The following is a 43,069-nucleotide window of genomic DNA, read 5'->3' as shown; positions in this document are numbered from 1 at the left end:
ACAGGACTAGCCTGCGTCTATGGGTACTGTCGGAGCTTGTTGGAAAGGGACAAGGGCACCAGCACAACCAGCCTGTTCAAGATCACCGGAGAGTGTCTCAGCGGCCGACCCGAGGTACTGGCAACCCATGTCAGGTCTTACTCAAAAATTGCACTTTTTCGGACAACCTCCAATCAAAACAAAGATATGAGCGGCCGACCGTAAAATCCGTCACTTGGCAATTGGTCAGCAAGAAGGATATTATTTTCCGAAACGGATTAGGTCGTGCTGCGGTGGCCGTTGGACAGCTCATTCGCCATTTGGGAGAAAAATTAGTCTCTCAAGCTCAACTATAATGTGAGATTTTGAATTTGATTAATGAGACGGCCATTTGAGATTCTAGGATATAGAAAGGTGCGACCGTTGGTGAAGCTGTTCCGATGTCTTGGAAAAACGGGGGTTTAAAGAAACTGTAGCATAAGGCTATGTATCCGTGAACAGGGGATAAACCTAAAAAGGTGATGGCGGTAGCCGACCGTCATATTACTAGTTGGCCACCGCCATCACACGGATAGTCTAAAAGTCGACAAGATGTGCCGGGCCGCCGGGCGGTCGTATGTGGGTACTAAAAAACAGCCCCGCTGGGTGTGACGGTCGGCCGCTGCCGTGGGTGGAAGATGCAGTGACGGGAGAGATCATTGCCTTCGTTTTCGGACGACGTACTCACCAAACGTTTCGCCACCTACTTAGCCTGCTTAAGCAGGCTAAAATTGTAGTAATTAGGTGGATAACAGACTCTTGGTGCCAAGCCGCCGTCGCGGGCCTATTTTGATTGCTTAGATCAACGCTTAAGCTTAGTTCGTAAAGCGGCACTACAAGGCCTTGAACGTAAACACTTAACCCTTCGAACGCGCTTAAAACGGTTAACCCGCCGAACCATTTGCTTCTCAAAGTCAGTCGTGGTTCACGACACAGCAATCGGTCTGTTTATCAATCGGTTCTTCTTCGCCGATCAACGCAATTAAGCCACTGCCAAAAAATTTATTCCAATTACTCAACCCCATTTCAGTAAGTAAAGAAGTATACTAATCATATGGAACAGTACTTTTGCTCTTGACGGCAACTCGCACCATGTTTAGTCGGTTAAGCTTGTCGTGATCCAAAAAGCTGGAAGGCACATTAGCTCGGTATGATTTGTGGTAATGCATTGTAGGATTAGAAGTACCCTAAAAATAATAACTTAAGTTTAGTGAGTATACTCGGTTATACCATTTATCTTGTTTATTAAAAGTAGATATTCCAGTCTGAGGATTAACAGATATAAAATCAGACAAAATTGGTTTCATACCATGATAATAACGTGTATCAATTACAAAATGTCTCCCAAATCTATAGCCAAGACCTCCTGTAACACCAACATCCAGTTTGTTGACATTTTCAAATGATTTCCCCTGGTTGAACGGATCAGTAACCAAGATATAATCATTCACTAACAGGCCTAATTGACCACCTAATTGTATAAAAATCCGTTCACTTTTAGGCCTAAACCTGGCCATAATAGCCAAATTAACATAATCAAACGTTATATATTGATGACCGATTACCGGACCGGTACCGCCGTATTTTAGATTTACAGTCTCTCCTTGACGGGAATAGTTGATTTGATAAACCAAACCTAGGGCCGGTGAAAAACGCTGTTCTATCGCCAGCCCTAGATTATAGCGCCATCTTATATTTTGAATTCCTGTGCTATTCTGAATCAGAGCAGCATTTACTCCTCCAATGAGACCCAATTTATAGTCAATAGGATGTTGACCGTAAATGGGGAAAAGATTCGTTAATAACAGTCCAATCAAAATATACAGACTTTTACACATGGCATGCACCAATAATTATTGTAAAACAACGCGAGTCGATTCAGATTTTTGGGCATTATTTATTGACTGTAAATAATAAGTACCCCTTGGTAATGAATGTACATCCATTTCTACCTGTAATCCATTTTTTACCTCTTCATTAGGATACTCACCCCGTATTTTAATCTCTTTAACTATTCCATTCTTCTCACTTGAAAGCCGAAGTGACTCTGGTATGAACTGGTCATCTAAAATAGGATCAAATAAGGCAGTCACTTTTGTCGAGCTTGGATTATTAGCCACTCGGAATCCTCCGCAACTACTTATAAAAAACGTTCGGGAACTTCCTCCACTCGAACTGCAACCACTTTGTGTAACATTCATTTGTAGTAAAAATCCACCGGCAGCACCTGCTGTGATAGTAGCATTTGGGCCATAAGAATAAAAGTAAGAAACGTTACTGCTGCCGGAGGGTATGCTCCAGCTATAGCTGTAGCGAGATAAAGGAAGGTTTGGATTAGCCTGGTAACTTCGAGTATTACCTATACAAAATGAAGACCCATTGTCACCCCCTCCAGTCGCATTAAACGTTATATCGCTACTACCAGGAGTACCTACATAAGCCAGATCTTGAGCACCCGCTACATTCCCGCAACCGGGTATTTCACCGTGGGCGTATATAGTGCCGAAGGAAGTCGCTTGAACTGTAACGTTACTAATGGTTACTCCTGAATCGGTAAAGGAGCTTGCCCCATTTACTGTTACTCCACCGGTGGTATACCATTTAATATTTAGTGGATTTGTGCTATTGAATGGGTAATTTACCGAAAGGGTATAGGTAGCGGTTGAAGAGGGAGAGCAGATACTAGGTGTAGCTGTAAAGGTAGCAGCGCCTGGTTTTTGAACAATATGAACGCGGCAAATGGCAGGGTCCCCAGCATAAGCTACATCAATATAGCCATCATAATGATTTGTATAATCTAGTACAATTTCTTCTGTATTCGTATTGACATTAAAGTGAGAGAAATTAGATGAGGTTGAAACAAAGATACTTTTATAGGCAGTACAGGACGCATCCGTACAAGCTGGATCAATAACTGCTAAAACAGGCGATGTAGTACATTTAATATATGCCGTTTGTTCATGTGTGTACCAATTGCCATCTATATAAACTCTTGGAGGCTGGGCAACAGCTGAACTTAGACCTATAGATACTAAGACAGCAATGAGCATTAGTAAGTTTTTCATGATGATTTGTAAAGTTTTGGTTCATAAACGATTTAGTATTTTGAGTAACAACTAGGTTACGTAGCTACAGTTTAAATTATTGCATTAAAATATTATTAAATTGTATTTTAGTGCATTTGGCAACTTTCATGTTGGTGTACAATCGTTAAGTTATTTAGTTATACTTACCGTTGTATCTACAATGAAATAGTTTATATGGATTACTGATCTACAGTTTTAAAACATGGTTCCTGTGGCAAGCCAGTAAGAGTACGCTTTACCGTTTTAGATGAGCTATGCTTATGTGTTAGATTACTACTCCATCCTACTTTTAAAGGAATCTAGGAATTAGTCACTAGGTTACTCTATTATCAGCAACAAAATATTAGTGCTTGGTGGACGTAGGGGTGAAGACAAGCTTAGGTACTGAATATAGTCCCCTTGCGCTGGCCTGAACCAGACTATTTCAGTATAGGTAACAGAATAAAATCAGCGATTAATTATTCAGTGAAACTGTTTTTACAATGAAAATCTGGCTGATATTCAAGATATTAATATTTCACTTCTATGTTCTAAATATAGGTTTGGGAAATATTGTAAAAGCATTACACATGTCAATCCTGAAGGCAGAATTTTCCTCTAATAACAAACTGAGGCATAGTGATCATGTGTTAATAAGCGTTCATAATGAACTCGGATCACTCCCAAATACCGGTAACTCTGCTAGCAAAATCAGTTCATTTTTTTTAGCTGATAGTATTTTTTTACAATCTCCTGATACCTATTGCCGAGGTGGTAACCCATACCTTACCGTTTCGGGAAGAAATGTCAAATGGTACGCAGATGGGGCAAAAACACAATTGCTTTATCAAGGGAATACGTACGCTGCGCCCTCCCTGGATAAAACTATAACCTTTTATCTAACTCAAACTATTAATGGTATTGAGTCCTCCGTTATTCCTATAACTATAGAAATTGTTGAACCCTATCTAGTTAACGTAATTACTACACCTGCCAGCTGTGGAAAAAGCGATGGTACGCTCTCCATAACCGCCACCGGAGCTACCGCTCGCAATCCACTCAAGTACAGTATTAATAATGGGCCTCTGCAGTTTTCACCAGTTTTCACAGGTCTAGCGGCCGGAACCTATACGGTTATGATCCGGATCGCTAACTGTTATGGCACCTCAACTTTCAAAGTTTCTTCGCCCTCATCACCAACTATAACTTCGGTTACTCCAGTTGACCCACAATGCGGTCGGCAAGATGGCTCAATAGCTATATCAGCTACTGGTGGCACTGGCTCGTTAAGTTTTTCCCTAAACGGAACTGACTTTCAATCTGCCAGCCAATTTGCTAACCTTTCAGGAGGAAATTACACACTTACTGTGAAAGACCAGGACCAATGTAAAGTGACTCAGTCAGTATCCCTAAAAAAGACGATCAATCTTGATGTGAATCAAATTCATGTTACAGCTACTACTTGTGGAAAACCGAATGGGCGTATAAGCGTAAACAATGTTGCTGGTAACGGACGTATAACCTACTCGATCGATAGCATACAGTATCAACCTACTAACACATTTGACAATTTAAAAGCAGGAACGTATACCATATCCATTCAGGATGAAACCGGTTGTCGTGTCTCTAAAATAAGTGAAGTAGGTACCAGTGAAAAACTTGACATATCTAATATCACCACTAAGCCAGCTACTTGCGGAATGACTGATGGTCAGATAAGTATTGCGGTTGTAAGTCACAATAAGGTGAATTATCGCCTTAATAACCTGAATTTTCAAAGCGATTCTTCATTTTTTCAACTTTCAAGAGGTAGTTATAACGTATCTGTTTCTGATGATCTGGGTTGCATAATTGAGCAGATCGTCAAAGTTGCCGAACAATGTGAAAATGTTATTTACCTTCCTGACTCTTTTACCCCAAATCATGATGGCATTAATGAAGGTTGGTGCATTTTCTTTCCATTTACTAGCTTACAACTTGAAAGCTTGACCATATTCAACCGATGGGGTGAAATTGTCTTTGAAGATGAGTTTCACACCATTAAAAATGGAGATTCACTTTGGAACGGAAAATACAATGGGGAGCCACTAAGTGGCATTTTTACGTATACTTTAAAGGTTTTATTTGCTAGCAACCAAAGCTACATCTATCGTGGAAAGATTGTAATTATCCGATAAGGGTTAATTAAAAAGATTCGCAAATTGATCATTACAATGCTGCTGCTTGCACTAGATGGGGAGCGCTTTTGGAATTGCGTCAGACAGGCTTTATCGACCGTTGAGGTTTGTTGCGTTCTTCATCCTCAATACTGAACTGATTAATCATCAATACTATATATAGGCCGTCGTTTCCCGTACAATCTGCAAGCTCAGGATCGTCAGGCAAACTTGCTTTTTTCGAACCACGGAATATCAATTGTCTCTTTAGTAATATGAACAAGTGTCGGTTGCTTTTACTACTGTTCGGATTGAGCTTCAGTGGGTGTAAACACATCGAACCCAGTGTGGAAGAGCCAACCGTAGTCATTACTGGCTCGCTCTCCCAACCGGTCAAATCCGATGTTGTGCTGCCCCCGGCGGCCTACCAACCCGGCTTACTGGGTCTGCATCGGCCCGACGATACCACGACAACCCGACTGGTAGCCTGGGGTGGCTCCCTGATGGCCGGGTATCGGGATGGGGGCCTGTACCGGGAGGGCCAACTCACCTGCATCCCGGCGCTGATTGCCCACCAGATGAGACTGGCTTCCTTTGTGTCCCCCTTGTTTGACCCGGCCGTTGGCAATGGTACGGGCTATCTGGTCTATGACCAGACCGACCCACTACCTTCCTGGAAACGGGTATCCAATCAGACGGGTGTTATCTCTACTAACCCGCTAGTGCTTAGCAAATATAATGGCCCGATGCCAGATAACCTGGCTCTACCCTACGGCGTTGGGGCGAAACCCGCGGACTCGGCCAGAGTTGACTACACTTATCCCGCTCAGCGGAACTATTATGCCTACCTGAACCGGCTTTTCCCGACTAATCAGCCGGAGCGCTACGACCTCATCACCCGGTTGATGGATGCCCGCCAAATCCATCTGCTGCTTTACGAGCCTGATTTTGACATTTATGTGGGCGTAGCTATCAATCCCGAATTGGTGAGTGATCGGCTAAGCCGTTATACGGGAAGTGGCACTATTTTTTACGCGTTTCAAAAAGACGTTCTAGACAGCCAAAATCTGGGACGAAAAGTGGTTATGTACAACCGGCCCGACCTCATGGATTTTCCTTACTTCCATTTATATGATGCCAAAAAACTGCAAGCGATGAATATCACCAGCGGGGTGGTTCTAGCAGACAGTGCCCTGCTAATTCCGAATGACAAAATCAAGCAGGCTTTTGCTCAGAAAGGTGCTTTGCCCATTGTGCTGGAAGACAAGGACGTGCTTTCCAAACAGGAGGTCAAACTGTTTCAGCTAAACGCCTTCATGAATTATGATTACAGTCTGCCGTATTTATCGAAAGTGACTGGCAACACGCCAATAGTGGATTTGTACAGTTTATACAAACGAGTAATCAATCGGCAGTACACTACCGAGGATGGGTTGTTCATTGATCCCTCGTTTCCCAACGGCAATTTCTTTTCCCAGGATGGGCTCTACCCATCGGCCATCGGCAGTGCCGTCATTGCCAATGAAACGATTAAGGTGATCAATCAGGCTTACAAAACCAGCATTCCTCTGATTAATGTTCGAGAGTATGCATCCCTCCTCCCCTAAATTCTCTTAAAGGCCGTTTTGCAAAACTTCCCAACACTAGATAATACAGGAATCAGTTGCAGGGCTACACGTGACTTCGAAATCTAACTCAACGTAAAAATTATGCCGCATACAATTGTCAAAGATCGACTTGAGAATGCATTGTGCGGGTTTTGATGATCGTATGCGGCATAATCTTCCGTTCGGCATTAGGGATGTTATGCCGATTTCGGCATAATGTTCATACCACGTGGTAACTCAGAAGCGTATAATCGGATAAAGTGTAAGAGTGGTACAATACTTTCACTTTATCCGAATAGTGGGCAAAAGTGGTTGCCAAACTGCCCAAACAGATTGTCTCATAAAACCCTCCAGAAAATGACACATTGAATCGTGTTCGTAAAGTCAAGTGACGGATTTTGTACGAAACGGCAAACGCACCTATAATTGATGAATCGTCAGCATAAAAAAAAGCAGCACGAAACTCGTGCTGCCTGGTGCTATAAGAAATCGTATATTTTAGGATAATTGAGCCAGATAATCATTCAGGATACCAAGTTCTAAAGCTTCCTGCAGCGTTAATGAAGCGACGCCATTTTCGTCAGTGATTTGTTTATCCTGCCGCAATATTTGCCAATCTTCAATAACCTGTTCGTCTTGCAGAAGACGAGCACTTATTTTTATTACCAGATCTGCCGGCTGTGCATTCAGGAAAGCTTTACGTAGCCTCTCCAAATGGTCATTCGTTTCTGATGACTTCTCTCCTACCGTCGTATTTGAATCAACTGAAGTCTCATCCAATTCTCCCCCGGAAAAGTCAACGATTTTCAACTCATTGACTTCTTCTGTTGGCTTCTCTGAGGGTAGCCAGGTAGCACCAGGTACCTTATTCTTTTCACGAGGTTGACCCATGGCGGCCGCTGTTAAGCTGGCCTGATCGGTCAGAAACTCCTCGGCGGCTTCCTTCTCCCCGCGTGGTTTCTGATCTTTGGGCGGTTTACTGTTACGTGGGACACCGGTTATGGCCTCAGCCTTCTCACTTATTTTTTTCGCTGTAATTGCCTTCCCGGTACGCTCCTCGTCCTTTTTAACCTCGTCCCAAACCCGCTTCCGTTGTTCTTTAGGTACATCAGCCAGTGCGCTGGCGTGCGATTCTTTTTTAGGCATGACAATGGCCACATTCGTGTCATCATCAGTGTTTTGCACCTCTGCCATTAACGCATTGACAACCTGTGCCGCTTCCATCAGTTGGTAGGCCCGTTGCCGGCCTATTTCGAAGCGTTCAGCCAGGTACGCTTTTAAGGAAAGGTGAGTGCTCCTGTATAATTTTGCGTCTCGAATCTGGTACAGCGCAGTGCCGACGGTAAGATACGTATCTAACCCCTCCTGGATGATGGCCTCTAATTCCTGCCTGGTCGTCTGTTCGTGTTCCTCAAGCGGTGAAAGCTCCGGCACCGAATCCTCCAGCTCCGATCGAAGTGAAAGTACCTGCGTGCCCGGTTCTAACGTTTCGACCTCAGTCGTATCCTCTTCATGCAGATTAGTGATGAAGTTGGCGAAATTTTTCTTTCTGTCTTTTTTGGCTTCCATGGTCGACTACCGTTTACAGAGGTTTGACAGCAGTACCTTCCTGCTGCAGTTGAGTGGCCTGAATCAATTCGTTGACTAATGCGCTGAAATCAGCGGCACCGTTCGACTTAGGCGCGTAATCGAATATACTTTTGTGAACAACGGTACATTCCATCAGGCCAACGAACTGACGTATCGCCGTTTTAAAAACGGGCACGTTCTGATTAGCCAGCGCTTCCTCGATCTGGCGGGCGAAGGTGGTCGTCAAATTAAATTTATTTTTGACAATACCAGCCAGTTTGATATCGAGCCGCATATTGCGCTTCAGCTTGGTTACATACTTCAGCATTTCATCTAGGCCGATATACGCAAAATTCTCACCCTGCATAGGCACCAAGTAGTAATCGGCCGCCGCCAGAGCGTTGGTTGTAAAAGCAGCCAGGCTAGGCGGACAGTCGATCAATACGTAATCGTAGTCTTTTCCCTCCAGATGAGAACGGAGCTCCAGCATGGCACCACTCGCGTTGAGGGCTGATTCATGAGAAACCATTGTCCGGGCGGCCGGTAATAAATCTAACTGCGGCCAGCTTTCGGCCTCATCCGTAGACTCTACCTTTCCCTTGAGGATAACTTCATCCCATTCCATCTCATCGATCAACAACTGACCCACGTGACGTTTGAGGTTTTTAAAACCCACCGCGCTCGTCAAGTTAGCCTGGGCATCCAGATCAACCATCAATACCTTATTCCCCAGTCGTTGTAGACCAGCTGCCAGGTTAAGCGTTATTGTTGTCTTTCCCGTGCCACCTTTGTTGTTGGCTACCGCAACCACGATTTGCTTTTTCATCTCTTAAACCGTTTGTACCTTAAAAGTAAAAATTCCCAACTGGATTGTCCTAATTGAATGCCCTAAGGTTATTTAAATCAATAAGTCCGAGCCTCTATTTTCGTAAATTTAATATTAAATAAAATATTTTGAAAAAAAGCGTTTTTTGAGCCCTACAAGCGGGCACTGGTACGATGCCCTTCTCGGAGTCCCCTATCAGTAGCGGACCGGTCCTTATAAAACGTCTGACTCGTCGCCGGGAAGTACAGGCCGGTGTGTCGGAACAAATGTTTCAACTTCGGGCAGAACCAACGTGCGTATGTAATGCGCTGTCGCTTTGTCGGTTTTTGGAGAAGGTTTGGAGCCCCGTGTCGGCTGATTTTCTGCTGTCCACTTCAAATCGGCAAATTCCTGCTGGGTGAAGGCTACAGTAACTTTGTGGATAAGCCGCTGCTCAACGGGTTTTTCAGGGCGACCGGCGTTTTTTTTCTTCGAAGATTCTGTCATAACACAACGGATTAATCCATTCAGACTGTAGCCCGGAGTTTGGTAACTTGTCCACTTGCCGTTTCACCTTGGCCTGTAAGTGCGGATTCACTGCGCTGCTGAGTGCGGTTCTCAGCTGGAACAGGCGCCAGCGCCGCTCGATCGAAACTAAAACTGGCCCGTAACGTATCCGGGATTCTTACTTGCTGACGACTGCGGGTTAAGGCTACATATAGCATGTTTATTTCTTCGTGCAACGCCTGCAGATTAGCCGGATTCTGTTTATCCGCCAGTTTTTCGGACACTCCCTTCTTTTCAATAAAGTCATCGCACAACGTCACTCCGTCGTACTCCATCCCTTTGCATCGGTGAACGGTCGAAAAAATCTGGTCGGCCACGTGTCGCATTGAATCGTCGACATGGGCCTGCCGGATCTGCTCAATATATTCAGGTAAGGCGTCCTGGTACGTCTCAACAATTTCGAGCGCCAGGCGCATAGAGGCCTCGCCGGTTTGATCAACGTAATGCTTCAGTTCACCAACATGGCCCATGGTTTTAATTAATGGACTGCGGACCCGATCCAGTCTATCCTGATACAGGTAATAGATATCCATAAGCGATCCGCCACTGTCCATGTAGGTGTAGGTTTCGAACCGCCCTTCGAAGTATAAGGACCCAATCTGCTCTTCAATACATAGCATATCAATGGCCTTGGCCAGAACCGCTACGTTCGTACGGCCGATCGTCGCGTGTATGGGCGCAACTGGTGGCTGATGCTTTCCTACTCCTTTAATCGTAGTGAGCTGGCCCGTATCGAAACTGCTTTTCCAGCCCAGTACGTAGTTCGCCAGTTGAGCAACCTCGTCTCCAAAACGAAAACTCTGACTCAGGTACAGCGTTGGCGCATCGAACTTGTCCAGGGAGTTTACAGCATGTCGAAACCCGTAGATTTGCTGGTGAGGATCGCCGACAATCAGTTTCGTTGCCGGTTGCTTCATAAACACTTCCAGCATCGTTTCCGAAGCATCCTGCCCCTCATCAAAGAGGATATAGTCGTAGGGCAAAGGAGGAGCTACAAACTGAAACTTCTTCAGGTAAAAGTCATGCGTACAAGGCAGTTTGTTGGTATCCATCTGCGTGTAGAGCTGCTGCGCATACCGGTAGATCTTTTCCTTGTTTTGCCGGGCAAACCGGCGACTTTTCGCATCGGCCGGGTCAATAATAGCCAGGTAGTCCAGCTGCTCGACGGTTACTGCTTTTGAGTTGCAGAAGTAACTGAACAGCTTTTTGACGTGGCTGGCCATCATACAGCCAGCCAGCATAGTTCGTTGCGTGAAGCCAAGCTGAGCTGCAATGTCCTGAATCGAGTAGTCGCCCCCGGCACTCAGCACATACCTCTGCCGGACGATCACATAGCTATAGGCCAATGAGTGAGCCGTATGTACTGTAACGTTTGTTAGACCACGCCGGGCGAAACGAGTTTGTGCTTCCAGGCGTACGGTACGGTTAAAAGCCAGGTAGAGGATTCGGGGTGAACGACCCGAACTCAGCACAGGCCTGGAGGCGGCGTACTCGATGAGGGTGGTAGTTTTGCCCGAGCCGGCAACCGCCACTAATTTAAAATCACCCGCCTGCCGGGTTGCTTCGAGCTGCTCATGGGTGATACTGGTAGCTTTCATGTCCGATGTTGCTTAATTACACATGTTGATGGCTCAAGGCAGCTACTTTCTGATGTTTTATGTACAGCAATTGCCCGAAAAACGCTTTTGCGTTCATCCCTGTTTGTGACACTAATATACTAATAATTTTCGCAAGTTAAAAATTAAAATCATATATAAGAAAACAGCTTCTTCCCATTCATCTTTTTTTGTCCACCAAAAATTCATCTGGGTGGACTGGGTATGTTTGTAGCCTGATTTGAGTGGGACCGCCTTGGTTTTTGTCAAGTCAAGCCGCTAAACAGGGCTTCTGACTGCTCCGTTTGATAAGTGTTTTGTCAGAGGTTATAGTAACTAAAGCATATGGATATCAATTTTAGGGCTGTTGTACATTCAACTGGAAAAATGCATCATGAAATCGTACCGACTTTTTCTTTTCCTGACTCTGATTGCAGTTAACTTAAGTTGTAAAAAAGGGGGAGGGGAGGATCCCGTAACCTCGGAGACTGTATTAGTCAATTCATCCGATCCTAAAGTTTATTTGTCTGGTGAATTTCCGGCTGTTTACATTAAATGGGCAGGTAATCATGTACCAACCATTGAGGGCCAGGATTATGCATTCACGCCCGACCCCAAAGCAATTACGGGTAATTATAAACTCCTTATTGAGCCAAGCGGTACTGATTCGCTTAAATTATACATTGATGGGAGTGGTACCGGACCTACGTTTCAGAAGACTCCTTTAGGAAGTTTCTCATACGCCAATTTTTCGGGTAACAGCAACAATGCGGCTGGGTATATCTATGGTGTCTGGTACCTTCAGGACAAATTTTCGGCTCCTGGCAACGTACGTGTGATGGTTGAACGGTTGGCGTATCCAACGAAAACGGATTTTCGGTTTCGAATTAATATTGGTTACGTGTATGGAACGGCTTCACCCTACGCTGATCGATACATACCGTATATCAACGATGTTTCGGGAATTACGGTTAATGATATACGGCAGATCGGTCAATTCATTTTTGCCCGTGAATCTCCTGGCATACTGAAGTAGTGAAGTCTAGTGTCTAAGTAGTATTCGTATAGTGATCCAGATCCATTCAGTCTTTAGTAGAAGCTGAATGGATTTTCACTTAAACGGTAGTCGTTCGCTGTTCGACCCAATTGATAATCGTGTCAGCCCTTTTTAAGCCCGCCTGCGCTACATCTGCGTCTAAATGACCATCGTACCCTAACGCTAAATGAAGCGTATCATAAGCCAGTACAAAAATATCTAACAGCCGTTTATCCAGTTTAGCCAACTGCGATTTATACCACGTCACCGCCCGGCACGGTACGCCGCTGCGGGCCCGGATCTTTACGGCCTTTTTTCTTTTCTTCTAAAAGGCTATCCAGTGCGACAAGAATACCATTGTAAGCCGTGTTACCCGCCATACGGACGTATTTACGATCGTGATATTGACCATTTTGTTTCCCGGCTTTCTCCCGTAAGAGTTCGCGGGCATTGTCCATATAGCGCCTGGATTCCTGTACCGAGTTCATAATACAATCAAAAATAAGAATTAACGGGTAAAATCCGGTCCAACTTGCAAGCCAAAACTCTGGATAAATTCGATAGCCTGTTTAGGCAACTCAAATACCCCGTCGTAATCATCAAGATTATCGTTGGGCCACCAGATACCGATGTGTTCAATGCGGGGCTGCTGTGAATCGTCCGTGAAGGTCCACTCGATCTGACCATAGCCCGTAGATGGGATAGTACCCTCTTTCGTAAAAAACTCGAACGTTGATGCTGTGTCCTGGCTGATCGTCGCTACTGCGCCTGAACTGTGTTCCCAGTTAACAGGGCTGTTAAATCGAAAGGTTTTTCCTGTTGTTTGCATGACACTTTTTGAATGGGTTTAGCTACTTTTTAGGTGACCCCTAACCATAGAGGTTAGGGGCTATTTTTAATCAATTTTATTTCGTTTCAGGAAAGCATCCCACCAATCAAGATTTTCCTGTAAACTGGTAGCCATGCGGTCTTCTGCATCACGTTCTAGGCGTGCACTTTCCGGAAAAGATAAGAACGCAACGTTGGGTTCAAACATTTTTGCTCCTAACCAATCGATCTGAGTTTCATACAACTCAATCGGATTTTTTGGGCTAACCGTTTCGCCGGAGCGGTCAGTACCAACCACCAGGGCTTTCGAGTATATTTCCCAGGTACCAAACCGGAACGCTTCATGCTCACCATCTGACACATTATCATCGACGAACAGCACATCACCATTCGTTTGTCCTGCCGCACTGCTAATCAGGTTGCAACCGAGCAAATTATAAATGCTTGGTAGCGAAAAGTCCGTTTCGACTGGTGAAATGGTACGGGTTGCGGGATCAATTAAGTAGGCGTTCATAAATTTGCTAACTGTTTGATTATTAGCTAATTTACGACGATCATATAACCATTGCAAGCGATTTTAGGGGTTAAATAAACCTTCTGAAACACCCTTTTCCCCTTAATCCCTTGTGTTTAGTATACGTTTAGTGGTGTGTAGTGAATAAATCTCGCTCCTTACCTGGCTGACGAATCCACTTGGCTGGTGTCAAAAATTTTTGACACCAGCCAAGGTTTAGTTACTGGAAAGTTGACGTCTGAGTAAATACATAGCTATTAAAAATACGTGATTATTCACCTGGCTAATTACCGGAATTATCGATTTAACACGATTAGCAATATGGGTTGGACTGTGTCCCATCCGGATTAACTGATCAATAAATGCAACCAAACCAGGCTGATTTTGTAGGTATAGGTCGTAAATCATTTTTTCGCAGGCAACCTGTATAGGCTCCATGCTGGGGTCTGGTTGGTCTGTATCTGAATTCATAAAGTAGTATGAATTACACACTAGTTTTTGAGAAGCGCTTAAGAATATCCAGACAGCGTTTACAGGTTGGTACTTGTTTAATGCCGTCAGCGTCTAGGCGGTGGCTGTCTTTGCCCAGTGAATCACTCCAATTGGCTCCTGAACGGCTTTTAACAGGACTACACAAAAATTCGCCTTTTGGCCGGTACAAACGACCTAATCTTACTTCTTCCTGGGTATAGATGTGATAAACTGTATTGCGTTTCTGGCCATCGCCCCAACTGCTGGCACTTAATCCGCTCAAGGCCTCTTTTATTTTGATCGAGAAAGCGAACGGAATAGGATGCCTACGATAAAACTCGTCCGAAGCTTCCTGACGGGCCTGCGCCTTTTGGATTCGGAGCTGTGTCTGCTGTTGCTCTTTCAACCGATTCTGCTCCTTTTGCCAGACTTGAAACTCTTGGAGGTCTTTCTTTAAATACAACTCAGCATGAAACCGACTTGGCCAGATTGTACCCTCTTCACCAACGGGCAGCGGATTATCTGAGGTAAACACGGAACCCTGGATCACAAGTTTATTACTTTCGCTTATTAGAACAGCTAAGCCTCCCTTAAGCGAGTTCAATACATGAGGATCTAGATAATACGGATAACGTAGCAAAAGTGGTATTGGGTAGTCCATATGACTTAATCATTTTTATGTTTTCGATACTTGGTAATCTAGACTATGTGGTACATGATGATGTTTTTTAGTATAATTAATCAATGACTGGTTTTCAAAAATTCTGGTAATACTCAAAATCACGGTGTCAAAAATTTTTGACACCGTGATTCCTTTACAATCTTGTTCTATTAACGGTCACACTTTGGACGATTTCTGATTGAGGGCAGGTAGTTTAACGTATTGCGTTTCTAGGTTAGCCGCATACCCTCTGGTTTTATAGCGGGGCATCCTCCAATAGTACCCGTTTGCGATAGTTTTAATAAGCCTGGCGCTGATTCGCTGGTTTGGCGTTAAATATATCTCTACAAGGCGTTTATCGACAAGCAACTTGTCAGCTTGGGCCTGAGTCAACAAGCAAAAACCTTCTTCCTGTATGGCATTCAAATGGACGTTGAACCGTTCAATCTTATGCTCGGCATCCCGGTACTTCTGGCTGTTATAGACCAGTGTGTCAAGTCCAGAACCCTCCATACCAAGTAGTTTAGCCGCTTCTGCAACGTGGTAATTATAGGCAATGCCCATTTTTTTATTCAATTCCTCAACGATTTCAACTATACGCGGTTCATAACTTACCCAATCCGTCTCACCCTTCAGAAAAGAAGTCAGGGCTTCAGGTGTTGGAAGTGGTTTAAACGTTTCTACTATCTTCAATTCCAGCCCAATCTGGGCCATTGCATACAGGTCAGAGTTAATCATTAGATTAGCGCTTCGGCGTTTTAACTTGTATAAAGATACAAACAAATAGGCCAACTCGCCAAGGCAAATTACTATACATCAGATAGTTATGAAAATCCACGCCCCCTTAATCCTGATTAAAATACGTTGTAAATAAGTGTAGTGAAAAATGGGGGTTATGGCACATTAATGCTGTAATAGCTGATTTTTATTATGCTTTGTTTAAAAAAAAGGATTCTCCTAACGGTAGTCTATATACGCTAAACGCATTTAGTGAGAAGCTAAGTAAATAGACTGTATGGTGACTTGATCTACCTCCGCTTCAAGTAGGGTTTGAATGTTCAAAGGAACGTTGGTTAACAGATCCAAGCCTGTTCGATTCTCAATTTCATCCACACTGACCCGGTACTGACTCCAGGGTTGTTTTCTAGCCTCATTTGTGTTGGGCATGGCAGCGGCCAACCGTCCAAACCGCAACAATTCTTGTTTGTGCAGTAATCCGCTGTCGATCATCTCTACCCACTGGTAGGATTAATACCACTTTCCACACAGTAGCATTCATTGCCTTTGGATAGTTGATCATGCGTATAGCCTTCCAATTTGTGTAGACAGGGCATAGCTTATTAAAGAATCTAAAACATAACTAGTATCAGTTAGCTATTTCGTCGGTCTCAATTATTAAAGAAAACTCGCCAACAGTATCATTTGATTTCATACCTAAAACTTCGGTAATGCTCCGACCCGTCATTTTACGCCAACTACTACTAAGCTCCCGTAACTGACGATCTAAGTCCTCCTGACTGATTGTAGTTGATTTTTTTTTGGTCCTCACTGTTTCTTGCGCGTTAATGTTGGTCTAATTAATATTTGCTTCTTTCTAAAGTCAGATGAATTTCTTCCAGGTAAGATTCTAGGGGGATTGTACTGCGAAACGCGCGGCAGGCTGTAATATGATTCAGATCCTGACTATATCGAATTTAGACGAAAAAAGTCTCAATAGCGTATAAACACAGGTAGGATAGGCCGGCCCGTCTTGTCATTAAAAAAGAACCGTCATCCCATGCACAAGCTAGCTGGTTGTCAAACGAAAGTGCATTGAATTCGTAAAGAGTCATAGCCACTATTTTATTTCCAATTTACATAAAAACGCCTTCATATTAGGAAATATAATACAACTAACATATAATAGCCCTATTATTATTAGTTAGTTGTATTAGCAGCCTATGAAAACAAGGGTACGAACCCGTTTTACAATTAGAAAAGCTGGCATAAAAAGTCGGTTAAAGGTACCGTTGTTTCTTTCACGAGTCCACTGTGGGTTCCCGTCCCCGGCTACCGATTTTCTGGAAAACGTTTTGGATTTGAATGAGTTGTGTATCGTTCATCCCGACGATACGTATTTTGTTCGAGTCGAAGGAAACAGTATGGTCAATCCGAGTGCGCGACTCAATTCCCGAATTGATGACGGCGATATTCTGGTGGTTGACTGCCTGGTGGAGCCCGTCGATGGCCAGGTTATTGTGGCCTTTGTCAATGATGGATACGTTGTGCGGCGCATGAAGCGGGTAGGGGAGATGTTGCTTTTGAAGGCGGACAATCCTCACTACGAGCCAATCTATATGCATCCAGGTGACCCTGGCGAAGATTCCTTTGTGTTTGGAGCGGTTACCTGGGTGTTTTTCAAACCGACTGTATTGCCATGACCTGTCCAATCACGTTTTCAACCATGCAGGAGCATTTTGACGCCTTGTCGTTTTACGCCAGTTGTCACATTTCGTTTCAGCACGCGCTTAGAAAACAGCCTGTTATTGTGTTATCGAATAACGACGGAAATGTTGTTGCCCAGAACGATAAAGCCAAAAAGTTAGGCATTACCCGTGGTACCCCTTACTTTAGAATTAAGGAGCAAGTCCGCCAGCAGGGTATTCACGTCTTTTCGAGCACGTACCCACTTTACGGGGATATGTCCCGAAGAATATTTGCTATCATTGGCCGTTTCATCGAACGGGTGGAGGTGTATTCAATTGATGAGGGCTTTTTTGATCTGACAGGTTATGAGGCCATTTATCCAGATTTACGGCAGTTGGCGCAAAGGATTCAGGAAACGACGTTACGCAGTAGCCGTATACCTATAAACATAGGAATAGCACCCACGAAAACGTTATGCAAGGTAGCTACCTGGTTTGCTAAAAAACACACCGAGCATCGGGGTATATGCGTACTGGATACTCCAGCTAAAATCAAAGAAGCATTGCATGAGTTCGCGGTAGGGGACTTATGGGGCATTGGGGATCGCTATGAACAACTGCTTTTACAGCAGGGTATCCAGACGGCCGCTCAGCTGCGCGATGCGCCGGATGACTGGGTTCGACAGTTTATGACGGTGACGGGGCTTCGGCTGGTATATGAGCTAAGGGAGCAGCCTTGTAAAGCCCTGGAAATCGAACCCGCCAGGAAGAAATCAATTTGCACGGCTCCCAGCTTTGGCACGCCGGTGAGCGCCTTGGAACCCCTTCGTGAGGCTGTTACCACGTATCTCTCCAGGGCGGCCGTTAAACTACGCAACCAGGCCTCGGCTGCCAGCTATATTACCGTGCTTTTACACACGAATTATTTCCGTACCAACGACCGACAATACTCAAACAGCCGCACTGTAAAGTTACCTCATCCCAGTTGTAGCGATGGAGAGCTGATCCGGTACGGGCTAGCGGCTTTAGAGTCGATCTACCGGGAGGGATACAATTTCCAGAAAGTGGGGATCCTCCTGACCGATCTGGTGGACTGGGATCATCGGCAATATACCATCTTCGAGGAGGAACCCGATGAGCGCTGGAAGCGGGTTTATTCGGCTGTTGATCAGATTAATCACCGCTTCGGCCGGGGTAGGGTGCGGCTGGCCAGTAAGGGTTATGAGGAATCAGCTTGGCTAATGAAGCAAAACTTCCGCTCCCCCTGTTACACAACCCAATGGAGCGACTTACTGAGGGTTCACTAATTATTAGTATTCTGTTATGCCGCCGATCCCGGCACCATTCATAACAACCCCACTTCCATGAATGGCCGACAACAAATAAAATAGGATAACGAGGCTGATCAGGGCGCATAAACCTGTCCATATATCTACTATACCCAGATCATGAAGGAAATTTTTCACTGTTTTTATCATGACTACTCCCTTTGAAAACGTTAACGGTAAGTTAATTGTCAGAAATATGCTCTATTCGTTTAGGTAGGTCTCCATTTATGTTTGTCAACGTTAATTAGTTTTCGTTGGTGATTTAGCGGGACTGACTTGGTTTGCCTTATCCTACTAAATTCATGCTTACTAGTTTATTTTTTTAAAGAATTTAATAGAGTTGGGAAAGTGCCTGAATTGATAGCCATTCTTTCCGTAGAAATTTGTCAATGCCTTTTCGGCTTCCTCCGGGCTTTTATAAAGCTCATAGTTACCAAACTCTCCACTGATGTAATCCATACCGTTATCCTTGGCAAAGGATTCAACCTCTTTTAATAATTTGGTGCCTAAGCGTGAATCGGACTGACGATCGGCCTCGCTTTTTATCAGAATAAACTCCAAATAAAAAAAAGTCTCTCCGCCATTGTTTGTGAGCATACCACCTGCAAATCCCTTTTCTACATTGTGTTGATCAGCTAACACAAATCGATGTTGATAATTACTCGTATTGTGTGCATCCAAATAAACGGTATACTCCATTTCGTGCGGGAAATTACATTTGTTCTGATCAACGAAAATAGTTTACGAATTGATAATTACCATTTCAACCCGTCGATTTCCAGGACGTCCTCCCGGCGGAGGGAAATCCCGTTTTGAAGGCTGGTAATAATTCAGCTGAGGAAGTACTGAATTAAAATTGTTCAACCGGATTCCTGCACTTTCTTATAAGACGAAGGGATGAAGATTTAGCGACCCGTGTAAACCTAGTTTGATTTTTTGGCTTGCTCGATACGCACACAATTGACGTATACCCCAACCCGATCCAATAGATTGTAGATCGCCGTTGGATAAACGGTATTGTTGGATAAGTTACCCTCGTAGAGTACCCCTGCATGGAGTTTGTTTTCGACTAATAGCCCGGCAATATGCCAGTTGACGGCTTGTTGATTGAAAACGTCGAGTTGGTAAAAACTCACTAGTAGGTTCCCCTTAGGTGTCCCCGTAAGGCGGAATTGAACTACGTTCTTAGCATTAAGTTGGTTATCCATCCTTAGGAAAATTTCAGAATACTTTATAGTGAAAATACAACGTGGATCAACACCCTGATGCTTTAACTGATGTGTTAATCAGATAAAATTAAGAACTCAACCCGTCGATTTTCAGGACATCCAGTAGGCGGGGGGCAGTCGCGCTTAAGTGGTCTTTTATCACCATACCCTTTTAGCTCGATGCGTCGACTTTCAACACCTTTGCTTGTCATGTATTGCTGAATAGTTCCTACTCGTTCCTCGGACAGCTGCTGATTCAGACGAGCCTCACCAATGATATCCGTATGCCCTTCGAGCCGTATCCGGAGCGTGGGCCGTAAATGCATCTGTTTGACTAAGCTATCTAATTCCGCGTAGGAATTCGGAAGCAGTTCCGCGGAGGAGGCTTTGAAATAGACGTTATTCAACCGGATAACTTGTCCTTTGTTATAGGACGGAGGGGCAGGAGATTTAGTAACAACTGGTGAAGAGGGGAGGGGAGGGGATGTTTCTGCGACTGGTACCGATCGGCGTCGATGTGAAAACCGGGCGACGGGTAGCATTAATCGAACAGTACCATATACACCACCCAATCGATACCCAATCGTATTGATCGCTGTAACCTGGTTGTTTTGATAAAAGGTATGTTGTTCAGTAAACGTTTGTTGGAGTGGAACGCTAGCGGATATCGACGCTTCGATGTTATCGTAATGAATACCTACTTCAGGGATGATAAACCAGCTTTGGGGCATACTGCTCCGGCGCTGAATAACACTACCGGTACCAGTATCAAGGTAATTGAAGGTGAATGGCTCGTTGACGGATACAGCTGGTTCAATGTAGGTAACGCCGAAGGCCTGGCTGGTTCCCAGCCGAAGAAATAAACCATCACTTCCAGAACGGGAAAGCAGTTTACTCCAATAATAGGTTAGGGCCGCATTGACCTGAAAATACTTTACATAGGCGTTCCACGAGACAATAGAATACCCCTTAAAATAGTAGCTGTTGTCATAACTGGACGAAAAAAGCTGCTGCGAGTAATCCGCTCCAAGTAGGATCGACCAGGCCCGGTCGGTATGGTAGTTGACCCGCTTCAGACCAATGTCTATCCCGGCGCGAATGGGTAGTGGATGAACGGTTTTTTCGTTTCCATTCTGGTAAATCAGAGATGTAGGCGGTGCTCCTTTGTACAGAGAGAAACCACTAGTTCCCTGTTCACGCGTGTAGTCCGGAGAAAATTGCAGCACATTGTAACCGCCCTTGGGCGATACAACCAGTTGAAGTTCTTTTTTGTCATATTGGGCCAGTGATGAGGTCACGACAGTGGCAACTAAACTTAAGCTCAGGCTAACCCGCTTCCATTTGTTAATTTGAAAAGGTAGGTCCATATTTCTCAGGCAATTGAGTTCGTTAAAAGACCCGATAAAAATGCATTGAGATTATGGAATACGGGAATAGATTTATCAATTGGTTCAGTTAGGGGTATTCACCTAACCTGGCCTTGCTACCATTTACCGGACAGTAACTTTAGCCTGATCTTACTGTCCGTTAAATGGTAGCAAGACCAGTTTGTGTCAAAGGCGAACCGCAAGATTACTGCCAGCGCAAGGTTGGTGAAGGCAAAAACAAAATGCTCGTCTTTAATGCCGTTCGCAATGAGCTCATTCATCGGGTTTGTGCGGTGGTGCGTCGGGGTGAAACATATGATAAAAATTATACGCCCACGCTTGCATAACCCATGGAAATCCGTGCGATTACTTTACGCAACTAATGATAATATCTTCACACTGTGTTGGTGGTATTCATGACTTAATGAATGTACGTCGTCAACCAAAAATGAATAGATGCGGCCGGGGCGGTGAAAAGGGAAGAGAGCCTTTTAGCCACTTTGTACTCACCAGGAAACATGCCGTGGCGGCCGACCGCTTTCTCCGTCGTTAAAACAAGGTTAACTCCAGGGCGCCGACGTCGGGCGCTGCCGTGCGACTTAGTTTTTTGCCGGTCTGCCAAGGTCTAGTCTTGGCGTCCCAATACGCATCTGCTGGCCGTACGTTTCCCAGTGATCGCTAAAGCGACCCGGTCATGGTTGCGTTACGGGGCCGCCCGCGTGGTTATAGAAGTCTACCCATTCAACCAGAGGCATGCTCGGTTCTTCCTGACTGTAGTAGTGCGCTAGTAAGGGGAGGTTTTTTATGGATCGGTGCCGCGACGGCGGACCAAACGTAGCACGACTACATGGGCGATACTAGTTTTACTTTCTTGGCCAGCCGCTTCATAAAATGCCTGACGAGTCACACTTAACAGATCACAAAGCTGCTCCAGGCTGGCTTTGCAATCAACACGCAACTACGGAAAAGTAGGTTAGAACCTTTATTGTAGACTTAAATCTAAAAATAAAGACGTAATCGTTAGAAGTTCGTATTGAAAGTGTATTGTATTAACTACGTTTAATAAATATATCAATTTTAAGATGAAAAGAAAAGCTAAAGTGCTGATAGTAATTATCTTGCATAAATTTTTATAAGCCTATACATATGGTCAAAATACATTTACAAACAATACTCTTACTGCTTTTATCATTAATCTCATTTCAGCAATGCCAAAACATCCCTCCAGACGCGTCGAAATTTGTTTATATAAGCGCTAACCGAAATGAATCGGTCCAACGCCTATCAACCGATTGTGCTTTTCGGTACAGTGTTGTCAATACCTACAAACGAATTGATGATGAATCTCAACGAGATGCCATTCGAGCGGGTTTTGACATATGGCAGAAAGCCTGCCCAACGATTGGCTTTTTAGAGTTACCTGCAAGGCCCAGGTTGCTGGTTCAATTTGTCGATCCCTCTGAAATTTCTACACAAACGGCCACAGTGCCCGTAGGCATAGTGCAGGGAACTGCGACTGTTGCAGCCGGGCTCCGAAAGGAAAGTAGCGGTGTTTATACCATTTTGTTGAGCAATGCATACGATTGGAACAAAAATTCTCTGACCAAAGCCATTGCTTATCATGCGGGTCTTTTTCTTGGCATGGCTACTTCTTCTGACAAAGGTTCACTCATGTCGCCGCTTTATGATGGCCAACCACTCGCCATTTCGAAATCCGATTCCACGACAATCAACAAACTGTACTCGAATACCTGTAAAGATCTCACTGTGAATTATTTACCATTTACTCTTCAAGTAGCTGGGCCTCTAACTAAAACCGTCAAATTCGATAAACAGGGAACAATTTTAGTTAGAGCATCAGGGCTCATAACCGTCGGTGTATTTGTGGGCATTACGGGGCCAGAAGGAAAAGACGGCTTATTTGGCTTTCCGATTCCTCAGTATAGTATTGTTCAGGAATTTCTTCATGCCGCCTTGATGTACAAACTTAACAATGAGTCAAAATGGCATTATTGTGGTAAAGAGTGCAACTTCCCAACGGGAGGAGCCCAGTATGTCGATTTGACCTTTGGCGTCAATGATCTCAATTTAACCGACAATACGGGTGCATATACCGTTGTAGTCGATTATAAATGATCTATTTGATCTTCCTCATCTCTAGCCTTTTTCTTTCTTGTGAATCGTCGTTCTGTTTGCTGGCTATTAATCTTATGCCTAGAAATACCCAGCTTAACTTGGGCACAGGCCGCATTGTCCGATAAATACCGACAACGGGCAGAATTACTCTACACAAAGGCTAAGTACGAAGAGGCAATAGGCTGGTATAAAAAAGCCTATGAACTGGTGCGCCGGACTGACTTTGTGCGAGCGGCCAACCTCTGCGTCGATCTCAGCAGTATGGATTATATGAAAAACCATACCCGGGCGGCGGCTGACCGGTGCATGCTGGGACTCCGTTACCTCTATTTATCCAAAACGTCCTCCGACTCAGTGCGCTTTAAGTTATTCTCGAGTTTGGGCACGTTTTACATTGCTCTTTACCGGGCTGATTCTGCGCTTTATTATTTCCGTAAAGCGGATGCACTGCTTGACCAAAATCCACGTATCGAATACCAAATTCCGCTTTATGTACTTTATCATTTTAATAATCAGGGCAACTGGTTTTTCAAAACGGGTAACTATAAAAGGAGTTTAGTTTGTCTAACCAAAGCCCAGGAAATGGCTAAAAAATATGATTTTCCCAGTGAGATGACGTATGTGGAAAGTAACCTGGCAGGCTGTTATGATGCAATGGGAAATTATAAAGAATCATTGATTCATATTTTCCGGGCCGAAAAATCTTACTCGAAGAACGATATACAGAAGTGGCGGTTTACATCAGGTATTGGATGGACACTCTTTAACCTTAAGCATTATAGGGAAGCATTGATTTATTTATCCCGAGCCGAACGACTGATGGTCGCTTTACGGCGGGGAAAAAAAACAACGGACTATTTAGCGGATCAAATTCATCTTTGGCGTATGTTGAGTAGCTGTTACCGAGCTATCAATCGATTAGCAGTTTCCGATCGTTACATCAGTCAGGCTATTCGAGGGTACCGCCAGGATATCGGTGATCATGGCCCTTTGCTAGCGCAGGTATTGGTAGAAAAGGGACTCCTTCACGAATCTCGTAATGAACCCGATCAAGCCTTAGCGTCCTATCAGGGGGCTATTCGGGTCGTATCCCGGGATACGACCCGACTGGCAGATATTGGGCAAAATCCATCATTTGAATCTGCTTATGATAACGCGGCTCTTCTATTGGCCGCTAGCCAAAAGGCGGCTCTCCTGAAAAAAATGTATGATGTCAGGCACCAAAATGCCTATCTGAACGCGTCGGTAGCTACGTATCGGTTTTGCGTTGGACTTCAGCAGCGCATCCGGCATGGAATCGATACGGACCAGTCTCAGGTAATTTTTTCAGATCGTCAACACGCCCTGGTACCCGATGCAATAGCCGTAGCGTTTGAAGCTTACCAGCACCAACAAAGCGCACCACTTCGTGAAACCCTGTTTCAACTCTTCGAGCAGTCACAGGCTGGTAGCCTGCGTGAAGCCTTTCGTTTGAATGATATAAAACCCCGTACTATTCCTGATTCACTGCTCGAACGGGAGCAGAAACTGAAAATCCGAATCAGCGTGTTGAAAAAAAGGTCCATCGGCAATAACAAAGCCAGTGCAGAACTCACGGCGTGCCAGCTCGAATGGCATGAACTCATGGAAACGTATCGACAGGATTATTCTGCCTACTATACGTTCAACTACCAGGATATGACAATGAGTTACCGAACCTTGCAGCAGCAACTGGGCAAACAGGCGGCCTATGTAGCCTACGTTCGGCGCGGGGCTTCACTTTTCATATTAGTTGCGACTAATCAGACACTGGATGTCATACGGCAACCCATTGACCCGGTTCGATTCGACCAGAACCTGCTGAAGTTAAGTCAGGAACTCTATCGGGATCCGGTACTGGGTCAGTATAATGGAACCTCCTATGCGGCTGAGTTGTATGCTGCCTGCATCGAGCCGATTCGAAACTTTTTAGCCGGTAGATCAAGGCTGGTAATCAGTCGCGACTGGGGATTTAATTTTTTGCCTTTTGAAGTGCTCGAAACTGGTAAGCAATCCCGGGATTTTCTAACCAATCACGTAGCGATTGCCTATGCCTTTTCGGCTCAGTCGTTTTTCAATCCATCCCAGCGCCCTGTTAGCGCCGGTCCTGTGCTGGTGGTAGCTCCCTTTACGCGGACAGGATCGGTTGAACAGACTGCCAAACGCCAGAACACGGCAAAAACACTGGCATCAAGTGAAGCAAAGGCCCGTAGCATTGGGGGTGAGGTGTTATTAGGAGCACAGGCTAGCAGGTCGAATTTCCTAAAAACGAGTCTCGACCGACCGATCATTTATTTTGCTACGCATGCCAATACCGACGACGCCGATCCAGCCAATTCATACATCGCCTTTTACCCCGGGGAAACGGATAAACTTTATACCGATGACATTTACAATTTGCCGTTGTCATTGACGGGCTTAGCCGTCCTGGGAGCCTGTGAAACAGGATCGGGACAAACTATGAAGGGAGAAGGTATTTTGTCGCTGGCACGAGCATTTGCCTATGCCGGATGTCCGTCGGTAGTGACCACGCTTTGGAAAGCCAATGACGAAACCACCTCCTTTCTGACCATCCGGCTTCACCATTACCTCTCGCTGGGGATGGCAACTGACCAGGCATTGCAGCAGGCCCGGCTCGATTTTTTCGAATCACCGTTATTTCCCAAATTCGACCATCCTTACTATTGGGCGAATTATATCTTGCTGGGAAACTATAGCCCTGTTTTGCCGGCTGACCACTCGTCAGTGGTGTATGGGTGGCTCCTGTTTATGGTCGTTTTTGGCCTGGTGGTGTTTTGGCAACGCCAACGGTTGCGGCACATAACGCAGCAAAAAGAAGGAGCATCCTGATGATGTCCGAATCTTGCCCTATCAGAACCAATAAAAAAATGAGCCCTTATAAGGGCTCATTGTAGGGAGACATCAATTTCCTCCGGGCCAGCCCGTTTTGGGAGGCTGATCATCATCACCATCGGCCAGGGTAGGATGAATGATTTTTTTCGCCGTAGGGGTGCGAGAGTCGATTGACTCAGGCTGGCAGGATACCAATGTGAGGGCGGTAGCCAGAGTAAACAGGGTTACGAGACATTTAAGGTTAGTACGCATAAGGACTTTTTTTGAAGTTTGGCAAGCCGAATTGGCCTGATCTACCGCTTCACGTCCTGGGGTTTCACTTTTCCTGATGCGCGCTAAAATTTTTTTTATTTCGTCTATGATGTTACCTCACCTGCCCTGAGAGGCATAAAGACACAAAGCAGCCCAGAGCCTTCCTCATGCAGAAAACCTTTACAGACCAGCAGATTTTTGACGGTTTACTAACGAAGACTGCGCCCCTGGTCGATGCCATTGTGCGTTATTTATATGATCAATGTCAGCTACGGGTTAGGCGGATGGTAACCCGTAACAACGGTTCTGACGCCGACGCGGACGATTTGTTTCAGGAGGTAATTGTGGCATTTCTGCAGAACATCTGGGATGGCAAATTCCAGCTTCGCTCAACTACCCGGGTGACAACCTATATTTATGAAATTGCCCATCTGATGTGGCTGAAGGAACTGCGCAAACGGGCCTCACAGGATAAACGTAACGAGCGCTATAGCCTCCATCAGAGCCAGGAACAGCCAGTTGCCCCAAACCCAGAACAGGAACTGATGAGCGAGGAGGAAATAAATTCAGCTAAAACAAAATTCGAGCGGCTGAACCTTAAATGCCAGCAAGTATTGAAGGCATTTTATTTTGATAAAAAGTCGATGAAGCAGATTGCCGATGAGCTTGGATTGGGAACGGAAGACAACGCCAAAACGACCAAGTACCGATGTATTGTGGCGTTGAAGAAACTGATGCTATCATGAAAAGACCCATTGATAAACAGCAGGAGCACGAGTGGATAGAACAGTATCTGAGCGGTGAAATGACTCGTGACGAGAGAAAGGAAGTGGAAATGGTCATGCAGGCTGACGCCGACTTTGAAAAAGAAGTACAACTGCTTAAACGTACACACGAACTCATGAAGGAAGCTTTTCTGGAACAACGGGCCGTCGCAACGCTGAGACAACTTCAACGGCAGAGCCGTCAGCGAACGCAGCGCATTCGGTTAGTGCGTCGATCACTGATCGGATCAGTCACTGCGGGGTTTATGCTGATTGTATACCTGTCGGTGGCTCCTGTGGTATTTCCTGACTCAGAAAACGATACCAGTATAACCCACAGCCTGGCCGACGAAAGCGATACGATGGCTGTAGCACAAAAACAGGTATTCAATCAGTTTTTTGAAGGTCAGGTCCACCTGATCGAAGGCCAATACGTACTGGCAGTTAAAAACTTCGAAACAGTAGTGAGGACAACCGATATCCGACCCTATTTCCGCGAAGCGGCCCAGTGGCATCTGACCGTTGCTTATCTGAAAAGTGGTGAACCCCATAAAGCAGAACGGGTATACGACCAGTTTTCGCAATGCACCGACTGCGAGTATCCCATTAGGGCGGTCGATCGCTGGAAAATCTGGTGGCAGATCAAGTGGGCTCAATGGCTTAAGTAGGGCAGTTTTTTGACGTCTATTGGTGAACATGTCCACATTTTCTTTTTTCTCGAATCGTAAGAAAGACATCGTCCGGCTGATCGAGCAGAGCCGATTGCCAGTCGATGATGCCTCTACACTGCATTTTGCCCAGCAGGTTAGCCATGTCTTCGATCCGCTGATCGTGAGTCGGCTTACAAAAGCCGAATATGTTGACGAACCGTTGCAGCAAACGATCCTGTCTGAACTTTGCGGCGTACTGGAAACCCAGCCCCTCATTGATTCATATTTTGCCGATCACTATAAAACTGTGCTGGACGAACTGATCGAAGCCTGTCGCTGGAAAAAACGGATCGAAGACATTCCGTATATTGAAATGGCTCAGATCAGCGTACAACGGCAGACAGATATCCAGTTGTGGATGACTCAGATTCGTGAACGGCCAGAAGCTGATCATCTCAGACGCCTGACACGAATGCTGACAGAGTACGACCAGCAGGCCGTGGCTTATCGGACATTACGCGTCTTTTTAGCTGGTTTACATAAGCAGAAACAGGGTATATTATCAAGCCGCTTATTTTGGTTACGGGATGGCCGTATCGAACTGCGTTTTTCTCTTGTTCGGCAATGTTTGTTTGAGCAAATTGCTTTGAGAGTCTATTTTTTTTACACGACGACCGAGGCTGCTTTTATTGAGGAAAGTCTTATAAAAGTAAAGCATTGGGTAGTGGATGAAGTAAGAAAACGAGTGGGGAGAATTGGGCCAGAACTTGAAGAAGGGATCAACGACATAGTTAGTCAGGTAAAAATAGACTTCATCAACAAATGCCAGCGCAAAAAGGCTGAGCCGGAAACGTTTTATCTGGATGCTCAATTAGCTACCTATCTTTTCGCCTTTGTCAAACGAAGTTTTGCCATTGACAAACTTTTGGGAAACCAACGAGAGGAGGCTGAAGAAGAAGGAATTCTTAACGATGAGGGTGATTTATCCCAGGTTATTGATTGGCAAGAGGGCGTTGTGGATGCAATGGAAAGAGAGTATGTAGAGGAACAGAAACAAAAAGTCCGCCACTGTTTAAGGATGTTGGGGGAGAAATGTCACGAAATCATTACGCGCCATTTTAATGATGATTTTAGCGAGCCGGTACCTTTCCAAACGCTGGCTTTTGCGTTTGGTGAGTCAGCAAAAACGCTTGAAAGCAGGTTTTACAGTTGCATGGAAAAACTAAAGAAAATGATACATGAAACTTTGTAATAGAAGATCTTAATATAATATATCGGATGACTCCTTCTCAACGCCGGCTCCTTATCGAAAAACGCCAGCAAGGCACACTGACTGAAGAAGAAAATCAGCAGTATCTGGAATTGATGCGAACCGATTCCTCGTTTTATGACGATGTCGAAATGCATGCTGTATTGACAGAGGTGGTTAGGGAGGACACCGATCAGTCGATGTGGGAGGCGGTGGGTAAGGCACGTGATAAAGCCCGCCGACGCTCCCCGGTTCTGGTTTCGGTATGGCGCCATCCGTATGCCTATGCTATGGCTGCCTGCCTGGCAGTACTGCTCGTAGGCGCCTGGGTAAGCGGTTTTTTCAACTCGTCCCCTTCAACTCCACAACTTGTTAAAGTGGAAGCCGACTATTTGTTCCGTGCCGATGCTGGTAGGCCGTCCGATTCAAGCAAAGGCTATGCAGGTGGCGATATGCCCATAGGCAAACTGCCCCTGAAGTGGATTAGAGATGAGCAAACTACCGCAACAGCCGCTTACCGGTATTGCCAAGATACACTGACCATTTTTATTCGAAATGATCGCGATACACTTTACCTTCAGGACGCTCGATTACGCTATGATCCTGTTACAGGTTCCTTGTCGGTTGAGCGACCAAATCAAATTTTGACTATCTTCCGTAAGTGTACGTCGAATCCACAGCCATTTTGAAACTAATTTATGAGGTTACTGGTCCAAGTAGTACTGCTGTCTATACTATTAGCTCATCAAACTAAGGGGCAGTCGGGGAAACCGCAACGGCCTACGGGCGTTGATGAGTCATACAAGATCCCCTGCGACTGCGATGCACTTACGAGTGTCGAAAGAAAGTATATACCCTCCGAAAAAGAGGCTGGTGTTATCGTTGCTAATTTTCTAAAAATTGTTCGTCAGCACAGTTCCTTGAAATATAGCAATACCATTATCGTTAAAGCGGCTGGTTGTGGGGCACCCGAAGCTCGTAATTGCCCAACTACGCTACCCAACAATCGGACTATTGATATTCCATTAATACTTTACAACAATGTATTTCTGGAGGGGATCAATAAAAAAATGGATTCCATTACCCGAATCGACAAGCATATTCTGGCCCATGAAATTGGCCATCATGTGTTTGGACACCTAAAAAATACTGAAAATGAAGCCGTATTTAGTGAACTACAAGGTACCGATGCTGTCAATAGCGAGCGCATTGCCAGGCGTTTTAAAGTCTCCAATCGACATGCCGAAGAAATTCAGGCAGACTTTTTCGGGCTTTGGTTATTATCCCTTACTGAAAAATCGTTGGATTTCGAGGCGTTTATCGCTGAATTTAACCTGGATTATATTCGAAAGTATATCGAGGTAGATGCGCGATTTAGCGCCAGCCATCCGCTTTTTAAAGATCGCATTAAAGCAATGCGCCGATTTTGGGATCAATTGCAAATTCGGCAACTTCAGAGAAAGGGGATTAGTCAGGGCTACTTTTCCAATTCTGCCAGTACCGCTTACATAGAACTCCATCCTGATCGTACGTTCTGGGATCTGGGCTTGGTAGCTGGGTTGACTGTGGTCGCGAAACCCATGTTCACGGCTGGTGGTCAGCCGGTCGATGCATTTCTATACTCTGTTCCCGATGCATACAATCTGTATACAGGTTTAAACGTCAGCCGTTATCGGTGGAATAATCCGTGGCGATATGAAGGTGAGATAGCCTATTCAAAACAGACATTTGGCACAACAATTGGCCAGGGTAATGACAAACGCTTAGTCGAAACACTCGAATTACGTTATTTGACCGTCTTTCCCAAGATCAGCTGGAACTCGGTTGGCGTCAAGAATACCAACTTTGCTTCCAATCGTTTTGGTTTTTTTGTCAGTGCAGGCCCGATCATGCGGATGCCGCTTGGACTCGACTATCAAAATCGAGCCGTCACCGTAGCACCGACCAGTATGCCAACGCTTCGACTATCGATCAATCCCCGCATTTCGTTAGGCGTTGAACTGCTTCAAAAAACCTTTTTGCCGCGAGGCTATAAAGTTGCCCTTACGTATGAGTGGAGTTCCATAAAACTGACTACTGATCCGCGGCCTGAAACAGGATCACATAATTTCGACCTTACCCTTCAATATAATTTCGCCCGCTGGTAGATGCCTGCCCAGTTAATGGCTCCGGCAATAGATCTCCCTGTCCAGCCGGTCAAATCACACGATTAATACCGATTGAGTCTGTCACCCAACTAGTCTGGGCGAGCCTAACTAGTTGGGTGACAGACTCTCTTTTTGTATGTATCTGCGTCGGTGATGGGCTGCTTCGTACTTACCTAAAAATAGTTCGACTAAAGCGTGTTACCTCGGGGCCACTGGTTGGTATACAGTGTCAAATCACCAATGACATACCAGCTAACTCAGCTGTTGACCCCGAATCCATTTCCAAACAAAGATAATAGCATATGGTAGGACAAATTCATAACGACCAACTGGCACACTAGTTTCATGCAGGGTGGTCAGTTCTCTCTCGCTTAGAAAACGCCTCAAATCGGCCTCGAACAGTGGGACTAAAAAAGATTGCCCCGCGCGGCTCCTGCCATCGTTTGAGCACTTTTTGTCAGTAGCGTCTAAACTCACGGCACTAGTCGGTCAATGGGAAACAAGGCCTGGGAAAAAGTGGCTGTTAAAAACCATTCTGGAAGCTGCCCAGGTACATCCCAGAATCACCCTGGCCCAACAAATGAAGGGATCGAAGTGCCGGGTAAAAAGCTAACCGATAACAATGATGACTTAAGCGAGTAAAACCAGTTTAAAAACCAATTGAATTTCCGTTTTGAAGTGCTTTCCGTTTTTATCACACCACGTAAAAGGTACCAGTTACAGTCGTTGTTCAAATCAAAATTTTAGAAATAAGCCGATAGGATAGTTATGAAAAAATCGATTTACTTTTTAGTCGGTATGCTACTTGGGATTGATTCGATCCTCTATGCACAGGAAGTTTTAAACAATCAAAGCATTATAACGCTGGTCAGGGCTAAAGTTGCCCGCGATCTAATTCTGGATAAGATCAAGGCCAGCGCCTCGCAATTCAATATGTCAACCAATGGCCTGGTCGAACTCAAGCAAGCTACCGTACCTGATCCCATTCTTGATGCCATGATGCTGGCTTCTTCCCCCTTGCCTACCCTACGGAACCAGGACGTCATTGATTTGTACACAGGTAAAGTGTCTCGGGAAATCATTACCAAAAAGATTCAGTATAGCGAGACGAGCTTCAACCTCTCAACCGACGATATTGTCGCGCTTAAAGCCGCCAAAGTACCCGATCAGCTTGTGAAGGTAATGATGGTACCCAAAAGAGCGCAGCAACAGAGTACTAACCCTAACCTGATTGCCGGTGTGCTGGCTCCGCATCCTGAAACGCTCCCCACCGCCGTACGCAGCCGATTCGCCGAACCTGGTATTTATTACGAGGAATACAAAACGCCTAAACCTCAGTATTTACAAGTAGAGCCAACCACCACCAATCAAACAAAGACAGGAAGCGTAGGGGAAGCGGTTATCAACCAATATACCGGGGGAATACCCGGTACCACCCAGCGCGTAGGGCTAGCCAACAAATCGGCCAACATGGTGGTCGAAGACAATCGGCCGGTGTTTTACCTGGTCTTCAGTGGGGTTAACCGGAAAACGATGAACGATGTAGCTGAGTCGATCTTCGATGGGGTTGCCAGCCCAAACGATTTTGTGCTGATCCGGGCCAAAGTGAGCGGACGCGGACGAGAAGTGATAATTGGTCGGCAATCGGCGTATACCAGCGAATCGGGCTTCAGCACGGGAGCGGTGCCATTCCGGTTCAAAAAAATCAGCAATACGCTCTATAAAGTCTACTTCGAGCAGGACGTCGCCGCCGGTGAATATGCTTTCCTCTATAATAAAGGCAGCGAGTTCAGTTCATCACTGAAAATCTATGATTTCTCATTGCGGAACAATACCAAGTAACGCTTCACGGTGGATTAGCTGTTCCCATACTTTACTAACTAAAACCAATCGAACCCATGAAAAAAAGATTACTTCTAACCACCTCATTAATCTGTATTGGCCTGTCGGCCCAGGCCCAACTTCGTTTCGGCGTAATGGGTGGTTTTCAATCGTCACAACTGCATGCCAGTGCATCGGGTGTCCGTTTAAGCACTAGTGGTCTACTGGGCATTCATATTGGTGGAGTTGTCGAGTATGCTGTCAATGAAAAACTGTATATCCAGCCTGGTTTGATGCTCAGCTTCAAGGGGGGAAATTATAGGGATGGTTTCGACGCCTATAAGACGAGCCTGACCTACCTGGAAGTCCCGGTTCAGGCCATATACAAACATGAGATTGGTTCCGGTAAGCTCGTAGGGGGCATTGGTCCCTACTTCGGATTTTTGATGGGGGGTACAGATGACGATGAGCCAATTGCAGTGGGAAAGGAAGTGAAAGGCTTTGATGCAGGCTTAAAATTGTCGGGAGGCTATGAACTGACTGAAAAGAAATTGTTGCTCAATCTGTTTTACAATGCGGGTTTAGCCAATATTAATCCTAGTTCATTGATCAAGCTGAAGAATAGTACGGTTGGCCTGTCAATCACTTATTTTTTTGGTGGGCAGTAACCGACGAATCATCGCCCTACCGTAAACTATACCCTTTAGTTTCAGGCAATGCCTGGTCAATCCGACTCGGATTGACCAGGGAGCCGCTTCTCTCTCTGGCTAAATCTACTCTACCTGTATGATGCGCTCAGCCATAATGTTACTTTTTAGCTTCACGCTGCCTTTTAATACCCTGGGTCAGGATCATATACTGACGACCGATAGTGTATCGATTAGCTGCCGCATCGAATCGGCAACGAGTCGACTCGTTCATTTTACCAACCTGAATACAAACCACCAGGATTCATTACCCACCTTACGTCTTCGTGAACTGCATTACGCAGATTCACTGCGGGTATTGATAAAGCCGGTTTCACAACGCGGACAGCTTAAAACGATTGCCTATGCCGATTTTGACAAAGCCTTTCGGCAAGGTGCATATGCCAATTTACTGCATGCTAAAACCAGTCGGTACGACCTGACATTTCAACGTGGTCAGGTAACGCTCACGACTGAGGGGCGTCGACAGTCTTTTTTATTGATCACGCTACTGAAAAGCAGGGCCAACGTTCAGCTAAAGCTAACCATTCATACCGACACGATAGGCAAAGCCGTTGCAAATAAGGCCTTGACTGATCGGCGTGCTACGGCCCTATTAAACTTCTTTTTAGCCAATGGCATAAACAGCCGGCAACTTACTGTCGAAGGGCGGGGCGAGTCAGAAGTAATTTCTCATTCCCAGGCACTGAATACACGTGTCGAGTTGCAGGTTACAGCCATCGATGGCCTAAAAGAACTATATGGAGAAACGTATATACCCTATAGTCAGGCCAAGCCACCAACGATGCCGGCCTCGAGCGGGGAAGCCCGGGGAGCCGTGTCTGCTAAGCAGCCAAATAAACTCCTAAGGCCGGGTAAGCAGAAAAGTGATTACCGTTTTGTATCCATCAGTGTAGGAGCTACCAGCGCAAAAATGCTAATAAAACCTATTTGGATCGATCCAAAAGTGGGTTATGGTTTTTCGTTCAGCAGCGGAGGATTTGTCTCAGTAGATCTTTCCCTCAGTTCTCGACTGTCAGTAGGGGTGCAGGGCGCTTTTCATCAGTGGTCATCACATATCAACTACCTCGACGCCACCAGTGGTTCATCCGAATTTAAACTTGGTTCGACCCTACAATTGATTCCGCTCCAACTGGTGCCTCGTTTGTACGTACTAAAATCATTGTATGTGGCGCCCCAGTTGGGTATTTCTCATATGCTACTAACGGTGGACAATGAAGAAACAGCCTATCAAATTGACCAATGGCACTTCAGCTACGGCATCGAAGTGGGATTTACCTTCAATCGTACGGGGCGTATTCCGATAACGCTGAGTTCATTTTACCAAACAGCGGCTATCCGTGGTCACTGGGCATACTGGTATGGCGTCAGTCAGGCCAGCTACGCAGGGGTCCGATTAGGACTAGCCTATAAACTGAATTAATCACCAAGTCTCGATGAAGTGATGAAAAAAAATAGCACTAAAATAACCGGTTACGTCCTGTGCCTCTGGTTGGTCCTGTTGCATAGTTGTACCTTCGAGCACGAAGTTTCAATTCCTTTCGAGCAGCGGACGGACAATATCACCCCCGACCTGGAAGAGTGGATGGACGCGCTGCCAACGGAGACCATGAAGTTGGATAAGATCCTACTTCCAAACGGACAAACGGTGAAGGAGTTCATGGAAAAGAACGATCCCTCGGTCTTACCCAAGGGTGGACGCATGGGCACTGAAACAGATCGGGCCCGGGTATTGACCGATGCGGGGCCTCAGAACCGTAAAAATTTACTTATCGGGTACATGTTGGCAGAGGGGGCGATAATAACCAACAAACAAACCAAATTTACGGATGTATCCATACAGCGAACGAACGGTGTAACGCGCGAACAACTGGGCATATGGTACAAAATGGGTGGAAGTGATCCGACGGATACTAAAAAGCCACTTCGCCAAAGTAAAAGCTCTATTTGTCATCTGGAGAGCAATTTTCATGGACTGGACTGTTCGGGTTTAATGATCTGGGTTGCTAAAAAAGCGATGTTAAACCTGCCCCGTCTTACGGCATCTGGTTTAGCGAATATAAAAGTGTGGCAGGCCGCTTTAAAGGCTGCTGGTGATAAATACGATAAAGTGGATGTCAAAGCGTATGAATATGGCAAACTGAGTTACGATGATCTCCAGACGGGCGATCTCGTCTTTTTCAAGAACAAAGCATCGGGTCAGATTCATCATGCCGGTATTGCCTATGGCAATGTGGGCGAAAAAGCCACGGCTATACTGAATTCATTCGGACGGGATGATAAACACTGCGAGCGCAATGAAAGCAGCCAGGGCGGACCGGTGGCCATGCGAATGGATTGTTCGAAGGAATCGAAGGGCACGGACGTTGACTGCATAAAAAAACAGTACCCAGCCAGTAACGAGGGAATTGTAGTATTACGATTTATTACAAAGGTAGCTGACAACTGGGAATTGAGTATGGCTTGTCAGGGACGCACCAGTGAACCGGCTCGCTTAACGGTTAAGATCGATATACCGGAAACGGCTGACCAAAATGATCAGCCATTCGAAACGAGTGGTGATGGAATGGACTACGAGGGAGGTGGCGGCCCCTTTACCGCCACGCTGAAAGGTAAATATTATTCCAAAGACAACCGGTTAGCGGGGGAAATCGTCGTGTTATTTACCAACAGTGGTACCGTGCGAATCGATTCCTTCGATGCCCAGCAACTGCAGGACGATTCGGGCTGGTTGCCTACCAAAAAGATACAGAATAACGGGGGATGCTCCCTGCTGGTATCGTTGAAACGGCAGCGCTGATAACAGTATAGCCTAGTACTTAACAAAAGTGCATACGAGCAAGCGTGTCGACCTAAATCCTTGACACGGCTGACGTTACTGGTTGAAACGCCTAAACTATTACCCTAGAACTCCCCCTTTATGCGTGTGATTTTAACGTGTTGGTTTGTAAGTATAACGCTTTCGCAAACGTGGGGTCAGGATCCTCAATTCTCCCAATATTATTCCGCCCCGCTCTATCTCAATCCCGCCTACGCGGGCTATACGGAAGGTACGCGGGCCAATGTCAGTTATCGCAATCAGTGGCGGGATGCGGGATCGTTCAATACGTTTTCCGCTTCGGCCGATGCGTCTTATGAGTGCGGTAAAATAAGGATGGGAAGCGGGATAATTCTTATGAACGACCAGCAAAGCTCAGAGGTAAAAACACTTACGGGCGGAGTCGTTCTGGTACCGCCAGTTATCAAAGCCGAAACGTATTCGGTGCGGATTGGGGCCTACATAGGGGGGGGGCAACGGAGCTATCAACTAGGGAGAGGTGTTTTTGTCGATCAGTTAACGCCGACTGGCGTCTCCCCACAATCGAACGACCCATTAACGACCGCTTCCCTCTCTACAGTTTACTTTGATGCTGGGCTGGGTGGATTGATTGATTTTGACTATTCGGGCCTGGGTAAGAATAAAGACTGGATCGGCGTATCGGTCTATCACCTGAATCAGCCAACTATTAATGTTGGGTCTACCCAATCCTACCGGCTACCAATGCGCATCAATATACACGTGGGCTCGCAATTGAAAATGAACGGTTGGGAGCTGACTCCGGTCGCAAATTTTCGCATGCAAAGTAGCTTGCGTCAGCTAGACCTTGGGACGTACCTTACTTATTACTCGCCTAAAACTACCACGGCCGATTCGTCCCCCACGTATTCACTCGTACTGGGGCTATTTTACCGGGGTATTCCATTGTCAAAATCGCTAAATCAAGTCACCCAGGATGCACTTATTGGCTTGATTGGCCTGCAGAACAATAATCTCTCCTTTAATTTCAGTTACGACGTAACCACCTCTAAACTAGCTGGATATACTGGTAATACGTTTGAGATTACACTGAGCTACATCAATCTGGGCTGGGTGGCTGGCTGTGTCGATCTGGGTAATCGACAAAAGCGAAAAAGTGCTAAAAGTCAGATGCGATGCCCACGTTAATCCTGGTAATAGCCAATAATTAGCCACCTGATTGATTCAATTTGGGTCAACTTCAACCTAACTTCTGTACCTATGAACGTACTGACGCGTCGGGCCATCTGGGTAACTTCGCTGTTTTTTTTAGCCATCACTCTTCATGCGCAAAACGTGACCGTGTCGGCCTGTTCGGGTGGCCTCGAGCGGTGTATAACCGAAGCCGATTCCCTATATGAAATGTGTTTCGAAATTAAACCAGGTCCCTGCGCCTTTACCAGTTTCGAGTTCGATTGGGACGATGGAACCGTTGAAAAAATCAACAAACCGGGACCGCTGTTAATTAAGCACGTTTACGACCTGCGCACATTTACTAAGCGATGTGAGGCAGGGGGCATCAAACGGTTCCGATTTGGTATTACAACGAACTGCCCGAACAACGATAATAATGGAGGGTATTTAATATTTAAGATAAAACCCCGCCCTCAATTTTTAGCCGACGTCTGCGAAGGCCGCCCCGCGACGCTCCAGAATAACACCTGTCCGAGTACCACCGACGTGACCTGGTTATGGGATTTTGGCGATGGGTCTACTGCCACGGTGGCCAGCCCCAGCAAAACATTTTCAGCAACGGCGACTTCCTACAATGTCAAACTGACGGCGACTAACAGTTGTGGTTCTGTAACCACTGAACAGCGCGTCCCAGTAAAGAAAATCCCCGGGGCCAAGTATCAATTCAGTGGCTACTCCGTCAATCCGGTCAACGTAACAGATACCGTGGTGTGCCTCTCAAACGGTGGCACGTTAACGATGGATGCAACCATTTCGCTCGATGCGACGAGCTATTCCTGGCAGGTTAGCCCATCCACCTATCGCTTTATCAATGGTACAAGCGCCACTTCACCCAAACCGCAGATTCAGTTTAGCCGTTCAGGCACGTACATCGTTACCCTTACGGCACGCAATACCTGTGGCACTTCACAGCCCATGGTTTGCACCCATAAAGTTGTTGATCTTCCCAGCCCGCAGTTGACGTCTCAACCGGATACTTGCCAGGCCTTCAACTATGTGGTCAAGGCACCGATTGCCGGAGCGGTGTATACGTTGAATGGGAGTGTTTTTTCCCCTAATTTGCCGCAGCCCCTTGCGGTATCATCAGCCCCTTATATCGTGGCCGTTACATTGAATAACACGTGTGGTAACCAAACAGTACGCGATACATTCTTGGTAGCTCCTGCCGCGCCCGTGCGAATTACCAGTCCTGCCCGCCCGACGATTCTGTGTGTTAACGGCAGCCCTTTATTACTCACTGCCGATGGGGCGGGCGGCACCTGGTCAGGCACAAACAACGCGGAGATTAACCGGCAGGGTGGCCGGGATTTTTTCAATCCCCGAGCGCCCGGACGCTTCAAACTTATGTATCAGCGAGGAACCGGCGCCTGCGCGGTAATGGATACCGTAACGGTCGAAGTACAGGGTATTCAGCCAACCGTTCAGAGTGTAAATGTCTGTTCGGGACAAGCTACTGTTACACTGGAAGGAAGTCCCGCCGGCGGTCAGTGGACTACCACCGACTGCGTCAATTGCCTTGCAGGCAACATTCTTACCCTGACCGGGCTTAGGGCTACCCAACTACGGGTCAACTACACCGTTGCGACTAGCGGCGGCTGTAGCGCGAGCGCGACGGCCACCGTCCTAATTGGCCAGCCCAACGCCAGCTTCAGCGTCTCCAGTGGCTGCAGCAGTACAGCTATAAAAATGGTCAATACCTCGATCGGATCGACATCCTTCCAGTGGCTGGTCAATAATAATCCGGTGTCGACTGACCGCGAGCCGTCGCTTCAACTGCCGGCAGGCTTAGTCCGGATAACCCTAATCAGTTCGGCTGGCAGTTGCTCCAGTACGGTCACGCAGGAAGTGACTATTACCGCTCCACCCGTTAACGGTAGCTTTACCACCAGCGTATCGAGCGGCTGCTCACCGCTATCCGTCTCCTTTTCGATGAGTGGCAATGCCCAACCGGGCGTGACGTATAACTGGGACTTCGGCAATTCGATCACCAGTACGGCTTTTCAGCCTGGTCAACAAACGTATGTAAACCAGGGCCGCCAGCCCCAATCATTTACCGTTACATTTGGCGGAAGCAACGCGTGCGGAAGTATTCCAAAAACGACGCAGATTATCACCGTACTCCCGCGGGCCAGAGCCGAACTTGGCGTCGATTCGACAATCGTTCGCTGTCCGCCTACGACTATAACGTTTACGAACCGATCCAGCGGCTATACAGGAAACGTAACATGGGATTTTGGCGACAATTCTCCGCCGGTCAGCAGTACAGCGGCCGTGATGCGTCATACCTATCTATCGCCCCCAACAAAGCAAGTCTACACCGTCCGGCTAACCGTGGCCAGTGACTGCGGCCCCGACAGTGACTCCACGCAAATAACCGTTTTCCCCAGCGAAATTACGCCGGGTTTCACCATTAGCAAGAACCCGATCTGCCCCGGTGATAAAGTAACCTTCACGGATGCCTCGACGCCGGTAGCCAGCCTTGTCAAATGGGAAATCGATGGTCACCTGCTGGAAGGCAAAACGGTTAGCTACGATCAGTTTAACCGATCCGAAACTAGCTATAAAATTAAAATGACGGCCTATCCGGAATGTGGCGGTTTTGCAAGCCGGGAACAATTCATTACTACCGGCCCTATACCAACCGGTGATTTTAAGGTTCCGGTGCTTAACTGCGTCAGTCAGCCGGTCGCGTTGACCAATACATCAGATACGCGTTTACGCTTTCAGTGGAATTTTGGTGATGGGACTTCGATTGATTCAACGTTCTATTCGCCAATGCATACGTATACGACGAATGGACAGACCTATCTCATTAAGATGACGATTGTTGGGTTTCCAATCGCCTGTACTAACGTTGTTACGCATCCGATCGAGATCAGAGTCGGTAGTCAATCCGCTTTTTCAGTAGCCAATAACGGTGTTGTTTGTTCCGATACGCTGGTTTGGTTACAGGATCAATCACAACATGCATCGGAGTGGAAATGGTATGCGAATGACAAACTCATCTCAACATCCCAAAATCCGCAAATAAAACTTACTCAGGGCCACTATGACATAAAACTATGGACGAGCAATAACGGCACCTGTGCCGACTCCCTTATCAAACAGAATGCCTTATTGGTAGATACATGTACCGTGTATGTGGCCAATGTATTCACGCCCAATGCGGACAATGTCAGTGACCGCTTCAATATGTATGGTCACAACCTAATCAAAATTCATGAAATGCATATATATGACCGATGGGGCGTACTGGTTTACGAGGCCGCTAATTTACAGCCCAACCTACAGACCGAAGGTTGGGACGGATCATATAATGGTCAGCGATTACCAGCAGATAATTACGTCTATGAGGCGCAAGTTGAATTTATCGGAGGCTCCATCCGTCACCAGCGTGGTATTTTTACATTACTTCGCTAATAGAAGATGGTATTAAGCTGGATCAATAGATAGTTCATCCTTTTGATCACAACTAAAGATCAGGTTGTTGCTAATTTATAGGTACGCTTGGCTTCTTAATCAAAAAAACCTGCCATCAGCTGGAAACAGGCTTTCTAATCAGGAGGCCATAGGGTAGGGGAAAACCCTTTTCATTCCAGAGGCATCGTTTTATAATTTTGGATAAGGGATCTATTACATTAGCTATCCATGAGGTATAAAGGTAGGTTCAACACATAAATCTATACCAGTACGTAAATTTTAGTTTTGCTTTTCTGTGTCTCTATTCTCTTTAACAGTTGTAAAAAGAATTCTACAGACACAAGCGTTATCCCGGGCATCAATCCACCAACAGCGTATTTTATTCAGGTGACAGTTGATGGCGTTGTTTATAATTTTGACGCTACCAATTCTCGGGCTATCAATTCTGGTGTAGCAGCGTCTCAGCCATTTTTTTCTTTCGGAGGCAGTGGGGAGAATAGTTCTACAATTACCGTTACTACCAGAGGAAGAGCAAGTGGAAAGCCTGAGACGTTACTGGTAAATGGGGACAATTCTGGAAAAACAGATTTGATCAATATAATGGCAGTTCTTTTAGCGGCTCTATTGGCAGTAGGATAATAACCAAAATAGTCAGCAAGCAAGTTAAGGGAACATTTAATATGGATGTGACTAGTGGCAATCAAACGCTAAGCTTAGCAAAGGGCAGTTTTAGGGTTTGATTTCTATAATTTGGAGACGTTAATACATTACAGGTATACCGGCCAGATTATAAGATTCCCCAAAAAATCGGTTGGCTCTGCTGTAGTAGTAATCGGGATAATACGACCAAAGAATACAAGCTCATACTCATTTTAAGCACCTTCTTACTCCTGGAATCAATACACTACTGACAAACTGGGTTGTTATTGGAATGATTTTACCAAAGCGGACCACTAGGTACAAGCTATCATCAAAAACGTAAAATAAAGCCGGTTAATCAATTCATTTTTGAAGCTTCTCATTAATTCATAAGTTGAATGATCATCGTTAAACAATTTTACATACTCTTTACTCATGGAACAGCCATACACGAAGATTAGTATTAGGATGAATCGAAGTTACTCAGCCTTCGGAGAAGAGCAACGTAATGAATTTTTAGAAGATCTTGCACAATTAACAGGTTCTAATGTTGATGATTTTAGGGATGTTAAATTCTTTAAAGGTTGCGTTATTAGTGAGCTTAGTCTTCCAGCCGAAGTTGTAAGAAGGCTTTTAGAAGCTTATGCTACGAGAAACGAGAAAAAAAAGGAAATAGACGAGCTTGCTTTAGAAGTTAGGGCCTTCGTCAAAAAACATAATGTAGAAAGGCTGACTGATGATTTTGAAGTGCGACTTCAGATTCTGCACAGATTAACGCCTAATCCCGATTTAAAGCCAAAACTTCTGTTTGTACACGGATGGCGGGGAGGTGATTCCTCTTTTGGTGTACGTCGTCAAGTAAAAGTGGACAAAAGGGTTGGGAATGGGAAGAGACAATTCAGTAAATTGTTTCACTCAAACCTCCTTGATTATGTCCAATTCAACCAAAACTTCCAAAGGCAAACGTGCAGCTTCTCCAACCCCCACATCTGCCGAGCGTAAACCTGCTTTATCCATTATCAAAGACATCCAGCGACAAACCAGACGACAGTACACCGCGGAAGAAAAAATTCGCATTGTCCTGGAAGGCTTACAAGGCGAACAGTCAGTAGCCGAGATCTGTCGGCGAGAAGGGCTCAATACTAACATTTATTACCGTTGGAGTAAGGAGTTCCTGGAAGCG

The 43,069-nt window shown here is 45.7% G+C and carries 39 protein-coding genes and 2 pseudogenes; 23 read left to right on the top strand and 18 right to left on the bottom strand.

Features of this window, described 5'->3' with window-relative positions; translation table 11 throughout:
- The 3 genes and pseudogenes from BM202_RS37945 to BM202_RS38870 all read left to right on the top strand — a co-directional run.
- The coding region (locus BM202_RS37945; protein ID WP_218160645.1) for a hypothetical protein at positions 1-204 on the top strand (204 nt) is incomplete at its 5' end.
- Between the two features lie 391 nt (positions 205-595).
- Positions 596-811: an IS1 family transposase gene (locus tag BM202_RS39240; RefSeq protein WP_093834388.1), complete on the top strand. Its 216-nt coding sequence runs from the start codon at positions 596-598 to the stop codon at positions 809-811.
- Positions 812-818: 7 nt separating this feature from the next.
- Positions 819-1,004 (top strand): annotated as a pseudogene (locus BM202_RS38870) (IS1 family transposase); the annotation flags it as partial.
- A gap of 201 nt (positions 1,005-1,205) precedes the next feature.
- On the opposite strand, the gene BM202_RS33235 reads toward BM202_RS38870, so the two are convergent.
- Positions 1,206-1,835 carry a porin family protein gene (locus BM202_RS33235; protein ID WP_177236786.1) on the bottom strand — a complete coding sequence of 210 codons (630 nt, stop codon included), beginning with the start codon at positions 1,833-1,835 and terminating at the stop codon, positions 1,206-1,208.
- Positions 1,836-1,871: 36 nt separating this feature from the next.
- The gene (locus BM202_RS36895; RefSeq protein WP_143100830.1) at positions 1,872-3,083 is read right to left on the bottom strand and encodes a hypothetical protein; all 1,212 of its coding nucleotides are present in this window, start codon (positions 3,081-3,083) and stop codon (positions 1,872-1,874) included.
- A 590-nt stretch (positions 3,084-3,673) separates the two neighbouring features.
- Here BM202_RS36895 and BM202_RS33230 point away from each other — a divergent pair.
- Both BM202_RS33230 and BM202_RS33225 read left to right on the top strand, forming a co-directional pair.
- Positions 3,674-5,260 (top strand): T9SS type B sorting domain-containing protein, encoded by a 1,587-nt coding sequence (locus BM202_RS33230; RefSeq protein WP_218160644.1) that lies wholly within the window; start codon positions 3,674-3,676, stop codon positions 5,258-5,260.
- Positions 5,261-5,514: 254 nt separating this feature from the next.
- Positions 5,515-6,846 (top strand): hypothetical protein, encoded by a 1,332-nt coding sequence (locus BM202_RS33225; protein ID WP_143100829.1) that lies wholly within the window; start codon positions 5,515-5,517, stop codon positions 6,844-6,846.
- A gap of 498 nt (positions 6,847-7,344) precedes the next feature.
- Here the strand turns inward: BM202_RS33225 and BM202_RS33220 are convergent, their stop codons facing one another.
- The 4 genes from BM202_RS33220 to BM202_RS33205 all read right to left on the bottom strand — a co-directional run bounded on the left by BM202_RS33220 (position 7,345) and on the right by BM202_RS33205 (position 11,385).
- Positions 7,345-8,415 (bottom strand): hypothetical protein, encoded by a 1,071-nt coding sequence (locus BM202_RS33220; RefSeq protein WP_093834380.1) that lies wholly within the window; start codon positions 8,413-8,415, stop codon positions 7,345-7,347.
- A 13-nt stretch (positions 8,416-8,428) separates the two neighbouring features.
- Entirely contained in the window at positions 8,429-9,241 is an 813-nt protein-coding gene (locus tag BM202_RS33215; protein ID WP_093834378.1) for a ParA family protein, read from the bottom strand.
- Between the two features lie 213 nt (positions 9,242-9,454).
- Positions 9,455-9,727 (bottom strand): hypothetical protein, encoded by a 273-nt coding sequence (locus BM202_RS33210; protein WP_093834376.1) that lies wholly within the window; start codon positions 9,725-9,727, stop codon positions 9,455-9,457.
- Positions 9,728-9,747: 20 nt separating this feature from the next.
- Positions 9,748-11,385 (bottom strand): UvrD-helicase domain-containing protein, encoded by a 1,638-nt coding sequence (locus BM202_RS33205; protein WP_093834374.1) that lies wholly within the window; start codon positions 11,383-11,385, stop codon positions 9,748-9,750.
- A gap of 391 nt (positions 11,386-11,776) precedes the next feature.
- Here BM202_RS33205 and BM202_RS33200 point away from each other — a divergent pair, with 391 nt between their 5' ends.
- Positions 11,777-12,418, top strand: coding sequence for a hypothetical protein (locus tag BM202_RS33200; protein WP_093834372.1), 642 nt, complete (start codon positions 11,777-11,779; stop codon positions 12,416-12,418).
- A 79-nt stretch (positions 12,419-12,497) separates the two neighbouring features.
- Here the strand turns inward: BM202_RS33200 and BM202_RS38975 are convergent, their stop codons facing one another.
- The 7 genes from BM202_RS38975 to BM202_RS39235 form a co-directional block, all read right to left on the bottom strand.
- Positions 12,498-12,686, bottom strand: coding sequence for a DUF5618 family protein (locus BM202_RS38975; protein WP_317039740.1), 189 nt, complete (start codon positions 12,684-12,686; stop codon positions 12,498-12,500).
- Positions 12,673-12,906 carry a DUF5618 family protein gene (locus BM202_RS38970; protein ID WP_317039739.1) on the bottom strand — a complete coding sequence of 78 codons (234 nt, stop codon included), beginning with the start codon at positions 12,904-12,906 and terminating at the stop codon, positions 12,673-12,675. Before BM202_RS38970 ends, BM202_RS38975 begins: the two co-directional genes overlap by 14 nt.
- Positions 12,907-12,926: 20 nt before the next feature.
- A complete protein-coding gene (locus BM202_RS33190) occupies positions 12,927-13,247 on the bottom strand; it encodes a hypothetical protein (RefSeq protein ID WP_093834370.1) in 321 nt (106 codons plus the stop codon).
- A 66-nt stretch (positions 13,248-13,313) separates the two neighbouring features.
- The gene (locus BM202_RS33185) at positions 13,314-13,760 is read right to left on the bottom strand and encodes a hypothetical protein (RefSeq protein WP_093834368.1); all 447 of its coding nucleotides are present in this window, start codon (positions 13,758-13,760) and stop codon (positions 13,314-13,316) included.
- A gap of 484 nt (positions 13,761-14,244) precedes the next feature.
- Positions 14,245-14,892, bottom strand: coding sequence for a hypothetical protein (locus BM202_RS33175; RefSeq protein ID WP_093834364.1), 648 nt, complete (start codon positions 14,890-14,892; stop codon positions 14,245-14,247).
- Between the two features lie 177 nt (positions 14,893-15,069).
- A complete protein-coding gene (locus tag BM202_RS33170) occupies positions 15,070-15,630 on the bottom strand; it encodes a hypothetical protein (RefSeq protein WP_093834361.1) in 561 nt (186 codons plus the stop codon).
- 249 nt (positions 15,631-15,879) lie between these two features.
- Positions 15,880-16,059, bottom strand: coding sequence for a hypothetical protein (locus BM202_RS39235; RefSeq protein ID WP_394333821.1), 180 nt, complete (start codon positions 16,057-16,059; stop codon positions 15,880-15,882).
- Positions 16,060-16,832: 773 nt separating this feature from the next.
- Between BM202_RS39235 and BM202_RS33160 the strand changes: the two genes are divergently transcribed.
- Both BM202_RS33160 and BM202_RS33155 read left to right on the top strand, forming a co-directional pair.
- Positions 16,833-17,312, top strand: a complete 480-nt coding sequence (locus BM202_RS33160; protein WP_093834357.1) for a LexA family protein — start codon at positions 16,833-16,835, stop codon at positions 17,310-17,312.
- Positions 17,309-18,604: a Y-family DNA polymerase gene (locus BM202_RS33155; protein ID WP_245776908.1), complete on the top strand. Its 1,296-nt coding sequence runs from the start codon at positions 17,309-17,311 to the stop codon at positions 18,602-18,604. The genes BM202_RS33160 and BM202_RS33155 overlap by 4 nt, the downstream gene beginning before the upstream one ends.
- Before the next feature lie 3 nt (positions 18,605-18,607).
- Here BM202_RS33155 and BM202_RS37650 read toward each other — a convergent pair whose 3' ends face one another.
- The 4 genes from BM202_RS37650 to BM202_RS33140 form a co-directional block, all read right to left on the bottom strand.
- Positions 18,608-18,763, bottom strand: a complete 156-nt coding sequence (locus BM202_RS37650) for a hypothetical protein (protein WP_177236785.1) — start codon at positions 18,761-18,763, stop codon at positions 18,608-18,610.
- Positions 18,764-18,934: 171 nt separating this feature from the next.
- Positions 18,935-19,324 (bottom strand): GNAT family N-acetyltransferase, encoded by a 390-nt coding sequence (locus BM202_RS33150; RefSeq protein ID WP_093834355.1) that lies wholly within the window; start codon positions 19,322-19,324, stop codon positions 18,935-18,937.
- Between the two features lie 224 nt (positions 19,325-19,548).
- Positions 19,549-19,833, bottom strand: a complete 285-nt coding sequence (locus BM202_RS33145; protein ID WP_093834353.1) for a hypothetical protein — start codon at positions 19,831-19,833, stop codon at positions 19,549-19,551.
- Positions 19,834-19,907: 74 nt separating this feature from the next.
- Positions 19,908-21,200, bottom strand: a complete 1,293-nt coding sequence (locus BM202_RS33140) for an OmpA family protein (RefSeq protein ID WP_093834351.1) — start codon at positions 21,198-21,200, stop codon at positions 19,908-19,910.
- Positions 21,201-21,385: 185 nt separating this feature from the next.
- Between BM202_RS33140 and BM202_RS33135 the strand changes: the two are divergent.
- From BM202_RS33135 to BM202_RS33125, 3 genes and pseudogenes are all read left to right on the top strand, one after another.
- Positions 21,386-21,547 (top strand): annotated as a pseudogene (locus BM202_RS33135) (IS110 family transposase); the annotation flags it as partial.
- A gap of 799 nt (positions 21,548-22,346) precedes the next feature.
- Positions 22,347-23,336 carry a matrixin family metalloprotease gene (locus tag BM202_RS33130; RefSeq protein ID WP_093834347.1) on the top strand — a complete coding sequence of 330 codons (990 nt, stop codon included), beginning with the start codon at positions 22,347-22,349 and terminating at the stop codon, positions 23,334-23,336.
- 39 nt (positions 23,337-23,375) lie between these two features.
- Positions 23,376-26,204 carry a CHAT domain-containing protein gene (locus BM202_RS33125; RefSeq protein ID WP_093834345.1) on the top strand — a complete coding sequence of 943 codons (2,829 nt, stop codon included), beginning with the start codon at positions 23,376-23,378 and terminating at the stop codon, positions 26,202-26,204.
- A 72-nt stretch (positions 26,205-26,276) separates the two neighbouring features.
- On the opposite strand, the gene BM202_RS33120 is transcribed toward BM202_RS33125, so the two are convergent.
- The gene (locus BM202_RS33120) at positions 26,277-26,459 is read right to left on the bottom strand and encodes a hypothetical protein (RefSeq protein ID WP_093834343.1); all 183 of its coding nucleotides are present in this window, start codon (positions 26,457-26,459) and stop codon (positions 26,277-26,279) included.
- Between the two features lie 167 nt (positions 26,460-26,626).
- Between BM202_RS33120 and BM202_RS33115 the strand changes: the two genes are divergently transcribed.
- The 12 genes from BM202_RS33115 to BM202_RS33055 form a co-directional block, all read left to right on the top strand.
- On the top strand, positions 26,627-27,205 hold the full coding sequence (locus BM202_RS33115; RefSeq protein WP_093834341.1) for an RNA polymerase sigma factor: 579 nt from the start codon (positions 26,627-26,629) through the stop codon (positions 27,203-27,205).
- Entirely contained in the window at positions 27,202-27,891 is a 690-nt protein-coding gene (locus BM202_RS33110) for a hypothetical protein (RefSeq protein WP_093834339.1), read from the top strand. The genes BM202_RS33115 and BM202_RS33110 overlap by 4 nt, the downstream gene beginning before the upstream one ends.
- Positions 27,892-27,919: 28 nt before the next feature.
- On the top strand, positions 27,920-29,125 hold the full coding sequence (locus tag BM202_RS33105) for a sigma-70 RNA polymerase sigma factor region 4 domain-containing protein (RefSeq protein ID WP_093834337.1): 1,206 nt from the start codon (positions 27,920-27,922) through the stop codon (positions 29,123-29,125).
- Between the two features lie 26 nt (positions 29,126-29,151).
- Complete coding sequence (locus BM202_RS33100) at positions 29,152-29,811, top strand: hypothetical protein (RefSeq protein WP_093834335.1); 660 nt, start codon at positions 29,152-29,154, stop codon at positions 29,809-29,811.
- A 9-nt stretch (positions 29,812-29,820) separates the two neighbouring features.
- Complete coding sequence (locus BM202_RS33095) at positions 29,821-31,269, top strand: M48 family metalloprotease (protein ID WP_093834333.1); 1,449 nt, start codon at positions 29,821-29,823, stop codon at positions 31,267-31,269.
- 768 nt (positions 31,270-32,037) lie between these two features.
- Positions 32,038-33,111 carry a hypothetical protein gene (locus BM202_RS33090; protein ID WP_093834331.1) on the top strand — a complete coding sequence of 358 codons (1,074 nt, stop codon included), beginning with the start codon at positions 32,038-32,040 and terminating at the stop codon, positions 33,109-33,111.
- A 56-nt stretch (positions 33,112-33,167) separates the two neighbouring features.
- Positions 33,168-33,758 carry a porin family protein gene (locus BM202_RS33085; protein WP_093834329.1) on the top strand — a complete coding sequence of 197 codons (591 nt, stop codon included), beginning with the start codon at positions 33,168-33,170 and terminating at the stop codon, positions 33,756-33,758.
- Positions 33,759-33,876: 118 nt separating this feature from the next.
- Positions 33,877-35,220 (top strand): OmpA family protein, encoded by a 1,344-nt coding sequence (locus tag BM202_RS33080; protein ID WP_093834327.1) that lies wholly within the window; start codon positions 33,877-33,879, stop codon positions 35,218-35,220.
- A 21-nt stretch (positions 35,221-35,241) separates the two neighbouring features.
- Positions 35,242-36,597, top strand: coding sequence for a C40 family peptidase (locus tag BM202_RS33075; RefSeq protein WP_093834325.1), 1,356 nt, complete (start codon positions 35,242-35,244; stop codon positions 36,595-36,597).
- 120 nt (positions 36,598-36,717) lie between these two features.
- Positions 36,718-37,782, top strand: a complete 1,065-nt coding sequence (locus tag BM202_RS33070) for a PorP/SprF family type IX secretion system membrane protein (RefSeq protein WP_093834323.1) — start codon at positions 36,718-36,720, stop codon at positions 37,780-37,782.
- Between the two features lie 72 nt (positions 37,783-37,854).
- Positions 37,855-41,247, top strand: coding sequence for a PKD domain-containing protein (locus BM202_RS33065; RefSeq protein ID WP_093834321.1), 3,393 nt, complete (start codon positions 37,855-37,857; stop codon positions 41,245-41,247).
- 1,570 nt (positions 41,248-42,817) lie between these two features.
- The coding region (locus BM202_RS33055; RefSeq protein ID WP_245776907.1) for a transposase at positions 42,818-43,069 on the top strand (252 nt) is incomplete at its 3' end.

Origin of the sequence: Spirosoma endophyticum (assembly GCF_900112365.1) — a bacterium.
GTDB classification, from domain to species: domain Bacteria; phylum Bacteroidota; class Bacteroidia; order Cytophagales; family Spirosomataceae; genus Spirosoma; species Spirosoma endophyticum.
The sequence above is the reverse complement of the archived record's forward strand: the minus strand, read 5'-3'. Positions and strand labels throughout refer to the sequence as shown.

Excerpts from the sequence above, each read along its gene's own strand:
- BM202_RS33205 (WP_093834374.1), bottom strand. The coding sequence starts at position 11,385 with ATGAAAGCTACCAGTATCACCCATGAGCAGCTCGAAGCAACCCGGCAG.
- BM202_RS33160 (WP_093834357.1), top strand. The coding sequence starts at position 16,833 with ATGAAAACAAGGGTACGAACCCGTTTTACAATTAGAAAAGCTGGCATA.
- BM202_RS33105 (WP_093834337.1), top strand. The coding sequence starts at position 27,920 with ATGTCCACATTTTCTTTTTTCTCGAATCGTAAGAAAGACATCGTCCGG.
- BM202_RS33070 (WP_093834323.1), top strand. The coding sequence starts at position 36,718 with ATGCGTGTGATTTTAACGTGTTGGTTTGTAAGTATAACGCTTTCGCAA.
- BM202_RS39240 (WP_093834388.1), top strand. The coding sequence starts at position 596 with ATGTGGGTACTAAAAAACAGCCCCGCTGGGTGTGACGGTCGGCCGCTG.
- BM202_RS33215 (WP_093834378.1), bottom strand. The coding sequence starts at position 9,241 with ATGAAAAAGCAAATCGTGGTTGCGGTAGCCAACAACAAAGGTGGCACG.
- BM202_RS33090 (WP_093834331.1), top strand. The coding sequence starts at position 32,038 with ATGAAAAAATCGATTTACTTTTTAGTCGGTATGCTACTTGGGATTGAT.
- BM202_RS33130 (WP_093834347.1), top strand. The coding sequence starts at position 22,347 with ATGGTCAAAATACATTTACAAACAATACTCTTACTGCTTTTATCATTA.
- BM202_RS38970 (WP_317039739.1), bottom strand. The coding sequence starts at position 12,906 with ATGAACTCGGTACAGGAATCCAGGCGCTATATGGACAATGCCCGCGAA.
- BM202_RS33115 (WP_093834341.1), top strand. The coding sequence starts at position 26,627 with ATGCAGAAAACCTTTACAGACCAGCAGATTTTTGACGGTTTACTAACG.
- BM202_RS33095 (WP_093834333.1), top strand. The coding sequence starts at position 29,821 with ATGAGGTTACTGGTCCAAGTAGTACTGCTGTCTATACTATTAGCTCAT.
- BM202_RS39235 (WP_394333821.1), bottom strand. The coding sequence starts at position 16,059 with ATGCCCAACACAAATGAGGCTAGAAAACAACCCTGGAGTCAGTACCGG.
- BM202_RS33175 (WP_093834364.1), bottom strand. The coding sequence starts at position 14,892 with ATGGACTACCCAATACCACTTTTGCTACGTTATCCGTATTATCTAGAT.
- BM202_RS33230 (WP_218160644.1), top strand. The coding sequence starts at position 3,674 with ATGTCAATCCTGAAGGCAGAATTTTCCTCTAATAACAAACTGAGGCAT.
- BM202_RS33220 (WP_093834380.1), bottom strand. The coding sequence starts at position 8,415 with ATGGAAGCCAAAAAAGACAGAAAGAAAAATTTCGCCAACTTCATCACT.
- BM202_RS33150 (WP_093834355.1), bottom strand. The coding sequence starts at position 19,324 with ATGGAGTATACCGTTTATTTGGATGCACACAATACGAGTAATTATCAA.
- BM202_RS33120 (WP_093834343.1), bottom strand. The coding sequence starts at position 26,459 with ATGCGTACTAACCTTAAATGTCTCGTAACCCTGTTTACTCTGGCTACC.
- BM202_RS33100 (WP_093834335.1), top strand. The coding sequence starts at position 29,152 with ATGACTCCTTCTCAACGCCGGCTCCTTATCGAAAAACGCCAGCAAGGC.
- BM202_RS33110 (WP_093834339.1), top strand. The coding sequence starts at position 27,202 with ATGAAAAGACCCATTGATAAACAGCAGGAGCACGAGTGGATAGAACAG.
- BM202_RS33075 (WP_093834325.1), top strand. The coding sequence starts at position 35,242 with ATGAAAAAAAATAGCACTAAAATAACCGGTTACGTCCTGTGCCTCTGG.
- BM202_RS33155 (WP_245776908.1), top strand. The coding sequence starts at position 17,309 with ATGACCTGTCCAATCACGTTTTCAACCATGCAGGAGCATTTTGACGCC.
- BM202_RS33065 (WP_093834321.1), top strand. The coding sequence starts at position 37,855 with ATGAACGTACTGACGCGTCGGGCCATCTGGGTAACTTCGCTGTTTTTT.
- BM202_RS33185 (WP_093834368.1), bottom strand. The coding sequence starts at position 13,760 with ATGAACGCCTACTTAATTGATCCCGCAACCCGTACCATTTCACCAGTC.
- BM202_RS33140 (WP_093834351.1), bottom strand. The coding sequence starts at position 21,200 with ATGGACCTACCTTTTCAAATTAACAAATGGAAGCGGGTTAGCCTGAGC.
- BM202_RS33210 (WP_093834376.1), bottom strand. The coding sequence starts at position 9,727 with ATGACAGAATCTTCGAAGAAAAAAAACGCCGGTCGCCCTGAAAAACCC.
- BM202_RS36895 (WP_143100830.1), bottom strand. The coding sequence starts at position 3,083 with ATGAAAAACTTACTAATGCTCATTGCTGTCTTAGTATCTATAGGTCTA.
- BM202_RS33200 (WP_093834372.1), top strand. The coding sequence starts at position 11,777 with ATGAAATCGTACCGACTTTTTCTTTTCCTGACTCTGATTGCAGTTAAC.
- BM202_RS33225 (WP_143100829.1), top strand. The coding sequence starts at position 5,515 with ATGAACAAGTGTCGGTTGCTTTTACTACTGTTCGGATTGAGCTTCAGT.
- BM202_RS33190 (WP_093834370.1), bottom strand. The coding sequence starts at position 13,247 with ATGCAAACAACAGGAAAAACCTTTCGATTTAACAGCCCTGTTAACTGG.
- BM202_RS33170 (WP_093834361.1), bottom strand. The coding sequence starts at position 15,630 with ATGATTAACTCTGACCTGTATGCAATGGCCCAGATTGGGCTGGAATTG.
- BM202_RS33145 (WP_093834353.1), bottom strand. The coding sequence starts at position 19,833 with ATGGATAACCAACTTAATGCTAAGAACGTAGTTCAATTCCGCCTTACG.
- BM202_RS33080 (WP_093834327.1), top strand. The coding sequence starts at position 33,877 with ATGATGCGCTCAGCCATAATGTTACTTTTTAGCTTCACGCTGCCTTTT.
- BM202_RS33085 (WP_093834329.1), top strand. The coding sequence starts at position 33,168 with ATGAAAAAAAGATTACTTCTAACCACCTCATTAATCTGTATTGGCCTG.